The 57,207-nt window shown below is 64.9% G+C and carries 52 protein-coding genes and 4 pseudogenes (1 of these 56 only partly in view); 37 read left to right on the top strand and 19 right to left on the bottom strand.

Translation table 11 applies throughout. The features are described 5' to 3' along the window. Window positions 1-520: the 5' portion of an SDR family NAD(P)-dependent oxidoreductase gene (locus NF4_RS24375; protein ID WP_063129705.1), read on the bottom strand. 242 nt of this gene lie to the left of the window's left edge; the window shows 520 of its 762 coding nt (coding positions 1-520); it begins with the start codon at window positions 518-520; its stop codon lies beyond the left edge, outside the window. A gap of 318 nt (window positions 521-838) precedes the next feature. On the opposite strand from NF4_RS24375, the gene NF4_RS24370 reads away from it, so the two are divergent. Continuing rightward, the gene (locus NF4_RS24370; protein WP_063129704.1) at window positions 839-1,678 is read left to right on the top strand and encodes a mycofactocin-coupled SDR family oxidoreductase; all 840 of its coding nucleotides are present in this window, start codon (window positions 839-841) and stop codon (window positions 1,676-1,678) included. A 146-nt stretch (window positions 1,679-1,824) separates the two neighbouring features. Then, a complete protein-coding gene (locus NF4_RS24365; RefSeq protein WP_198165453.1) occupies window positions 1,825-2,382 on the top strand; it encodes a nuclear transport factor 2 family protein in 558 nt (185 codons plus the stop codon). Window positions 2,383-2,456: 74 nt separating this feature from the next. On the opposite strand, the gene NF4_RS24360 is transcribed toward NF4_RS24365, so the two are convergent. From NF4_RS24360 to NF4_RS24340, 5 genes are all read right to left on the bottom strand, one after another. Continuing rightward, window positions 2,457-3,206, bottom strand: a complete 750-nt coding sequence (locus NF4_RS24360) for an NADPH-dependent F420 reductase (RefSeq protein WP_063129702.1) — start codon at window positions 3,204-3,206, stop codon at window positions 2,457-2,459. 37 nt (window positions 3,207-3,243) lie between these two features. Continuing rightward, entirely contained in the window at window positions 3,244-4,200 is a 957-nt protein-coding gene (locus NF4_RS24355; protein WP_063129701.1) for a zinc-binding dehydrogenase, read from the bottom strand. 76 nt (window positions 4,201-4,276) lie between these two features. Next, window positions 4,277-5,869 (bottom strand): flavin-containing monooxygenase, encoded by a 1,593-nt coding sequence (locus NF4_RS24350; protein ID WP_063129700.1) that lies wholly within the window; start codon window positions 5,867-5,869, stop codon window positions 4,277-4,279. Between the two features lie 63 nt (window positions 5,870-5,932). Then, on the bottom strand, window positions 5,933-7,654 hold the full coding sequence (locus NF4_RS24345; protein WP_063129699.1) for a CocE/NonD family hydrolase: 1,722 nt from the start codon (window positions 7,652-7,654) through the stop codon (window positions 5,933-5,935). 54 nt (window positions 7,655-7,708) lie between these two features. Then, the gene (locus NF4_RS24340) at window positions 7,709-8,527 is read right to left on the bottom strand and encodes a mycofactocin-coupled SDR family oxidoreductase (RefSeq protein WP_063129698.1); all 819 of its coding nucleotides are present in this window, start codon (window positions 8,525-8,527) and stop codon (window positions 7,709-7,711) included. A gap of 629 nt (window positions 8,528-9,156) precedes the next feature. Here NF4_RS24340 and NF4_RS24335 point away from each other — a divergent pair. From NF4_RS24335 to NF4_RS24305, 7 genes are all read left to right on the top strand, one after another. After that, window positions 9,157-10,362, top strand: coding sequence for an LLM class flavin-dependent oxidoreductase (locus NF4_RS24335; RefSeq protein ID WP_063129697.1), 1,206 nt, complete (start codon window positions 9,157-9,159; stop codon window positions 10,360-10,362). 37 nt (window positions 10,363-10,399) lie between these two features. Continuing rightward, window positions 10,400-10,924 (top strand): cupin domain-containing protein, encoded by a 525-nt coding sequence (locus tag NF4_RS24330; RefSeq protein ID WP_063129696.1) that lies wholly within the window; start codon window positions 10,400-10,402, stop codon window positions 10,922-10,924. A gap of 50 nt (window positions 10,925-10,974) precedes the next feature. Next, a complete protein-coding gene (locus tag NF4_RS24325) occupies window positions 10,975-11,925 on the top strand; it encodes an isocitrate lyase/PEP mutase family protein (protein WP_063129695.1) in 951 nt (316 codons plus the stop codon). Between the two features lie 60 nt (window positions 11,926-11,985). Next, window positions 11,986-12,927: an SDR family NAD(P)-dependent oxidoreductase gene (locus NF4_RS24320; protein WP_084533409.1), complete on the top strand. Its 942-nt coding sequence runs from the start codon at window positions 11,986-11,988 to the stop codon at window positions 12,925-12,927. Between the two features lie 76 nt (window positions 12,928-13,003). Next, complete coding sequence (locus tag NF4_RS24315) at window positions 13,004-13,528, top strand: flavin reductase family protein (protein WP_063814687.1); 525 nt, start codon at window positions 13,004-13,006, stop codon at window positions 13,526-13,528. Between the two features lie 82 nt (window positions 13,529-13,610). Then, window positions 13,611-14,885 (top strand): bifunctional 3,4-dihydroxy-2-butanone-4-phosphate synthase/GTP cyclohydrolase II, encoded by a 1,275-nt coding sequence (locus NF4_RS24310; protein WP_063129692.1) that lies wholly within the window; start codon window positions 13,611-13,613, stop codon window positions 14,883-14,885. Beyond that, the gene (locus tag NF4_RS24305; protein ID WP_063129691.1) at window positions 14,885-16,516 is read left to right on the top strand and encodes an AMP-binding protein; all 1,632 of its coding nucleotides are present in this window, start codon (window positions 14,885-14,887) and stop codon (window positions 16,514-16,516) included. Before NF4_RS24310 ends, NF4_RS24305 begins: the two co-directional genes overlap by 1 nt. Before the next feature lie 26 nt (window positions 16,517-16,542). Here NF4_RS24305 and NF4_RS24300 read toward each other — a convergent pair whose 3' ends face one another. After that, on the bottom strand, window positions 16,543-17,178 hold the full coding sequence (locus NF4_RS24300; RefSeq protein WP_063129690.1) for a TetR/AcrR family transcriptional regulator: 636 nt from the start codon (window positions 17,176-17,178) through the stop codon (window positions 16,543-16,545). 199 nt (window positions 17,179-17,377) lie between these two features. On the opposite strand from NF4_RS24300, the gene NF4_RS24295 reads away from it, so the two are divergent. The 8 genes from NF4_RS24295 (at window position 17,378) to NF4_RS24260 (ending at window position 25,321) form a co-directional block, all read left to right on the top strand. Next, window positions 17,378-18,151: an enoyl-CoA hydratase/isomerase family protein gene (locus NF4_RS24295; RefSeq protein WP_232330632.1), complete on the top strand. Its 774-nt coding sequence runs from the start codon at window positions 17,378-17,380 to the stop codon at window positions 18,149-18,151. Between the two features lie 226 nt (window positions 18,152-18,377). After that, entirely contained in the window at window positions 18,378-19,178 is an 801-nt protein-coding gene (locus tag NF4_RS24290; protein ID WP_063129688.1) for an enoyl-CoA hydratase-related protein, read from the top strand. Between the two features lie 32 nt (window positions 19,179-19,210). After that, on the top strand, window positions 19,211-20,809 hold the full coding sequence (locus NF4_RS24285; protein WP_157120555.1) for a long-chain fatty acid--CoA ligase: 1,599 nt from the start codon (window positions 19,211-19,213) through the stop codon (window positions 20,807-20,809). A gap of 97 nt (window positions 20,810-20,906) precedes the next feature. After that, window positions 20,907-21,692, top strand: coding sequence for an enoyl-CoA hydratase/isomerase family protein (locus NF4_RS24280; protein WP_063129687.1), 786 nt, complete (start codon window positions 20,907-20,909; stop codon window positions 21,690-21,692). Window positions 21,693-21,766: 74 nt separating this feature from the next. After that, the gene (locus NF4_RS24275) at window positions 21,767-22,555 is read left to right on the top strand and encodes an SDR family NAD(P)-dependent oxidoreductase (protein ID WP_063129686.1); all 789 of its coding nucleotides are present in this window, start codon (window positions 21,767-21,769) and stop codon (window positions 22,553-22,555) included. Next, window positions 22,552-23,916 carry an MFS transporter gene (locus tag NF4_RS24270; protein ID WP_063129685.1) on the top strand — a complete coding sequence of 455 codons (1,365 nt, stop codon included), beginning with the start codon at window positions 22,552-22,554 and terminating at the stop codon, window positions 23,914-23,916. The genes NF4_RS24275 and NF4_RS24270 overlap by 4 nt, the downstream gene beginning before the upstream one ends. Before the next feature lie 73 nt (window positions 23,917-23,989). Continuing rightward, complete coding sequence (locus tag NF4_RS24265; RefSeq protein WP_063129684.1) at window positions 23,990-24,838, top strand: mycofactocin-coupled SDR family oxidoreductase; 849 nt, start codon at window positions 23,990-23,992, stop codon at window positions 24,836-24,838. Between the two features lie 42 nt (window positions 24,839-24,880). Then, the gene (locus NF4_RS24260) at window positions 24,881-25,321 is read left to right on the top strand and encodes a nuclear transport factor 2 family protein (RefSeq protein ID WP_063129683.1); all 441 of its coding nucleotides are present in this window, start codon (window positions 24,881-24,883) and stop codon (window positions 25,319-25,321) included. 176 nt (window positions 25,322-25,497) lie between these two features. Here NF4_RS24260 and NF4_RS24255 read toward each other — a convergent pair whose 3' ends face one another. Continuing rightward, window positions 25,498-26,259 (bottom strand): SDR family NAD(P)-dependent oxidoreductase, encoded by a 762-nt coding sequence (locus tag NF4_RS24255; RefSeq protein ID WP_232330631.1) that lies wholly within the window; start codon window positions 26,257-26,259, stop codon window positions 25,498-25,500. Window positions 26,260-26,729: 470 nt separating this feature from the next. Between NF4_RS24255 and NF4_RS24250 the strand changes: the two genes are divergently transcribed. The 4 genes from NF4_RS24250 to NF4_RS24235 all read left to right on the top strand — a co-directional run bounded on the left by NF4_RS24250 (window position 26,730) and on the right by NF4_RS24235 (window position 30,195). Beyond that, window positions 26,730-27,545: an enoyl-CoA hydratase-related protein gene (locus NF4_RS24250; protein WP_063129682.1), complete on the top strand. Its 816-nt coding sequence runs from the start codon at window positions 26,730-26,732 to the stop codon at window positions 27,543-27,545. 41 nt (window positions 27,546-27,586) lie between these two features. Continuing rightward, window positions 27,587-28,708 (top strand): thiolase family protein, encoded by a 1,122-nt coding sequence (locus NF4_RS24245; RefSeq protein WP_232330630.1) that lies wholly within the window; start codon window positions 27,587-27,589, stop codon window positions 28,706-28,708. A gap of 41 nt (window positions 28,709-28,749) precedes the next feature. Then, entirely contained in the window at window positions 28,750-29,160 is a 411-nt protein-coding gene (locus NF4_RS24240) for a Zn-ribbon domain-containing OB-fold protein (protein WP_063129680.1), read from the top strand. 135 nt (window positions 29,161-29,295) lie between these two features. After that, window positions 29,296-30,195, top strand: coding sequence for a TIGR03620 family F420-dependent LLM class oxidoreductase (locus NF4_RS24235; protein WP_063129679.1), 900 nt, complete (start codon window positions 29,296-29,298; stop codon window positions 30,193-30,195). A 126-nt stretch (window positions 30,196-30,321) separates the two neighbouring features. Here NF4_RS24235 and NF4_RS24230 read toward each other — a convergent pair whose 3' ends face one another. From NF4_RS24230 to NF4_RS24210, 5 genes are all read right to left on the bottom strand, one after another. Next, window positions 30,322-31,056 (bottom strand): NADPH-dependent F420 reductase, encoded by a 735-nt coding sequence (locus NF4_RS24230; RefSeq protein ID WP_063129678.1) that lies wholly within the window; start codon window positions 31,054-31,056, stop codon window positions 30,322-30,324. Between the two features lie 34 nt (window positions 31,057-31,090). Continuing rightward, window positions 31,091-31,834, bottom strand: coding sequence for an NADPH-dependent F420 reductase (locus tag NF4_RS24225; RefSeq protein WP_063129677.1), 744 nt, complete (start codon window positions 31,832-31,834; stop codon window positions 31,091-31,093). Window positions 31,835-32,166: 332 nt separating this feature from the next. Continuing rightward, window positions 32,167-32,505 carry a TetR/AcrR family transcriptional regulator gene (locus NF4_RS36810; protein WP_198165452.1) on the bottom strand — a complete coding sequence of 113 codons (339 nt, stop codon included), beginning with the start codon at window positions 32,503-32,505 and terminating at the stop codon, window positions 32,167-32,169. 253 nt (window positions 32,506-32,758) lie between these two features. Then, a complete protein-coding gene (locus NF4_RS24215) occupies window positions 32,759-33,196 on the bottom strand; it encodes a hypothetical protein (RefSeq protein ID WP_157120554.1) in 438 nt (145 codons plus the stop codon). Between the two features lie 318 nt (window positions 33,197-33,514). Further along, window positions 33,515-34,564 (bottom strand): AraC family transcriptional regulator, encoded by a 1,050-nt coding sequence (locus NF4_RS24210; protein WP_063129674.1) that lies wholly within the window; start codon window positions 34,562-34,564, stop codon window positions 33,515-33,517. 420 nt (window positions 34,565-34,984) lie between these two features. On the opposite strand from NF4_RS24210, the gene NF4_RS24205 reads away from it, so the two are divergent. Next, complete coding sequence (locus NF4_RS24205) at window positions 34,985-36,664, top strand: CocE/NonD family hydrolase (RefSeq protein WP_063129673.1); 1,680 nt, start codon at window positions 34,985-34,987, stop codon at window positions 36,662-36,664. Between the two features lie 52 nt (window positions 36,665-36,716). Further along, window positions 36,717-36,806 (top strand): annotated as a pseudogene (locus tag NF4_RS39435) (SDR family mycofactocin-dependent oxidoreductase); the annotation flags it as partial. Window positions 36,807-36,862: 56 nt separating this feature from the next. Here NF4_RS39435 and NF4_RS24200 read toward each other — a convergent pair. Both NF4_RS24200 and NF4_RS24195 read right to left on the bottom strand, forming a co-directional pair. Continuing rightward, window positions 36,863-37,591 (bottom strand): NADPH-dependent F420 reductase, encoded by a 729-nt coding sequence (locus NF4_RS24200; protein ID WP_269749654.1) that lies wholly within the window; start codon window positions 37,589-37,591, stop codon window positions 36,863-36,865. Between the two features lie 35 nt (window positions 37,592-37,626). Then, window positions 37,627-38,247 carry a TetR/AcrR family transcriptional regulator gene (locus NF4_RS24195; protein ID WP_063129804.1) on the bottom strand — a complete coding sequence of 207 codons (621 nt, stop codon included), beginning with the start codon at window positions 38,245-38,247 and terminating at the stop codon, window positions 37,627-37,629. 203 nt (window positions 38,248-38,450) lie between these two features. On the opposite strand from NF4_RS24195, the gene NF4_RS24190 reads away from it, so the two are divergent. The 4 genes from NF4_RS24190 (at window position 38,451) to NF4_RS24175 (ending at window position 42,218) form a co-directional block, all read left to right on the top strand. After that, complete coding sequence (locus NF4_RS24190; RefSeq protein ID WP_198165451.1) at window positions 38,451-38,882, top strand: flavin reductase family protein; 432 nt, start codon at window positions 38,451-38,453, stop codon at window positions 38,880-38,882. Window positions 38,883-38,886: 4 nt separating this feature from the next. Then, window positions 38,887-40,215: an NtaA/DmoA family FMN-dependent monooxygenase gene (locus tag NF4_RS24185; protein WP_063129670.1), complete on the top strand. Its 1,329-nt coding sequence runs from the start codon at window positions 38,887-38,889 to the stop codon at window positions 40,213-40,215. 81 nt (window positions 40,216-40,296) lie between these two features. Continuing rightward, window positions 40,297-41,622, top strand: coding sequence for an NtaA/DmoA family FMN-dependent monooxygenase (locus NF4_RS24180; protein WP_063129669.1), 1,326 nt, complete (start codon window positions 40,297-40,299; stop codon window positions 41,620-41,622). Window positions 41,623-42,002: 380 nt separating this feature from the next. Beyond that, the gene (locus NF4_RS24175; protein WP_063129668.1) at window positions 42,003-42,218 is read left to right on the top strand and encodes a hypothetical protein; all 216 of its coding nucleotides are present in this window, start codon (window positions 42,003-42,005) and stop codon (window positions 42,216-42,218) included. A gap of 23 nt (window positions 42,219-42,241) precedes the next feature. Here the strand turns inward: NF4_RS24175 and NF4_RS24170 are convergent, their stop codons facing one another. Together NF4_RS24170 and NF4_RS24165 are read right to left on the bottom strand one after the other, a co-directional pair. After that, window positions 42,242-43,345: a tartrate dehydrogenase gene (locus tag NF4_RS24170; RefSeq protein WP_063129667.1), complete on the bottom strand. Its 1,104-nt coding sequence runs from the start codon at window positions 43,343-43,345 to the stop codon at window positions 42,242-42,244. Window positions 43,346-43,441: 96 nt separating this feature from the next. Then, window positions 43,442-44,143 carry a GntR family transcriptional regulator gene (locus NF4_RS24165; RefSeq protein ID WP_063129666.1) on the bottom strand — a complete coding sequence of 234 codons (702 nt, stop codon included), beginning with the start codon at window positions 44,141-44,143 and terminating at the stop codon, window positions 43,442-43,444. A 200-nt stretch (window positions 44,144-44,343) separates the two neighbouring features. Between NF4_RS24165 and NF4_RS24160 the strand changes: the two genes are divergently transcribed. The 10 genes and pseudogenes from NF4_RS24160 to NF4_RS39840 all read left to right on the top strand — a co-directional run bounded on the left by NF4_RS24160 (window position 44,344) and on the right by NF4_RS39840 (window position 56,575). Then, entirely contained in the window at window positions 44,344-45,510 is a 1,167-nt protein-coding gene (locus tag NF4_RS24160) for a mandelate racemase/muconate lactonizing enzyme family protein (protein WP_063129803.1), read from the top strand. A gap of 65 nt (window positions 45,511-45,575) precedes the next feature. Continuing rightward, the gene (locus tag NF4_RS24155) at window positions 45,576-46,931 is read left to right on the top strand and encodes a cation:dicarboxylate symporter family transporter (protein ID WP_063814691.1); all 1,356 of its coding nucleotides are present in this window, start codon (window positions 45,576-45,578) and stop codon (window positions 46,929-46,931) included. Window positions 46,932-47,006: 75 nt separating this feature from the next. Next, on the top strand, window positions 47,007-47,960 hold the full coding sequence (locus NF4_RS24150; RefSeq protein WP_063129665.1) for a phosphoglycerate dehydrogenase: 954 nt from the start codon (window positions 47,007-47,009) through the stop codon (window positions 47,958-47,960). Between the two features lie 4 nt (window positions 47,961-47,964). Beyond that, a pseudogene (locus tag NF4_RS24145) lies at window positions 47,965-48,803 on the top strand (HpcH/HpaI aldolase/citrate lyase family protein). A gap of 248 nt (window positions 48,804-49,051) precedes the next feature. Continuing rightward, window positions 49,052-49,166 (top strand): annotated as a pseudogene (locus NF4_RS39430) (CoA transferase); the annotation flags it as partial. Window positions 49,167-50,856: 1,690 nt separating this feature from the next. Beyond that, the gene (locus NF4_RS24140) at window positions 50,857-52,647 is read left to right on the top strand and encodes a TerD family protein (protein WP_063129664.1); all 1,791 of its coding nucleotides are present in this window, start codon (window positions 50,857-50,859) and stop codon (window positions 52,645-52,647) included. 195 nt (window positions 52,648-52,842) lie between these two features. Then, window positions 52,843-53,835 (top strand): hypothetical protein, encoded by a 993-nt coding sequence (locus NF4_RS24135; RefSeq protein ID WP_063129802.1) that lies wholly within the window; start codon window positions 52,843-52,845, stop codon window positions 53,833-53,835. Further along, window positions 53,819-55,288 (top strand): hypothetical protein, encoded by a 1,470-nt coding sequence (locus tag NF4_RS24130; RefSeq protein ID WP_232330629.1) that lies wholly within the window; start codon window positions 53,819-53,821, stop codon window positions 55,286-55,288. The genes NF4_RS24135 and NF4_RS24130 overlap by 17 nt, the downstream gene beginning before the upstream one ends. 320 nt (window positions 55,289-55,608) lie before the next feature. Then, window positions 55,609-56,451 carry an ATP-grasp domain-containing protein gene (locus NF4_RS24125; protein ID WP_232330628.1) on the top strand — a complete coding sequence of 281 codons (843 nt, stop codon included), beginning with the start codon at window positions 55,609-55,611 and terminating at the stop codon, window positions 56,449-56,451. Further along, window positions 56,444-56,575 (top strand): hypothetical protein, encoded by a 132-nt coding sequence (locus NF4_RS39840; RefSeq protein ID WP_269749651.1) that lies wholly within the window; start codon window positions 56,444-56,446, stop codon window positions 56,573-56,575. The genes NF4_RS24125 and NF4_RS39840 overlap by 8 nt, the downstream gene beginning before the upstream one ends. Window positions 56,576-56,753: 178 nt before the next feature. Here NF4_RS39840 and NF4_RS24120 read toward each other — a convergent pair whose 3' ends face one another. Both NF4_RS24120 and NF4_RS24115 read right to left on the bottom strand, forming a co-directional pair. After that, entirely contained in the window at window positions 56,754-57,008 is a 255-nt protein-coding gene (locus NF4_RS24120; protein WP_063129662.1) for a hypothetical protein, read from the bottom strand. Window positions 57,009-57,020: 12 nt separating this feature from the next. Then, window positions 57,021-57,207: pseudogene (locus NF4_RS24115) on the bottom strand (ADP-ribosyltransferase); the annotation flags it as partial.

Genomic DNA, 57,207 nt, shown 5'->3' with positions numbered 1-57,207 from the left:
CGATGGGCAGGGCCATGGAGACGATTCCGCCCTTGGCCGCGGCGTAGGCAGGCTGACCGATCTGCCCGTCGAAAGCCGCGACCGAGGAAGTATTGACGATGACGCCGCGTTCGCCGTCCACGGTATCTGTCGCCGCGATTCGCTCGGCGGCGAGTCTGATGACGTTGAACGTGCCGGACAGGTTGATCCTGACTATGCGCTCGAAGTCGTCGAGGGGGAGCGGCCCGTTTTTGCCGAGAACCTTTCCGGGGGGACCGATTCCCGCGCAGTTCACCACGACGCGCAGGGGCCCACGCTCGGACAGGATGTCCAGTGCCCGGGTCACGTCTTCGGTGGAAGTCACATCGCCGGGAACGAAAGTCACCGACCCGGCGTGCTCTTCCTGAATCCCGGCCCCGGACGAGGAGAGCAGGTCGAGTACGCCGACATGCGCGCCTGCCTTGGCCAATGCCTCGGTGGTGGCAAGTCCGAGGCCGGATGCGCCGCCGGTGACGAGTGCAACCGTGTTGCCCAGTTCCATCGTGAATTCTCCTGTTGGTTGATGTGACTCACCGGCAGACAGGATGCCCGGCCGAGCGGTCCGAGGTCACAATACGGACTAATAATGTCCAAATCAACACAAGATCGAAAATCTACCAGGCTCCTGAAGCGGCGTCTTTGCTGCGGGTTTTATAGAATGCGACTCGGAATACTTCCCAATATGGACGGTATGTGTCAGTATGGTGGGCGTCACAACAGGATCGTCCCTCGATGAGGTGAAGCACTCTCGAGGGGCCGTTCCGAGCGGCGGTACGAGGCCGCGCGCTATCACCGGACCCGACAACAGGAGCGCAACGTCATGGGAAAGCTCGAGGGCAAGGTCGCCTTCATCACCGGCGCGGCACGGGGCCAGGGCCGCAGCCATGCGATCCGGCTGGCGCAAGAAGGCGCGGACATCATCGCCGTGGATATCTGCGACAACATTCCGGACAGCCCGTACGAGGGTGCTACCGAGTCCGATCTCGCCGAGACAGTGCAGCAGGTCGAAGCGCTGGGCCGGCACATCCTGGCGAGCAAGACCGACGTCCGTGACTACGACGGGCTGAAGAAGGTGGTCGACGACGGCGTCGCGCAGTTCGGCGGGCTGGACATCGTCTGCGCCAACGCCGGCATCGCCGGGATCACCAGCCGGCCGCAGTCCGTCTGGGAATACGACGGCGCGACATGGCAGACGATGATCGATATCAATCTCACCGGCGTCTGGCACACGGCCAAAGCGGCAGTTCCCCACCTGATTGCCAACAAGGGCGGCTCGATCATTCTCACCAGCTCCGCGGCGGGCGTGAAGGCGTACGCGAATATCGGGCACTACGTCGCGGCCAAGCACGGGGTGATCGGGTTGATGCGCTCGCTCGCGCTGGAACTGGCACCGCACGGCATCCGTGCCAACGCAGTCAATCCCACACAGGTGGACACGCCCATGATCCAGAACCAGGCGATGCGCCGCCTGTTCCGGCCCGATCTCGAGCACCCGACGAGAGAAGATTTCGCACCGGCCTCCCAAACGGTGAACGCGCTGCCGATTCCCTGGGTGGACTCGGTGGATGTCAGCAACGCCGTACTCTTCTTGGCCTCCGACGAATCCCGGTACATCACGGGTGTATCGCTGCCTGTCGATGCGGGTGCCCTCATCAAGTAGATGCGAACAGGACGCGGCGGCAGTGCGCTCGACATTCCGGCGTATTGACCTCGACCGGCACTGCGCTCCGCCGCGCCTTTTGCGAAGACCCTGAATCAGCAGGCCGCGGCCGCATCGGGTGGCCGCACGTTGGAAGAATGGAACAAATGCCACTGACGGACGCACAGCTGATGGAGCTGTACGACAAGCAGGCTCTGCACGACAACCTGATGATGTATGTGCGGGGCGCGGACCGGCATGACCATGAGCTGATGCGGTCGACATATTGGCCGGATTCATTCGACGACCACGGTGCCTACGTCGGTGACGGCCAGGGGTGGGCGGATGCGGCGATGACGTGGCACGACAAGATCTACAGCTGCAACCATCATGTCTCGAACGTCCTGTCCGAGATCGAGGGGAACCGGGCGAAGCGGGAGAGCATGTTCGTCTGTGTGGTCCCGTTCAAAGAGCCCGAGGTGACGATGTTCCAGGCCGGCCGTTATCGCGATCTGTGTGAGAAACGGGACGGTGTGTGGAAGATCCTGCACCGCACGTGTGTCTGGGACTGGATCGATGTCCGGCCGATCAACTCCGATTGGGACGTCGTCGATGTGCCACGCGTATCGCATTGGGGTGCTTGGTATCCCGAGGATCCGATCTATCTGGACTGGGTGCAGAGCCCGCCGACCGAGTTTCCGCGAGAGCCGGGTCGGCATCCGTAGCCGGATCGATATCGAGTACCCGGGTGAGCAGCGATCGACAACCGCGATCGATGTCCGCTCACCCGGGTACAGGTTCACAGGAACAGCGCTCGGTTCAGGCGGACGAGATAGTCGGCACCCGGGTCCCGCGCGCCGCTACCACTCATCCGTTCCAGGACGGCCTCGAAGGCCAGATCCCGGCGCTTCGGCGATCGCGCCGGGTCTGCCGCGGCGAGCGCACCCGGCATCTCCTGGCGGGAAAGGTCCGTGCAGTAGCACGGCGTGCCGGGCTGCTGCCGCCATGATTCGGCCAGAACGCCGGCGTCGACCCCGTCGAACCCGGTGTCCTCGACCAGGGTCAGGGCGATCTTTCGGTCTCGTTCGTCGTCGGCGGCAACGGGAATGGCGATCCGATCCGGGCTGCCCGCCGGCTTCCCCTTCTTCGCGAACGAATCCGAGCCGATCGCGTTCCAGGCCTTGACCACTGGGCGACCCAGCTGGTCGGCGACCCACAGACTCTCGGTCCGACCGTCCTCGAGGGCATCGATACGTCCATCGCGTTGCGGATAATAGTTCGAGGTGTCGATCACGACTGTGCTCGATGCCGACCGGCCGATGAGTGGGGCGATATCCGGCAGGCGGTTCAGGGGAACGGAGACGATCGCGATATCGACGTCGAGCACCGCGTCCGCCGCGGTCACCGCGCGTCCACCTTGTGCCAGTACGTCGGGCCCGATCGTCTCCGGGCCGCGAGAATTCGCCACCTTCACCTCGTGCCCGGCAGCGCTCAACGTGGCGACCAGGGTTTTTCCGATATGCCCGGTGCCCAGAATGCCGATCTTCATCTATGGTCTTCCTTCTCTTCGGTGCCGAATTCGCCGTTCAGTCCTCATAGCAGGCGACGAGGCGGCCCACGACCCCACCCTGTCGGAGGAGTTCCAGTCCTTCCGGAATGCGATCCGGTGTGATGCGGTGGATCGGTGGCTCGAGTGCGCCGCCACGCATGAGCTCGTACAACTCGGTGAGGTCCTGCTGGGTGCCCGAGAGGGAGCCGAGGATCTTCAGCTGCTTGAAGATGATCGCCTGGGTGTTCACCGTGGACTCCGGCCGGCCCAGACCGACCTGCACCAGTGTCCCGGACTTGGGCAGTGCCTCCACTGCCTGTGCGGTGGTGGTCCCGAAGCCGGCGTAGTCCACGATCAGCGTCAAATTCTTGTCCGCGAACTCGCTGATCGATTCGGCTACGCCCGCGAGCCTGATCTCGGCAGCCAGTTCCCTGGTGGCCGGGTTCGTTTCGGCGGCATACACCTCGGCCCCTTTCAGCACGGCGATCCGGGCGCCGAGGTAGCCGAGACCACCGAGGCCGATCACTCCGACCCGCATGCCCTCCTGCGCGCCGCCCAGCGCGACCATGGCGTGGTACGCCGTCAGGCCCGCATCCGTCGCCACCGCTCCCAGCTCGAAGGAAAGCTCGGCCGGCAGGCGGACGAGGTTCGCTTCGGTGGCGCGCACTTTGGGTCCGTAGCCGCCGTCCCAGGTGCCGTAGCCGATGGCATCGCCGTTGGGGATCATCGGCGACAGCCCTACTCGGTCACCGATCTGCCATCGGTCCATCCCGGGGCCCACTTCGCTGATCACGCCGGCGTTTTCGTGCCCGAGTGTCATCGGCAGCCGCGGAAAGGACGCCATCCATTCCGGCTCGTGCAGGGCGCCCATATCGGAGGCGCACAACCCGGCGGCCTTGATGTCGACAATGACTTCGCCCGGGCCCGCGCGGGGTGTTTCCACCTCTTCCAGGGTCAGGGGCCGGCCGGTGCCGTGAAATCGCCAGGATTTCATGGGGTTTACGTCCTTTCTGGGGATCGAGGGACGAACGGTGAAGAGCGGCGCCGGCCGGGGTCGAGCGGCGAGATACTCAGGAGAAGGCGAACCCGGCGAAATCGTCGGCCGCGACTTTGTCGCATTCGGCGACGTAACGGTCGAGTCCGGCGACATAGGGCATGAAAACCCTGCTGCCGTCATCGCGATTGACATGCACCATATAGTTTTCGACGTTGAGCCGGAGCAGGTTGGACGCGGCCTCCGCCACGTGTGCGGTCCACTCGTCCTGGGCCTTTTCCTCGGGTTCGACCTTCGTGTGACCCCGTTCGCCCATATGCCGCAGCAGATCGGCGACGAAGTCGACATGCTGGACGTTGTCCAGGATCATATTGGCCAGCACCGAGGGACTTCCGGGTCCGGTGAGCAGGAACAGATTCGGGAATCCGCGCGTCATCAGCCCGAGCAGAGTACGCGGCCCGCGAGCCCACCGGTCGGTCGGTCGCTCGCCGAATTCGTTGCGGATATTCGCCTCGTCGAGGGCTCCGGTGAACGCGCTGAAGCCCAGGGCGAACACGATCAGATCGAATTCGAGATCGTGATCGCGAGTCCGTATTCCCTGCGGGGTGATCCGTTCGATGGGGTCGGCCTTGACGTCGATCAGATCCACATTGCGTTGGTTGAAGGCCTCGTAGTAGCCGGTATCCACGCACAGGCGCCGAGAGCCGATGGGATACGAGCGCGGCGTGAGGATGTCGGCGGTTACGGGGTCGCGCACGGTATCGAGCACATGCTGCCGGACGAAATCGGCCACGAGGGTGTTCGCGTGGATATCGGTGCCCTGATCGCTGAAAACGGCATTCATCGTGTGCCCGCCGCGGGCCCAGCGCTCCCGCAGCAGCGCCTGCTGTTCCTCCGGTGTGAAGGAGCCGGCCGGTCCGGCACCGAGTGGGATATCCGAGCCGGTCGGATGGTGCAGGATTGCCTCCCGCATCTCGGCGACCCGGCCGGCGAGATCGGCGTACTTCTGCTGATCGAGCGGACCGTTCTGGGCGGGTACCGAGTAGTTCGCGGTACGTTGGAACACCGTGACGTTCTCGGCGTCACGTGCCAGTGCGGGTACCGCTTGGACGCCCGAGGACCCGGTGCCGATGACGGCGATACGTTTACCCGCGGTCTCGACATGGTCGGTCGGCCAGTGCGAGGTCTGGACCCAGCGGCCGCGGTAGTCCTCGAGTCCGGGGAAAGCCGGTGTGCGGGCTTTGGAGAGCTGGCCCGACGCCATGATCAGATAGCGTCCGGTGACCGATTCGCCACTACTGGTGGTGACGCGATAGCGGTGCGCGGCCGGCTCCCACTGAGCGCCGGTGACCCAGGTCGAGAATCGGATATGCGGACGGACGCCCCAGCTGTCGGCGGCGAAATTCAGATACGCCAGGATCTCGGGCTGCGCGGGATAGCGTTCCTTCCACGTCCATCGCGGATACAGTTCCTCGTCCGGGAAGCAGTAGAAGTAGCTTTCGATATCGACGCGCGCTCCGGGATAGCGATTGTGGTACCAGACCCCGCCCACGTCGGGCGCACCCTCGAACGCGATGACTCGCAACCCCTCCTGGGTCAGTTTGTGCACCGCGTAGATACCGCCCGCACCGGCACCGACCACAACAGCGTCATAGTCCACCGAATTCATAACCGAACCTTTCTCAGGTCGAAATGCATCATTACAAGCCTTTGTCGTGCCAGGCCGGACCGGTCACGCCGAACGCCGGACAATCGGAAGTACGAGTCTCGACAGCCGGGTGTCGTCGTGCCATACGGTGTTGGTGGCCACCACCAAGTCCTCATGGCGGGCATCCGCGACCGGGATCGCCGCGTTGGGATTGCGGTCGTACTTCGGGAAATTGCTGCTGGAGATGTCCAGCCGCAGCCGATGCCCGGCGCCGAACACGTACGAGGTGGCGACGAGGTCGATGTCGATTTCGTAGACCGCCCCGGGTTCCAGGAATTCCGGTCGCGCCGTCGATGTCCGGTAGCGGCACCGCAGGATGCCGTCGCAGACGAGTTCGGCCCGGCCGTCCGGGTGGACGTCCACCAGCGTCGCGGTGAAGTCGGTGTCGACCGCGCTCGACGAGACATACAGTTTCGCCCGGACCGGGCCGGTCACCTCGAGTGACCGGTCGAGCGGCGCGTTCGTGTAACACAACACGTCACGACGGGACTCGGTCCGCGTCTGGTCCCGGGGGCCCGCGTTGGCGCCGATGAACAGGCCGGGCAGGAATGTCCCACCGCCACAGGTCGTGACCGGGTCGGCCGGGTCGTAAACGAAGCTGTCGGAGGCCGCCGCCGAGCCGGCCGAGGTGGACAGCGTGCCGTCGCCGCCGCTGGTTCGGGCATCGGTGGCGCTGCCGAGGAAGTAGTCGACGTACTCGGTATCCGGCAGGGGCCAGTCCGGCTCGTCGCGCCACATATCGGGTCCCATGACGAAGATCCGCACCGGGCTGGGCGAAACTGTCGAGGGCGAGCCCGCCAGGTGCTCCTTGAACCACGCCAGTTGGACCCCGGTGATATCGGCTGCGTCCGCCCCCGCCTGGACCCCGAAGGACCGCTCGGGGAAAACACCGCTGGTCGCTCCATGGGCCCACGGGCCGATGATCAACCGCTGACGCCGGGCGTCCGGCCGGTCCGAGCGTGCCCGCAGGGCGAGATAGTTGTCGATCGTGCCGCCCAGGAACAGGTCGTGCCATCCGCCGATGTTCAGCACCGGGATGTCCGGAACAGCCGCCGACAAGCGTTCCCAGTAGCCGTCGCGGTCCGGGTGGTCCAGCCACTGCGCCAGGTACGGCGCGATGGCGGTCAGCGTGGGGTGATCGCGCGCCGGCAGCGTGCGGAACACGTCGTCCATGTTGTCGAGCATTCGCCGCAGATCGGCGATGCGATTCTCCTCGACCGAAGGGTTACGGAGCAGTTCCCCGAGGCCGAGTGCCGAAGTGACCCACTGCAAGGCGAACCCCAGGCGGAACGCACCCCCCTGGTACAGCCAGCTGTCGTAGTAGTCACGAGAGGTGACAGCCGCCGATATGGTGGCCAGGGCCGGTGGCCGCTCCGCCGCCGCCAGCCACTGGGTGGCACCGGTGTAGGAGCTGCCGAACATGCCCACCGAGCCGGTCGACCACGCCTGGCCAGCCGCCCACGCGATGGTGTCCGCACCGTCGGTCCGTTCGTCGGCGAACGGACGAAAGGTCCCGTCACTCTGATAGCGGCCACGGGTGTCCTGGACGACGACCGCGAACCCTTCCCGCGCCGCGCGCAGCACATCCACCCAGCCGCTGATCATCCCGTAGCTTTCCTTGTTGTACGGAATGCGTTCGAGCAGAGTGGGGAACGGCCCGCCGGTGGCCGGACGGTAGATATCGGTGGCGAGTTCCACGCCGTCGCGCATCGCGACCCTGAGGTTCTTCTCGACGACTAGGTCCATGGTGTCGACCGAGTCCCTTCCCAGCTTGTTCGTTTCCTGCGGTCGGTCACAAGGTCAGAACGCCGTGACGCCGCCGTCGACGGCCAAGGAAAGCGCTGAGGTCCACGTGGATTCATCGGACAGCAGGTAGACGACGGCATGGGAGATCTCGGTCGGATCCATCATGCTGTCCGGGTGGAAATGGGCGTACGTGCCCAGCAGGGCTTCGTTGCCGGCGGCGATCTCACCGAAGAGGGGCGCGATATACCGCGACATCTCGGTGTCGACCGGACCGGGATGCACGGTGTTGACCCGGATCCGGTGCTTGCCCAGCTCGGCGGCGAGGGTCTTACCCATCCCGGTCACAGCGAACTTCGAGGCGGTGTAGGGGAGATTGAACGGACCCCCTTTGAGTCCGTTGCCCGACGAAACGAGAACGATCGATCCGCCGTTGCCGGCGTCGACCAGTACCGGCGCGGTCGCCTGCACGGTGTTCCACACTCCGAAGAGATTGACGTCGATGACATCGCGGAATTCTTGCTCGCTGAACTTGTCCCAGGGCTTGAAGATTTCGATGCCCGCGTTGGCGACCACACCGTCGAGCCGGCCGAACTCGGCCACGCCGGCGCTGACGACCTGCCGGAGCCGCTCGAGGTCGCGGACATCGGCCTGCTCGGCGACGACCCGCCGGCCGAGCGACTCGACGAGGCGGACCGTCTCCTGGAGGTCCTCCGCTGTGGCACCGCTGTACTGGACGACGGTGGGGATCGACGCGCAGATGTCGACCGCGATGATGTCCGCGCCCTCCTCGGCAAGGCGGACGGCATGGGCGCGGCCCTGACCGCGCGCCGCACCGGTGATGAAGACGACTTTGCCTTCCATACGTCCCGCCATTGCTGATGCTCCATTCTGAGAGAGAAACCGAGGCGGCGTCCTGCTGCCGCAACCGGCAATGAGTGCTCGGCCCCGCGCCGGCGCCCGGGATGACCGGGTATTGGGCGAGCACTCGGCGAGCACAGTCGCTCAGCCATGTGACGCCGACCATACTGACATGTTCCGTCCAAATTGGAAAGGCCGGCGGCCCGTCGGCCGGCGGGGCTACCACTCGAATGCTGCTGCGAGCCTGCGTGCGTCGGCCATATGGAGTCCCGCCAGAAGCTTTGTATCTTGCGCCAGCGGGCGGCAAAGGGGCGTACTTGACGCACTTTCTCACCTTGTTGGCGTCGAATACCGTGCCGGTGTGGCGGCGGCCGCTCCTAGCCTGAACACAGCGAATGTGAGCTGAGACACCGACGCACCGGCCCGGAAGACGATCTCGACGGACGGATGGCATCGGCACCGCCCAGGCGCTCGGCTACGACCCCGTAGACGAACGACGTGACTCGCCGTGCACCGAGCGACGAACGAGCGGGCGGACTCGCCGGCATTCAGCCCTATATCGCGACGGTGAACGCATGTCGCGCAATCCGACCCACCACGGGTGCTTTCCGGCGCCTGGAATCACGAAGATCTGGAGAAACTCGATGAGTACCCCCGAACTGATCAAGAGCGACGTACCGCGTGAATTCGTCGCCGATCACACCGTGGAACGAAATCAGCGGCCCATGATCGACGGACCGAACAAGTTCAAGTTCGCGATCTTCGGGGCAAATGTCTCCACCGGTCAGGGCGGCCTGACGCTCGCCGAGAACACGATCAAACTCGGTAATTGGGACGAGGTCCGCGGTCTCGCCGAAAAAGCGGACGTCTACGGCGTCGAAGGGTTCATTCCGATCGCTCGCTGGCAGGGGCTTTCCGGTCCGGACCGGCCCTGGGGCCGGCAGCATGAGACGTTCACCTGGGCGGCGGGACTGGCGGCGGCCACGCGGAACATCCAGATCTTCGCCACCTGTCACGTCCCGTTCGTACATCCGCTTATGGCGGCGAAAATGAGCGCGACGGTCGATCACATCAGTGGCGGCCGGATGGGGTTGAACGCCGTCGCCGGCTACCACCAGCCGGAGTACAAGATGTTCGGTCTCGAACTCCCCGAGCACGACAAGCGCTACGAGATGGCCGAAGAGTGGATGACGATCGTCGAGCGACTCTGGTCTGACGAGGGCGAGGAATTCGAATTCGACTTCGACGGCGAGTTCTTCAAACTCGGCGGTGCGCAGGCCTACCCCAAGCCCGTGCAATCGCCCGGACCCATGGTGATGAGTGCCGGCGCGAGCCCGGCGGGCCAGAAATTCGCGTTCCAGCACGCCAACATCCTGTTCATCATGGTTGCCGATGTGAACAACAGTAAACCGGTCACGCAGAAAGTCCGGGCGAACGCCGACGAGGCGGGCCGGCCGGACCTCGACCTCTGGGCGGGTGTGCACATCATCTGCAAAGACACCGAAAAAGAGGCGCGGGACTACGTGAAATACGTCGTCGACGAAAAAGGCGACTGGGAGAGCGCCGTGCGGTATCAGCAGATCATCGCCTCGGGCGATGCCCGCAGCATGCGCTGGGACGATTTCAAGCGTAACGAGGACTTCAAGAAGGATGAATCCATCCGCACTTTCATGCGGGCCGGTCTGGTTCCGCTGGTGGGCACGCCGGAGATGATCGTCGAAGGGCTCCAGAAGCTGTCCGACGCGGGTATCGCGGGTGTCTGCACCGGGCTCGTCGACTACGACGAGGGGCTGGACCGGCTCAACGAGCAGATTTTCCCGCTGATGCGCAGCGCCGGACTTCGTGCCTGACAACGGCTCGGATCCTTTTACAAAGGAGTGAAGGTAGATGACTTTTCCGGATCCCAAACAATTCCGCCTGATAGTCGCGGGAACCACCGACTCGGGCGAAGCGGATTTTCTCGAGGTCGGCGGCCCGGCCGAGATAAGTATGCCCGGTATCGCCGAGGGGGCATTCTACTGGGCCGTCGAAGGAGGGCACAGTAAAGAGAACATCGGCCGCCCGCCCAGTCGCGTTCACCTGGCGGGGCCGAATGGCTCGACCTTCGGGGTGAGCAGTTTCCCGGCACGTTCGGCCGGAAACGAGCTGGATCCCGAACAGCTGGACCCGAGTATGGCCGGTACCGGTGACGACGGCGATCCCAATATGCACGCGAGCGACACCATCGATTACGAAGTGGTGATCTCGGGGAAAGTGGATCTCGAACTTCCCGGCGGGAAGGTGCGGACTCTCGGCCCGGGTGACCTCCTCGTCATGGGCGGCGTACCCCACGCCTGGAAGAACCCGTACGACGAGGACTGCGTCTACATCGTGGTCACGATCGGCTACAACGATTCGAAGTCCAGCGCATAGCGACCGGAACCCAGAAATTCGAACAAGGCAATCAGGATGAAGGAGAAATAATGGGTCCGAGTTCGCCGGGTGCGGCGCTGCGCGAGATATTCCAGCGGCCCGAGACCGTAGTCGTACCGTTCGGATCGCTGCCGATCCACGCTCAGATGGCCCAGCACGCGGGCTTCGAGGCCTTCGAACTCTCGGGCGGGATGTCGGCATGGTGGGCCGAGGGCGCCTCCGATGTCGGCTGGCTGACGTTGACCGAGGTGGTAGCGCACGCGAAGCGCGTCGCGCGAAGCACCGATATTCCCGTATATTGCGATGCCGATACGGGTTTCGGCGCCCCCATCAACGTCCAGCGCACTGTCGCGGAGTTCATCGATGCCGGCGTCGCGGGAATCCATATCGAGGATCAGCGGGAGCCCAAGAAGTCCGGTGGAACGACCGGTATCGAACTCGTATCCGATGCCGAGGCGATAGGGCGGCTCAATGCGGCGGTCGACGCCCGGGACCGCTTGGACGGCGACTTCGTGATCGTCGCGCGCACCGACGGATTCGGTGCGGCCGGCGGCAGTGTCGACGAGGCGATCCGCCGCGCGCAGCTCTACCGCGCGGAGACCGGAGTCGATGTCATTTTCTTCGAAGGCTTCCATACGTGGGAGCAGGCCGAGCTGGCGCTGAAAGAGACACCCGGTTCGAACTACGTGATGGGTGCCGATCTCATCGGGCGGCGGCCGCTCGCCGAACTGACCGCGGTAGGTCAGTCGATCGAGGCAGTGCCGTTCGTCCTGCCCGGTGTCCACGAGGTGTGGCGATTGCTCCTCGATATCAAGGAAGCCGGCGACGCCACCCCCTTCGCGGCATATGTGGAGAAAATGAACGAGGCGAAGGGCACCGCCTACGACTTCGGATGGGGTGCTCGCCTCGGGCGGCCGTCGCCGGAATACGTGCAGAGCACGGAGGAAAAATATCTTCCGCCGGAAGCCCAACGCGATTACGTCAATACTCCCAATGCCTAGCGGTCGAATTCCTCGATCCGATCAGCCGGATAATCCACAAACTCTACAAAGGTGTATGAAATGACTGGACAGAGCGAACTCGACTTCGGCGGGCGAGTGGCCATTGTTACCGGAGCAGGGCAGGGAATGGGTCGCGAGCACGCCGTCATGCTCGCCGCTCGCGGTGCGCGGGTCGTGGTCAACGATATCGCCACAGCGCGTGCCGAGGAAACGGTGAAAGCGATCCGCGAAGCCGGCGGGACGGCAGTGCCCGACAGCCACGATATCGTCACCGAAGCGGCGGGCCTGGTGCAGGCAGCGATCGACAGTTTCGGGCGCCTCGATATCGTCGTCAACAATGCCGGTATCAATGCGTACGGCCGCTTCTGGGAAATGGACAGCGACCTGTGGTGGCGAGTTTTCGACACCAGCTTCCGGGGTGTCGTCGAGGTCGCGCGCCACGCCATGCCGCACCTCATCGAATCCGGTAGCGGACGGCTGATCAATATCTCTTCGAACGGTTTGATGGGTATCCCCAACGACACGTCCTACGGCGCGGCCAAAGCGGCGGTCTGGGGACTGGGCAATTCCCTCGTCGCCGAGGCTCGTGAGGTCGGCGTACAGGTCACCACGCTGCTGCCGGTCGCCTGGACACCGATGACAGAGGACGCGTTCGGTAACGGCAGCCCCGTCATTCAGAAGCTCATGCGCGAGCAGTTCCCGGCGGATGCCGTCGCGGCCTTCGTCACCTGGCTCGCGCACCAGGACACCACTGTGCACGGCGAAGCGTTCGAGGTCGGTGGCCTGGCGGCCGCCAGGACTGTCATCACCGCGATGCCGCGGATCAAGGCCGCCGAAACCACCCCCGAAGCCTGGGCGGACAAGGCGTCGGAGCTCACGACGGACGGTGATCTCACGCCGCTGTTCAACGCGAGCCAGTCACTCCGCGCGCAGATGGTGTTCCTGGCGCCGGAGATGGAATCCGAGATCCCTGCAGACGCGGCAGATGTGTCCGGCAACTGAGTAGCCCGACCGATCGTTCAGTCCACGGTTCGGAGCCGCCGGTGCCGTGCTCCGAACCGTGGCAGGAAGAGAACTGATGAGTCAGACCAAAGTGCGTGGTTTCGGCGGAGACCCGACGGTCGTGCGGAGCGCTTTTGCGCAATTCCCTTCTGGTGTGGCGGTTCTCGCGGCCGATGTCGCCGGTGGCAAGCATGCGCTCGTCGCCTCGTCGTTCATGGTCGGAGTATCGCTGGAACCCTGCCTCGGCGCGGTCGCGGTACAGAAGTCGTCCGAGACGTGGGGCGTGCTCGAGGAGGCCGGCTCCCTCGGAGTGTCGATCCTGGGCAAGGGGCAGAGCGATCTGACCCGCAAGCTCGCAAGTAAGGACCGCGCGTCCCGTTTCGAGCAGGTCGCGATCGACATCGGGGAAGCGGGCGCCGTATTCATCGAGGACGCCGCACTGTGGCTCGAATGCTCGATCCATGAGGTCACCGAGGCAGGCGATCACTGGATGGTCCTGCTCGAGGTGCACAAGCTCGGCATCGGCGAGAACGAGCCGCTCATCTGGCACGGCGCGAAGTTCCGCGAACTCGTCGACGCTCGGACGGTCGACGTCGAGTAGCCGCGGTGATCAGCGGGGTGCGCGCTGACCGGCGCCACCGCCGTCCGGCCCGGTGCCGGCACGAGAGTATGGAGCACAGGACGTGACAAGGTTCGACGATATCGAGCGCGCGGTCGCCGACATCGGCGCCGGTAAACCGGTGGTGGTGGTCGACGACGAGGATCGGGAGAACGAGGGCGATCTGATCTTCGCCGCCGAGAAGGCGACGCCCGAACTGGTGGCGTTCATGGTCCGCCATACGTCGGGATACCTGTGCGTACCACTGGCCGGCGAGGATTGCGACCGGCTCGCCCTACCGCCGATGTATGCCGTCAACCAGGACAAACACGGTACCGCGTACACGGTGACCGTCGATGCCCGGGCGGGAATCGGTACCGGTATCTCCGCTGCCGACCGGGCCGCGACCATGCGCCTGCTCGCCGACCCCACCGCCGGTGCAAGCGATTTCACCCGGCCCGGCCACGTGGTACCTCTGCGTGCGAAGGACGGAGGTGTCCTGCGCCGGCCCGGCCATACGGAAGCCGCCGTCGACCTCGCGCGGATGGCCGGCCTCCGCCCCGCGGGCGTGATCTGCGAGATCGTCAGCCGGCAGAACGAAGGCGCGATGGCGCAGACCGGCGAGCTCCGGGACTTCGCCGACGAACACGGCCTCGCGCTGATCTCGATCGCCGACCTCATCGCGTGGCGCCGCAGGCACGAGAAGCAGGTGGTCCGCATCGCCGACGCGCGGATACCGACCGCGCACGGCACATTCCGGGCAGTCGGCTACCGGAGCATTTACGACGAGGTCGAGCATGTCGCCCTCGTATGCGGAGACATCGCCGGGCCGGAGGGCGACGGTAGCGATGTCCTCGTCCGGGTGCACTCCGAATGCCTTACCGGTGATGTGTTCGGGTCGCTGCGCTGCGACTGCGGGCCCCAGCTCGAGGCCGCTCTCGGGATGATCGCGAGTGAAGGGCGGGGTGTCGTGCTGTACATGCGCGGTCACGAAGGCCGCGGGATCGGTCTGCTGCACAAGCTGCAGGCCTACCAGCTACAGGACGCGGGATCGGACACCGTCGACGCGAACCTCCAGCTCGGGTTGCCCGCCGACTCCCGCGACTACGGTATCGGCGCGCAGATCCTCGTCGACCTGGGGATATCCACCATGCGATTGCTGACGAACAACCCCGCCAAACGGGTCGGGCTCGACGGCCACGGACTGCGCGTCACCGAACGTGTCCCGATGCCGCTGCGTGCCAATGCCGAGAATCTCACCTACCTGCGGACCAAACGCGACCGTATGGGCCACGATCTCGCCGGTCTCGACGACTACGAACCGATTTTTACGAGCACGAACATTTATCAGGAGAGCTAGTGAGTCCCGAAAGAGCGCGGACAGCCGAGGCGTACCCGGATATGGTCGCCGAGATCGCGGCCGAGTCGCCGGAAGCAATCTGTCTGGAAGAGGTCGACGGTCCGGTCAGGACCTATGCCGAGGTCCACGCGAACGCGCGGAAATGGCGCCGGGCGCTGGTTGGGCTCGGGGTGGCCGCGGGTGACACCGTCCTGACATTCGTGGCGTCGTCGGTGGCCTCGGTCGAGTTGTGGTGCGGCGCGGCCTACGCCGGCGCGATCGAAGCCTCGGCCAATCCCGCGTATCGGGGCGCACTCCTCGACCACATTGTCGGCGATACCCGCGCTCGGGTCGCGGTCGTCGATCACCGGTATTTTTCCGCCGTTCGAGAGGCGCTGATCAAGGCGCCGAATATCGGGCAGGTCCTTGTCATCGGCGGCGACGACGATCTCCGATCCGATGGTTCCACCGTCATTGCCCGGGCAGACGACATTCTGGACGCGGCCGGAGAGTCCGCGGAAAGCGAGCCGGCGGTCCGGATACCGGGACATACGCCGGCCTGCATCCTCTACACCTCCGGCACGACGGGGTTGTCGAAGGGGGTCGTCGTGCCCTTCGCGCAACTGAAGGAGGCGGCTGCCGGGGTCTTCCCGCCGACCGTACTCGGCCACGAGGACGCCATCTACCTCCCCTTTCCGCCGTCCCACATCACCTATCGTGCCAATCTGATATCTGTGGCGCGGGTACGTGGACGGGCAGTGCTCCGCGAGCGGTTCTCCACCGATGCATTCTGGGCGGATATCGAGAAGTATCAGTGCACCGCGACACTGCTCCTCGGCGCGATGGCGAACTTCATCTACCAGAGCGATATTCGGCCCGAATCGACACCTCTGCGGCGAGTGCAGATGATCCCGGTGATTCCGGAGGTGGAGGAATTCAAGAAGCGGCACGACGTACTGGTGACCACCCAGTGGGGCATGACCGAAGTATGCGCACCCATTGTCGCGGTCGACTACGACGTCAGCATTCCGCAGAGTTGCGGTCGCCTGCGCGACGGGTTCGAAGCAAGAATCGTCGACGAATTCGATCGCGAGGTGCCCGACGGTGAACTCGGCGAGCTCATCCTGCGTCCGCGTGAACCGTGGCATTTCGCCTCCGGATACTGGGCGAACCCGGAGGCGACGGTCGCCGCCTGGCGCAACCTGTGGTTCCACACAGGTGACCAGTTCCGCCGCGATGAGCAGGGCAACTACTACCTGGTGGATCGTCTCAAGGATTCGTTGCGCCGCCGCGGTGAGAACATCTCCTCGGTCGAGGTCGAAGCGGCCGTGCTGCAGCATCCCGACGTACTGGAATGCGCGGTGGTGGGGGTCGACTCGGAGTGGGGCGAGCAGGAAGTGATGGCATTCGTCGTCCCGAAACAGTCGCGGCACCTGGACGAGGCCGCGTTGGACGAATTCCTGTCCGGCCGGCTGGCCGAGTTCATGCGGCCACGCTTCATCGAGGTGGTCGACTTGCTACCGAAGACCGCGACCGAGCGGGTCCGCAAGGCCGAGCTCCGTGAGCGTGGCCGGGGAGCCAATACTTGGGCCCGGCCGGAACGTGTCCGGTCCACTACGGCCCGGATGTCCGAGGGCGGTGCGTCCCGATGACCTCGGGGCAGGACAGCACCGGCCCGTCAGGTGTCGTCGCCGGGGGAGTCCTGCGCGGAAGGATGCCGATAGCCCACGCCGCGCAGCACCGTATCCACGAGTTGCGTCAGGTAGGTCTCCGTATGCGCGACCTCGGCCAGCCCCGGAGGCGTGCTACGGACATGCGTGGTGATGGCCCCCGCGACGAGATCGGCGATGAGGGTGGGCGTGATACCGGGGTCGATCTCGCCCCGCCGGACCGCTCGCCGGACCAGTGCCCGGGTCGACCGGATGTAATCCGGATAGTCGAGCTCGCCGACGACCGCGGCCAGCTCCTCGTTGGAATGCCGGTCCATGATCAGCCGGCTGACCATTGTGCCCTCGATGCTCTGGACGAACGCCATCCACTGTCGAGCGAACTCCCGCAGGTCCAGCTCGAGGTTTCCGAGATTGATGTTCCCGACCGAGGGCGCGGCCGAACGTACGGCATCGACCAGCAGTGCGGCTTTGTTGGGCCAGCGCAGATACAGCGAGCCTTTGCCGACACCCGCGCGCCGCGCGACCTCGTCGACGGTGAATCCGCTCCAGCCGCGCTCGCCGTATACCGACCTGGCGGCGTCCAGCACCCGGTCGTCGAGATCGGGTTCACGCGGTCGTCCGACCGTGCGCGGCGAAGACGTCATGGCTTTTACCATACCGCCCGCCCGCAGCGCTGCCGAAGCGATCGCGCCCGGCCGGAGGAGACACACCGCAAGTTACCGAGCTATTCCGTCCAGAATATTTCGCGCCGTCGCGGCCGGTGGGGCGCGGTGAGTACGCGGAATCCGTATGCCGAGAGGAAGTCCTATGGCGAAATCGAATGAACCGGAGACCGCCCCGCTTGTGGTCGAGCAGGCCGACGGCGTCCGGACCTTGACCATGAACAGGCCTGCGGTGAAGAACGCCCTGGATTCCGCTCAGTGGCGTCGCCTGGCGGCGGCGCTCGACGACGCGGAGCACGATACGAGTGTGCGCGCGGTGGTCCTGACCGGTGCCCACGGGGTGTTCTCGTCCGGCGGCGAGCTGGGGGCCGACGGCCCGCAACATCCGCTGGACCGCATGCGAATCATTTCTGCCACAGCGATTGCCCTGCACGAGTTTCCGAAGCCGACGATCGCGAAGGTGCCGGGCCCGGCGATCGGCGGTGGCTGGAACCTCGCGCTGTGCTGCGACCTGGTGATCTGTTCGAGCAACGCGACATTTGCGCAGGTGTTCCCGCGGCGGGGGTTGTCGATCGATGTCGGGGGGTCCTGGTTGCTGCCTCGTCTCATCGGGATGCAGAAGGCAAAACTGCTGACGATGACGGGCGATGTCCTCGGCGCGGCGGAGGTGGAACGACTGGGACTGGCTAGCAGGGTGGTCGAGCCCGAGGAGCTCGGTGCTGTCGTCGACACGCTTGCCGGTCGGCTGGCCGCCGGTCCGCCGGTAGCTCTGTCCTTGACGAAGTCTCTCCTGCACCGTGCGGCCGGCGCCGACTTCGCCAGCAGCCTCGAGGCCGAAGCGGTGGCGCAGGCCGTGAATTTCGCCGGCGAGGACATCGACAACGGCTACCGGGCTTTCAAATCCAGAACAGCGCCGTCCTTCACCGGTCGTTGGCGCTTCGACGAGTCTCGGTAAGGCTTCCGACCTCGGCGATCAGGTCCTGGTCCAACCTTCTTCCTATTTTGGACTATATGTGTCAGTATGATCGGAGTCACGTTGATGGATAACAGTTCTCAGGCGGTGATCGCCCTCCGAGGGCGCGTTCGTCGCGAGCGGGCCGCCCGGATCGCGCTGGAGCGGACCGACGTGGCTCCTGGTCTCGATGTGGCTGTGGCGATCAATCCCGAAGGAGTAGCTGCCAATGTATGAGCGGTATCAGACGATGAAGTTCGATCTGTCGAGCAGCGGTGTGCTGACGGTGACGTTCCTGCGCGCCGACAAGCTGAATGCGATAGATGCCGACTTCCATCGTGAGTTGTCCACGGTGTTCGCCGATATCGGTATGGATCGCCGGGTGCGGGCAGTGGTGCTCACCGGCGCGGGGCGGGCGTTCTGTGCCGGGGGTGATCTCGAGTGGATCGCGGGGGAGACCCCGGTGACCAGGGAGACCACGTTCTTCGAAGCCAAGAAGATCGTCGACGATCTACTGAACCTCCCGCAGCCCGTCATCTCCGCCGTCAACGGTGCCGCGGCCGGTTACGGCTTCACGATGGCGTTGATGAGCGATTTCAGCATCGTGGCCGAGGATGCGCGATTGTCCGACCCGCATGTGGTGATCGGTCTTGTCGCCGGTGACGGCGGGGCGATGATGTGGCCGATTCTCGTGGGTATGGCGCGCGCCAAGCGCTTCCTGCTGACCGGGGATCCGGTGGTGGGGCGGGTGGCCGCGGAGTGGGGGCTGGTCACCGAGTCGTGCCCGGTGGACGAGGTGCTGCCGCGGGCCATGGAATGGGCCGAGCGGATGGCGGCCTCGCCGCATGTCGCGGTGCAGGGCACCAAGAAGGCGCTCAATGCCATCCTGCACATGTTGTCCAGTGTGACACTGGATCTGGGATTCCAGGCCGAACGCGTCTCCGCGGTGTCCGAGGATCATCAGCGTCTGGTCGGCGCGGCGCTCGAAGCCCGTGATCGCCGGCGCGCGGCGGCTGCGGCCCGGCAGTGACACCGCCCGAACCGGTGCCGATGCCGGGCCTCATGATGGATGTCGACCTGAACGTTGCGTTGCTGCTGCGGCGGATGCGCGCCATCCATCACGGGGCGCGGGTGTACTCGCGGTCGGCGAGCCACCCGGACGGTCCTTCGCGGTCGGCCACCTTCGTCGAGGTTCTGGATCGATCGGAGCGCCTCGCTGCGGCATTGGCGCAGCTGGGAATCCGGCCGGGGGACCGGGTCGGGAGTCTGGCGTGGAACACCCAGGAGCACCTCGAGACCTATTACGCGGTCATCAGCATGGGGGCGGTGCTGCACACGGCCAACCCGAGGTTGCACGAGGACCAATTGGTGTACACGATCAACCACGCGCGCGACACCGTGCTGATCGTGGAGTCCGATTTCCGGGACCGGATCGCCGGTCTGCGGCATCGGCTGCCGCACCTCGAGCAGGTGGTAGTCATCGGCGCCGCCGGTGATCTCGCTGCAGGCGAACTCGGCTACGAGGAGTTGATCGCGCAGGCGGATCCGCCGCTCGCGCCGGTCGACGTCGACGAGCGGGCTGCCGCAGCCCTCTGCTACACCTCCGGTACGACGGGCGATCCCAAGGGAGTTCTGTATTCCCACCGGTCGATCGTCCTGCACGCCCTGTCCATGGCAGGTCGTGACGTCTTCCGGATCGGTGAGCAGGACATTGTCCTCGGCCTGGTTCCGCTCTTCCATGCCATGGGGTGGGGGCTGCCCTTCCTCTGCGGTCTCACCGGTGCCGATATGGTCCTGCCCGGCCCGAACCTGCAACCCGAGGCGGTTGCCGAACTGATCGCCGGGCACAGGGTGACGTGGGCGGGAGGTGTTCCCACGGTGTGGATGGACCTGCTGCGAGTGATCCGGCAGCGGGAATCGGGCCCCGCACCGGTCGACCTGTCGAGTCTGCGGACCGTTGTCGGCGGCGGGACCGCGGTTCCCGAGTCGCTCATGCGCGCCTACGGTGCCCGCGGAGTCGATTTCGTCCAGGGCTGGGGCATGACCGAAGTCTTCCCGGGAGCCACCATGGTGACGCCGTCGGCGATGACCGACACCGATGAGGGGTGGCGGTCGCGCACTTCGGCCGGCCGGATCTCGCCGCTCTACGAAATGCGCCTCGTCGCCGACGACGGTACGGAGCTGCCCAGAGATGGGATCACCGTGGGTGAACTGGAGATCCGCGGGCCGATGGTGGCCGGCGCCTATCTGGGAGCCGACGTCGGCGCGGACAAGTTCCACGACGGCTGGCTGCGGACCGGGGATGTCGGGACCATCGACCCGAAAGGGTGGGTGCGGATCACCGATCGGCTCAAGGACGCGATCAAATCCGGGGGCGAGTGGATCAGCTCCCTGGATCTGGAGTCGGCGCTGATGGCACACCCGTCGGTTCGTGAGGCGGCCATCGTCGGGCGTCCGGACGACCGCTGGGGCGAGCGCCCCGCCGCCTTCGTCGTGACCGACGGCGCGGTCGGCGCCGACGAACTTCGCGAACACCTGTCGGGGCGCGTGGCGAAATGGTGGGTCCCGGACGATTTCCGGGTGATCGACAACATTCCGCGCACCAGTACCGGCAAGTTCGACAAGAAGCTGCTCAGAGAGGTATTCGGCAATCTCGTCTGACGCCGCAGCGCTCGATTCGAAAGCTCAACAACCAGCTGCCTCCGACATTTTTCGGGGCAGAGATTTCTACTCGGCAACCTCAAAGGAGATGGTTTCCATGACCGTACTGGACGACTACCGTGACAAGTATCCGCACTGCGAATTCACCCGGGCCGAGAACGGAATTCTGGAATTACGACTCCATTCCGATGGCGGGCCCTTCCAAATCGGCATGCATACTCATCGTGAATTGACCCGCGCATTCCGCGATGTCGCGCTCGATCGCGGTAATCGAGTCGTGCTCATCACCGGCACCGGTGTGGAATTCATGGGACCGCGCGCCGACGCCGAGGGCGGGCAGATCATGACCGTGATCCCCTCCTTCTCGGAGGAATACGCGGTATGGGAACAGGACGCCTGGACCGACCAGCGTGAACTGGTCAACGCAATACTGGATATCCAGGTCCCGGTGGTCGCCGCGGTCAACGGCCCGGTGGCGCGGCACTGCGAGATTCCCCTGTTCTCCGACGTCATCATCGCCGCGGACACCGCTTCGTTCGAGGACTCGGCGCATTTCGAGCTGGAAGATATCGCACCGGGCGACGGTTCCCAGATCTGGATGACCATGCTCCTCGGGATCAACCGGGCCCGTGCCTACATGCTCACCGGGGAGACGATCACCGCGGAAGAAGCGCTCCGCTGGGGCCTCGTCAAAGAGGTCCTTCCCCCGGACCAGGTGCTCGAGCGCGCCCGGGAGATCGCGGGCCGGATCGCCGAGAAATCGGATACGACGCTGCGGTTCACCCGTGCCCTCATCGTCCAGCCCCTCAAGAAACAGGTCCTCGAAATGCTCGGCATGGGACTCGCCTACGAGGCTTTCGGCGCACTCGGCAAGCACGCCTGAAACCCGACGAGCGACACCGGCGGGTTGCGTCGAACTCGAGAAACGCACCGATAGACCCCAGGAGATATTTCCTCATGAACGACATCACTCCGACAGCGGTCCGAAGCGTGGACCCGTTGTTCGACATCGCCGGCAAGGTCGCGATCGTCACCGGAGCGAGTTCCGGTCTCGGCCGGCAATTCGCCACCGCGATGGCACAGCGCGGCGCCTATGTCGTCGCGGTGGCGCGGCGAAAAGACCCGCTCCTCGCGCTGGTCGACCAGTTTCCGGAACACATTCTTGCCGTATCGGCGGATGTCACGAAAGACGACGAGATCCGCGATGTCATCGGCCGCACCGTGGAATGGCGCGGCGCAATAGATATCGTCGTCAACAATGCCGGCATCACCTCGATCCAGCCGGCCGAAGACGAAGACCCGGAAACCTTCGGCAAAGTGATAGACGTCAACCTGATCGCGCTCTATCGTCTCTGCCACCTCGCCGGTCGCCGGATGCTGGAACAGGGCGGGGGCACAATTATCAATATCGCGTCCATCAACGGCCTGGTCGCCAGCTGGTCGATTCCCGAGGCCGGCTACTGCGCCAGCAAGGGGGCGGTGATCAGCCTGACGCGCGAACTGGCGGCGCAATGGGCGGATCGCGGTATCCGGGTCAATGCCCTGGCACCCGGGTATTTCCGGAGCGAGCTGACCGAGGAGCTGTTCACCAGCAGCGCCGGTGAACGCCGGTTCCGGCGAATGCCGATGCGGCGTGGCGGACGGGAAGACGAACTCAACGGCGCCCTGGTGTTCCTCGCCAGCGAGGCGTCGTCCTATATGACGGGGCAGACGCTCGTTATCGATGGCGGTTGGACAACGGTGTGACGACCGAGAAGACGGGTAGCGAGACCGGTGTGTCCCGAGCGGAAACGCCGGGAACTCCCACCGGGCACGACGCCGAGACCGATATCAGCCCATCAATGCTCCGTCGCGCCGTGGTCGCGAGCTGTGCGGGGTCCTTCGTCGAGTACTACGACTTCGCCGTGTACGCCGCCCTGACCCCTGCCATCGCGAGCACCTTCTTCTCGGCGACGGACCGGGTGAGCGGGCTGCTGAGCACACTGGGCATCTTCGCCCTCGCGTTCGTCGCACGGCCGCTGGGTGGCCTGGTGTGGGGTCGATTCGGGGACAAGATCGGACGGCAGACCACCCTGGTCTCGGTCATCCTCTTGATGTCGGTCAGCACGGCCGCCATCGGATTGCTGCCGAGCTACGAGACGATCGGCGTACTGGCACCGCTGCTGCTGGTGGTTCTGCGTGTCCTCCAGGGTGTTTCGGCGGGCGGTGAGCTTCCGGGCGCGACGATCTTCGTCGCCGAATCCGCACCGAATCACCGGCGCGGCTACTTCGTGAGCTGGATCGGGGTGTCGATCACCTGCGCGACCCTGGCCGGTCTGCTCACCGCCGCGCTGCTCGCGGCGCTCCTGACCACCGAATCGCTGAACAGCTGGGGCTGGCGCATTCCGTTCCTGCTCGCCCTGCCGCTCGGCCTGGTGGGGCTCTACATCCGGGTGAAGCTCGACGAATCCCCGGCGTTCCAACTCGCACGGAAAGCCGAGGCCACTTTCCGGAGCCCGCTTCCCGAGGTGCTCGGAAAGGCCTCCATGTACCGCCGGATGGCGGTGACCGGGCTGCTCGGTGCGGGTGCCTTTCTCGGCTACTACATCATGATGATCTACATGCCGACGCTGTTGACCAGCGAACTCGGCTTCGACTCCGGCGACGGTCTCCTGGCGATCTGCGCCGGCGGCGCGGCCATCGTCGTCCTGGGGCCGCCGATGGGCATCCTGTCCGACAGGTACGGCCGCCGGCGCGTCCTCGTCTCCGCCGCACTCGGCTTGATCGTTTTCACCTACCCGAGCTTCCTGCTGCTCGACACCGGCAACTTCCTCGCGGCCGTGGCCGCGCTGATATTGCTCGCGATACCGGTCTCTGCCGGACAGGCCGTATACGTCACCGCCGCGCTGGAGCGTTTCCCCACCAGCATCAGATACACGGCGTTCGGCATCAGCTACAACGTCTTCGGGCTGATCGGCGGTACCGCGGCGTACGTCTCGACATTCCTGGTCGCGCAGACGGGAACCACCTACGCGCCTGCCTTCTATCTGATGGCTGTTGCCGTGGTGGTGCTGCTGACGACCTTGCGGGTCCCGGAGACCGCGAGCCGCCCCCTCGAATCGGCATAAGAGCTGGTCCGGCGCCCGGTCGGCAACCAGTCATCGCCGGTATCCGCCGGTACATCGAACAAGGAGGACCATCATGGGACGTCTCGAGAACAAGGTCGCGCTGGTGACCGGTGCCGCCCGCGGCCAAGGACGGTCGCATGTCCTGCGGCTTGCCGAGGAAGGCGCCGATGTGGTGGCGATAGATATCTGCGCACCGGTGGAGACCGTGCCCTATGCGCTGCCTACCTATGAGGATCTGGTGCACACCGCCGAACTGGCGAGGGAGACGGGCCGCCGGATCATCCATCGGCAGTGCGATACCCGGGATCTGGCCGGGCTCCAGGCCGTTGTCGCCGAGGCGGTCGCGGAGCTCGGTGGGATCGATATCGTCGTCGCCAATGCCGGCATCACCGGTTTCGCGCCCTCCTGGGAGATGTCCGAACAGCAATGGCAGGAGATGATCGACGTCAACCTCACCGGTACCTGGAAGACCGTCCGGGCGGCGGTGCCGTCGATGATCGAGCGGAAGCAGGGCGGCTCGATCGTCCTCACCAGCTCCCTTGCCGGTCTGATCGCTTACGCCGATCTCTCTCACTACACGGCCTCGAAGCATGGCGTCACCGGTCTCATGCGGGCGCTCGCGGTCGAGCTCGCTCCGCACAACATTCGGGTCAATTCACTGCACCCCGGTAACGTCGACACACCGATGATCAACAACCCGGTGGTCCACAATGTCTTTCTTCCCCACGTGGCGAACCCGACGCGAGCCGAGGTGGAAGAAGTTTTTGTTCAGTTGCAGGGCTTGCGCGTGCCCTGGATCGAACCGGTCGACGTCAGCAATGCGGTGGTCTACCTCGCCTCCGATGACGCTCGCTACGTCACCGGCACCACCCATGTGCTCGACGCGGGAGCAATGGCCCCCAACAAGATTCCGCACCGGTGACCGGCCGACGGCGCAGAACCGGCTGATGAAAGGTCCGCACTGATGTCCCTCGAAGACAAATATGCCATTGCCGAGCTGAACCAGCGCTACGCCCTTCTCCTCGATACGGGTGAGCCCGCGCGGTGGGCGGCCGAAGTGTTCACGGAGGATTGCTTTTTGGATGAACGCCAGGTCGATTTCGGTCTCCACGTAGGGCGCGAGGCCATTGCGGCGTACGGCGACGAATTGGTGGACATGGTGGAACACGTCGTTCACCACATGACCAACCACGTGATCACCGTCCTGTCCGAAACCCACGCCACGGGTGTCGCGTTCGGCATCTGCGACGTGCAGCACGCAGGCGGCGGCCCTCGGCTGCGGTTCAACGTTCAGTACGAGGACGAATACAGAAAAGTCGACTCCACGTGGCTGATCTCCAAGAGAGTGCTGGTGAAGACCTTCGAGCCCGAGCAGGTCGGCCAGGCGCCGCTTGCCTCGGGATAGTGCTCCAGCGATAGGTACTGAGGTGTGACGGTGCATCACAGGCCGCGCCCGGACAAGTGTCGTCACGCCGGACTCCCCCCGACCGGCCCCCGTCCGGTACGGCTCTGTGGCAAGACGCTGTCGCGACAGAGCCGTACCGGACGGGCGCACCGCTCCGGCCGGCGAGCTCGCCGCCGCTAATCGACCATGGTCAGGCCACCGCTGACGCTGAGTACCTGACCGGTGATGTAATCGGCCTTGTCGGAGACGAGGAAGGTGACCGCAGTGGCGATTTCTTCGGTCCGGCCGACTCGTTTGAGGGGGATGGTCGACAGCAACATGGATTTGATGCGGTCGGAGGTATCGTCGGCCCACAGCGGGGTATCGGTGGCGCCGGGGGAGACGCAGTTCGCGGTGATGCCGCGCTTGGCCCACTCCCGGGCCAGTGATTTGGTGAAAGCGATGACGCCGCCCTTCGTGGCGGCGTAGACGGCCTGTCCGCCGCTACCGACCCGGCCGGCGTCGCTGGCGATGTTGATGATTCGTCCGGAGCCGCGTTCGAGCATGCCGGCGCCGACTTCGTGGCAGACGAATATCGTCGACATGAGATTGACATCGACGAGATTGCGGATCTGCTCGACGCCGAGCGAGACGAACGGGTCATCACCTGCCCATCCCACGTTGTTCACCAGGATATCGACGGGACCGAGGGTGGTCGTGACAGCCTGGGTCAGTGCCGCGACCTCTTCGGGCGAGGTGACATCGCAGGTGAACTCGTGGGCGTGCAACCCCTGTTCCGACAGGCCCCGTGCGACGGCATCGGCGCGGTCGCTGTGAAGATCGCAGACCGCCACGTGGGCGCCGGAATTTGCCAGCTGAGTGGCGATTGCGGCGCCGATGCCCTGGCCCGATCCGGTCACCAGCGCGATTTTCCCTTCGAGGGACACCTGCATGTTCATACCTCCGTGTATGGGGAGTGAGGTCCTGTCGGGCAAAGGCTCACTGTGATCAGACCTGGGTCTTATATATGGACGACAGTAGTCAGTATTATTGTTTCTATATTCTTGCGCAAGTTTCGCGGCCAACTGGGGTCGGCGCTTCGAGACTAGTGTGACCACCGTCGGTGGGACGGTCGCGGCGCTGGATGAGGGCGAATTCTCGCCGAGTACCAGCGGTCCGGTGAATCCGGCCCGGTTCGAGGTGTGTCCCGGGGCGGTCGCAGGGTTCGTGACGGGCGTGACCCGGCGTGCTCGGGGCGATGACTCGCCTACTTCCTAATATGGACTATATATGTCAGTATATCCGGAGTCCTGTTGACGACTGGATTTCGAGGAGTCAACCGCTCGACAGCAAGAACGAGGTGCCCGATGAGCAAGCGTTCATGCCTCCCCCGACGACCGTCCCGAGTCCGATAGCAGTGAGGCAAACCATGACAACCGGAGAAGCTCACGACCTGCACACCGAGCCGGTCCTGACGCAACTGCGCGGCAATGTCCTGCTGATCACGATCAACCGGCCGCGAGCCCGCAACAGCATCAACCGGATGGTTGCCGAATCGATCGGCGGGGCGCTCGAGACCGCCGAGAGCGATCCGGCGGTGCGAGCGATTGTCCTCACCGGGGCGGGCAATCGGGCATTCTGTGCGGGGGCAGATCTCAAGGCTCTGGCCGCCGGGGAAGATATCCACCCCGCGGGCGCCCGTGCTCGCTGGGGTTTCGCCGGGTATGTCGATCACCCCGTCAGCAAGCCCACCATCGCCGCGGTCAACGGTTTCGCGCTCGGCGGCGGCACCGAACTGGCACTGGCCAGCGATCTGGTCGTCGCAGCCGATACCGCCGAGTTCGGCCTGCCCGAAGTACGCCGCGGACTGGTGGCCGCCGCCGGTGGTGCGTTCCGGCTGGCGCAGCAGATTCCGCGCAAAGTCGCCTTGGCGATGGCCTTCACCGGCGAGCCGATCTCGGCCGCGCGGGCTGCGGAGCTGGGGCTGGTCACCCAGGTCGTACCGCAGGCCCGGGTCCTTTCCTCAGCACTCGAGCTCGCCGATGCCATCGCCGCCAACGCCCCGCTCGCGGTGCAGGCCACCAAACGTATCGCGGGCGGCATCACCGACGGAGGTGTCGAGCGCGAGGCCGCGGACTGGGCGCGCAACCGCTTCGAAGCGGGACGGGTCCGGCATTCGCAAGACGCGCAGGAGGGCCTGCGGGCCTTCGTCGAGAAGCGGACACCGAACTGGACAGGACAATGAAACGAAGTGCCATGCGCTCGCCGGTGATTGCCGGTCTAGGAATGACCGCGATGGGAAAGGTCTACGGCAAAAGTGCCCGCCGGTTCGCCGCCGAGGCTACCCGGCTGGCCGTGGCCGACGCCGGTCTGCGCCTGCCGGATGTCGACGGTTTACTGGTCTCGGGCGGCGTGACCAACGATGTCGGTCTGGAGTTGCAGGTCGACCTGGGCCTGCGTGACCTTGCGGTGCTGACCCAGATGCAGGCATTCGGCTCCACCGCCGGCGCGATGGTCCAGTACGCCTCGATGGCGGTGCAGGCCGGGATGGCCGAAGTCATCGTGTGCGTGTTCGGTGATGCTCCCCTCGTGGAAGGGGCCGGGGCGGGCCGGGCCTATTCGGATGGTCATCGGACGCCCTCCGGATGGGCGGGGCTCCAGCGGTCTACGGGCGCCGTAACCCCGAACGTGCTGTACTCGCTGGCCGCGCGACGCCATATGCTCGAATACGGGACGACTTCCGAACAGCTGGCTGCCATCGCCGTCGCCCAGCGCGACTGGGCTGTGCTCAATCCGCTGGCGCAGATGCGTACCCCCATCACCCTTGCCGACCACCAGCAATCCCGCATCATCAGCGATCCGTTTCACCTCTACGATTGCTGCCTGGTATCGAACGGTGGTGTCGCCGTGGTGGTGACCACCGCCGAACGTGCCCGCGACCTGGTGCAGCCGCCGGTCCGCGTTCTCGGATGGGCACAAAGTCATCCGGGCGCGAAATTGCGTCGTAACGACGACTTCGGGTTGGTGACCGGCGCGGCACGCTCCGGACCGGCGGCGATGTCGATGGCCGGTGTCACCGTCGACGACATCGATATCGCCGAACTCTACGACTGCTACACCTACACCGCTCTGGTCAGTCTCGAAGATTACGGGTTCTGCGCCAAGGGTGAAGGAGGCGAGTTCGTGGCGACGCCGGGAAATATCGGCCCGGAAGGAAAACTGAAGATGAATACCGGTGGGGGACAGCTCTCCTCGTACTACATGTGGGGTATGACCCCGCTGTCCGAGGCCATCCTGCAGGCGCGCGGGCAGGCAGGTGCCCGGCAGGTGGAACAGCACGAGCTCGTCCTGGTTTCGGGTAACGGGGGAATTCTCGACCACCACTCGACCTTGATCCTGGGCTCGTGAGCCTGGCCGGGTCGGGAATAAGCGGAGGGACTCCCACATCTATGAACATTCAGCCTGTTGTCCGCGATGCCGCCACCGCGGAGTTCTTCGACGGAGCAGCGCGAGGAGTCTTCCTGTTGCGCCGGTCCACGGAAACCGGCCAGGTCCTGACCCCGTCCGCAGTACAGGACAGCGTGGGCAACACCGATCTGGAATGGGTGGAAGCTTCGGGTCGCGGCCGGGTCGTATCGTGGGCGTTCGTCCCCCGGCGGGGCGGCGGTTCGGATACCCCGGTCGAGCTCACGATCGGTGTTGTCGAGCTCGATGAGGGGCCGTGGTGGTGGACCCAGCTCGTCGATATCGAGCGCGATACCCTGGCTGCGGGACTACGAGTCCGCGCGGTGTTCCTCGAGTCCGGGCCGGCGGAAACCGACGAGTACGTCCCGGTCTTCACGCCCGCCCAGGACGAGTAGGCCGCTATCCGATAAAAGTGCCGGTCCCTCGTGATCGGTGATCGAGCCAGCGCCCCGGTCGCCGTGGTGTGCACCGGAGGCGCTACTTCGCTGTAGGCAACATAACCGACGACCCTGGAGAGTAGGTCAAGAATTATGTCCGATCGAGCTGCCGGTGTGAAGTTTCCGTCCAAGGTCGGCGTCTGGTGGAACAGCGAGGCATGGCCGATACGTGCGGCGCAGGACATCGCCCGCGATATCGAAGCGCTGGGGTTCGGTTCGCTGTTCATGCCCGAGGGCGGCGGTAAAGACGCGCTGGTGGAATCGGCGGCCTTTCTCGCGGCCACCGACCGGCTGGTCGTCGGCACCGGCATCGCCAATATCCATGTCCGGATACCGACAGCGGCGGAATCCGGTGGCCGCATCCTCAGCGCCCTGTACCCAGGACGGTTCGTGCTCGGTCTGGGTGTCAGCCACGGCCCGTTCGTCGAACAGCTGGGACGGGGCGCGTATCGCAAGCCGCTGGCGACGATGCGGACGTATCTCGAGCACATGGACGCACTGCCCCTGGAGATCGAGCCCGGCGCCGGGCCGCTACGCCTGCTGGCCGCCTTGGGACCGAAGATGATCGAACTGTCCGGCGAACACGCCGACGGCGCCCATCCCTATCTGGTGACACCCCAACAGACACAGGTGACCCGCTCGATCCTCGGCGGCGATCGGTGGATCGTCACCGAACAAGCCGTGGCGATCGGCGGTGAAACGGACGATCAACTTCGGCGTGCGCACGAACATCTCACGATGTACTCGACGCTGCCGAACTACCGGAACTCGTGGCTGCGTCAAGGTTTCGACGAGTTCGACCTGGTCACCGGTGGATCGAACCGGCTGGCTCGCGCACTGGTCGGCATGGGTTCTGCCGACGACGCGGCCGCTGCGCTCACCGCGCATCTCGACGCAGGAGCGGATCATGTCGTCGTGCAGGTCTTGGTGGACACGCCGCTGACCGATCCGCTCCCCGCGCTCCGTGAACTCGCCTCGGCGTTGCAGCTGTAAATTGCACGGGTGGTCAGCGCTCGGCTTGCCATTCGCCGGCGTGGAGGTAACCGCGCGAGAGGGCAACACCGTTGCGGGTCGCCGACCTCCGCGGATAGGAGACGTCGGCGACCCGTGGGCGTTGGGTCAGTGGTGTGCGGCGCGATTGATCGCGACGGTCTCGTCCAGCGAGGGTGCCGCGGTGAGGCTCGCGAATTGCTCCCCGAGTCGGTCACGAGTACGGGGCGCTTCGTCCTTGTCGGCCGTTGCCAGGGCCCGCCGCAACTCCGCGGCATCCAGTTCCGTGCAGTAGGCAGGCGTACCCGGCTGCTGCCGCCACGATTCGGCCAGAACACCGGCATCGACGGGGTCGAAGCCCGTGTCGTCGACAAGCTGCATGACGGTCCGGCGCGCTCGTTCCGAGTCGGCGGCAACGGGGATGGCGATGCGGCCGGGGGTTCCGGCGGGTACTCCCTTGGTCTGCTGTGTCCCCGCGAGCGCGGCGTTCCATGCCTTCACGATCGGTTTGCCGAGCTGCTCCGCGCTCCACACGCTCTCGACCTGCCCGTTGTCCACCGCCTCGACGTGGCCGTTCATGCCGGGATAGTAGTTCGACGTGTCGACGATCACCGTATCGCCGGAAACTCCGGCGAGGACGTCGGTGAGCTCGGGCTGCTTCGCGAACGGGATCGACAGGATGATGACGTCCCTGTCGTGGGTTGCGGCTTCCAGGTCGACGGCGCGAGCGCCCGCCTCACGGACGCCTGTGGCGACGGCCTCCGGCCCACGGGCGTCCGCGACCAGTACGTCGTGTCCGGCCTCGCTGAGCCGGCGTGCGATATTGCCGCCGATGGCTCCGGCGCCGATAACGGAAATCCTCATATCGTGTTCCTTCCCTTCTGTCGTGTCCGGATAGCTACATGAACAGCGCGCGGCTGAGGTGGACGTGGTACTCGGAGTCGGGGTTGGTCCCGACGCCGAATCTTTCGGCGATTGCGGCGCCCGACAGGTCGCGCCGCTTCGGCAATCGTGCGGCCTCGGCGCGCGCCAGGGCGGCCGGCATCTCGTCGCGGGTGAGATCCGTGCAATAAGCTGGTGCCCCGGGCTGCTGGCGCCACGATTGCGCCAGGGGTCCAGCATCGAAACCATCGAATCCGGTGTCCTCGACCAGCGCCATGCCGACCGCCCGTTCGCCGTCGTCGTCGGCCGCGACCGGGATCGCGATACGACCCTCGGACCCCGGAGGCATGCCCTTCAGGGCGAAGGAGCCGGAGCCGATGGAATTCCATGCCTTGACGATCAACCGGCCGAGCTGTTCTACGACCCAGAGACTTTCGACCTGGCCGGCTTCGATGGCCGCGATCTGGGAATCACGCCCCGGAATGTAGTTCGAAGTGTCGACGACGACCGTGTCGGCCGGAACACCGGCGAGTAGCAGCGCGATGTCGGGAACGCGGTCCAGCGGAATGGAAATGATGACGACATCCACATCTTGCACGGCCTCGGCCGCGGGCACCGCCCGTGCTCCCGTGGCAAGGACCGTGGCGTCGATCGTTTCGGGCCCGCGCGAGTTGGCCACCTTCACGTCGTGTCCGGTCGCGCTCAACTTTCGACTGAGTGTCTTGCCGATATGGCCGACACCGAGAATGCCTATCTTCATCCAGTAACTCCTCGAGTTGTTTGTCGATTTCATCGGTCGGTCAAGGCTGTGCGGAAACTTCGCAGGTGTCGTACCGGCCGAGCCGTGGGACAGCCTTTCCTATTTCTGCCCGGCAGATCTCAGGCCGAAGATGCGACTACCACAGCGACGGGGCGCGCAGATCTGCCGAACGACGAATTGAGGTTTTGTTTTCGAGCGTGACGACACACAAATCCGACAGTTCCGCTTCCGATGTGCGGACCACCCTGTGCAGAGGGGTGGTGCTGCTCTACTGCTTGTTGTTTTGGTTGTGGTAGCCGTTTTCGATGAGTGTCAAAAGACGGTCGAGCACCTCATGGTCGGCCTCGGCGGCGCCCATGGTCCACGCCACCGAGACGGCCAGGAGGAACAAATCGCAGCCTTTCCAGCGCGTCGTCGAGCTGTGCGATATCGGCTCGACGTGTCTCCAGTTCTTCCGAACGGGACTGCAACAACGCCGCCAGGAGAGCCTCCCGGTTCGGAAAGTGCCGATACATGGTGCCCGGCCCGACGCCGGCGTCCTTGGCGACCGCCTCCAGCGACGTGCCGACCCCGAATTTCCGGAACTGACGCTGAGCCGCCTCGAGCAGAGCAGCTCGGTTGCGCTGGACATCCGCGCGAGGCCGGCGGCCCGGCTGCTCTTCGGCACCCATACGTCCTCCTGTCTGCTCCGCACTCCACACTAAAACGGATACTTCCTCCGGATACTTCCCAGCGTAAAACGGAGGCTGTATCCGGCCAACGCTCGGATGGATGGCATGAAGCGGAGGAGATGTCCGCTTCAGTGGTCAACGATACGGAGAGTGCCTCCGAATTGTCAAATGGGTGATGTGCACAGATGTATGTTCGGCGCATCGGGCGGCGGCGAACCCGCAACGGTGTCTGCGGGTGCAATCGATGAGGTGGTTACCGGGCGCGGGATGGCGTCGAACCGGTGCCGTCCCGCGCCGTGGTTTCGGCTCGCCAGGCCGACATCAACGCGTTCAGCAGTGTGCGCTTCAACCAGGCTGCTTCATGCCGGTCGGCTCGGCAGGGCCGCAGCGCTTCGTCGAGCTTTTCGATGAAGCGACGGCGATCGACGCCGAACGCGACGATCAGGTCCTCGCGGTCGGCGCCGCCGAAAGGGGCCCAGCCGATAGCGAATTCGACTACCCGCGTTCCGTCCGGATCGACCGATAGCGCGGAGCGGAGGAATCTCAGTTGGCTCAAGGATGAACGGACCCAGTGCGAGCACGTGCTCCCATTCGGACTCGTTTCCTCGGCTTGCTTCCGCTGTGGCTGGTTCAGTGACGTCGAAGTCCCGGTATGCCGTGCATAGTTGCCTTGTCGGATTTGTGAATTCATGAGTTTTCCTGGAGAGGTCGGGTCGACTCCGGGTGTGAGAGGGGTACGGTCGAATATCGGGGAATGAGTCGCTCTGGTGTGCGACGCATCACCCTCAAACCATGCGGCCTCGCATATACTGACACAATCCGTCCAAATGGGAAAGGGTGTCCTTGTCATCGAAACGGCAGGCTTCGAACCATGATGACCGTCGCCGATCGCGATGCCGGCGTCCGTCCGAGTGCGGGAAGGCTCGCCGAGGCGTTGGAGCGGGTCGTGGAGGCGGGAGCACGGTGTCGGCCATTGGTCGCCTACGAAGCCGAACTCGGTCGGACCCGGCTACTCCGGGGATCCGCTGCCCGGTCTGTAATGAGAGGCCTCCCGGTACGCAGACGGCGGCATCCCCCTCCACCGTTTGAAGGCGATCGTGAAGCTGGCTGCGTCCTTGTAGCCCAACGTCCTGGATATCCGCGATATGGAGTGGTCGGAATTGGAGAGGAGATCGCAGGCGAGGTCGCAGAGGGTCTCGTCTCGTAGCTCGGCGAAGTCGTGGCCCGCGAGTTCGAGCTTGCGCTGCAGGGTGCGCGGTGAGACCTGCAACGCGGCAGCCACATTTGCGAGTTTTCGGTTGAGTGCCGGCGCGGCCCTTATGGCTTTGGCGACGGTGTCGGGCCAGTCGCCGGTCGCCCTGAACGAGTCGAGAACTTCGGTGTCCGCTTTGATCCATGCCGCGTGCTGGAATGCGTTCCCGAACGGGAGTTCCTCTGTCGATATCACGGGATCCCACCACAGCCGAAGCGTCTCGGAGCCGCATTCGACAACGTCGCTGGAGACGTAGGTCAAGGCTTCGGGCGCGACTTCCGGTAACGGGAATTCGATACGAATGAACGGGAATCGGCTGCCGTAGAGCCACTCGAACGAGCGGCTGGTGACATAGAGGTCGCGATATGCGCTGAAGGGGATCAGCTCTTTCGCGGTGTCGGGGTAGGTGAACTGGACGCCGGTCACCGTGCCGTCGGATGTCCGGAGCGCCCCGATCTCGAGAAGTCCGGGCGAGTAGTCGACTGCGTTCACGGCTTCGACCCAGGCTGCAATGGTCGGTGCGGTCGCGAGAGCCATTCCGCGGGCGCCGACCGTGGCAGTGGTGTAGGCCCGTGCGGCGCGTAGCCAGAGATCGACGCGATCTTTCGTCAGCGCGACGAACTCGAGTTGAAAGGCGAGCTCCTTCTTCGCGGGAATGGTGCCACCCGGGCGATTCACCGCATCGGGGTCGATCTCGGCATTGGCGAGTGCGGTTCGCCAGTCGAGATTTGCTTCTTCGAGGATTCGGCGCAGCGCGTGGACGCTGAAGTTCGCGACCCGGAGGTTCTGATACGAGTTCAGCTTCACTGCTGCCTCCTTACGTGGATCGGCGGGCCGCGGCTCAGCAGTGCTGTTGAGACGGAAGCCCCGGCAGGCATCGGAAGTCCCGCCAGTACGTTTGTATCCTGCGCCATCACGCGACAATGAGAGGCATTTGACGCGTTTTACGGCTTTGTTGGCGACGAATACCGTGCCGTTCCGCCGCTGCGGCTCCTAACGTGAGCCGAGGCGAATGTGAGCAAGGACACCGGCGCACCGGCATCGAGGGCAATCGGCCTTTCTGAGTAGATCCGTCTTGCGATGAGCACCTCCCGATTCGGTGAGCCGGTGGCAGTCGAATCCGATTCCGGAGGTCGGGGCTCTGGTGTGTCCGAACCCCGGGCCCGGATTCAGACCAGGCGTAGGAAAGCGAGTCGGCGTAATTGCCGACAGATCAGTGAGGATCAGATGAGTCAGGCGGCGATCGAGTTCGACGTACCAGTACCTATGCGCGATGGTGTGGTTCTCAGGGCAGATGTGTACCGGCCATCGGGCGAGGGCCCATGGCCGGTTTTGGTACAGCGCACGCCTTATGACAAGACGTCGCCGATGGCGAGCGTCGTACTCGACACGCTGAAGGCGGTGCGGCGTGGGTATATCGTCGTGCAGCAGGACACACGAGGCCGGTTCGCGTCCGACGGTGACTGGCTGCCGTGGGCTCACGACCATGCCGACGGCTATGACACCATCGAGTGGGCCGCGAACCTACCCGGCAGCAATGGCAAGGTCGGAATGTTCGGTGCCAGCTACACCGGCAACACCCAGTGGTCCGCAGCCGTTACCCAGCCACCCCACCTGAAGGCGATCGCACCGCAGATAACGTGGAGCGAGCCCGAGGACGGCCTCTTTTTCCGCGGTGGCGCGCTGGAGTTCGGAACGAACCTGTGGTGGACGCTGATGCAGGCGATAGCCCACTACCCGAAGATCGCCACCGATCCCGAGGAATTGTCGGCGAAGCTGGGCGGCACCGTCGATGATTACGATCGGATCGCGGAAGCGACCTACTGGGAGCTGCCCTCGGGGGCATCGCCGGCTGTGGCCCGCACAGGCTTACCCGACACCGGACTGGAGCGTGGCCTGCGTGATCCGGCGTCGATCGCCGAGGCCCGCGTCGCCGGCCGGCACGGAGAAGTCCTGGTTCCCTCGCTGAACATCGCCGGCTGGTACGACGCATTCCAGCAGGGCACGATCGACAATTACATCGCCGCACGCGAACAAGGACTCACTGCGCGCTTGATCGTCGGACCGTGGGAACACCGCAGCGGTGCCTCCGTCACGCCTGGGCACCTGGGCACGGTCAACTACGGCCTGGGATCGGTCGCGTTGCCCAGCGGGGACGGGACCATGACCGGGGTACAACTCGACTGGTTCGACCACTTCCTGGCCGGCCATCCGCCCAACGCGAACCATCGGTCCGGCGTGGATATCTTCGTCATGGGTCTCAACCAGTGGCGACATGAGGAGCAATGGCCACTCGCTCGGGCTCGCTCCATCGAGTTCTTCCTCCACTCCGGCGGGGGCCTATACCTGGACACACCGACCGATGAGCAGTCGATCTCAACCTACGTTTACGACCCGGCGGACCCGGTGCCGACCACAGGTGGCGCACTGATCATCTCGAGCGACTTCCCTGCGGGCCCCCGCGACCAGCAGTCGGTCGAGGCACGCGATGACGTGCTGGTATTCACCACCGATCCGCTCACCGAGGATATGGAGATAGCAGGAAGAATCGGTGCGACACTCTTCGCAGCCACCGACGGTCCATCCACCGACTGGGTCGTGCGCCTATGTGACGTCGATGAACAAGGCCGCTCACTCAACATCGTCGATGGGATGACCCGGGTTCGGACCGACAGTGGACGCATCGATCGAATCGACATCGACCTGTGGTCGACCAGCATCGTTATCAAGCGCGGCCATCGGCTGCGAATTCAGGTCACTTCGAGCAACTTCCCACGGTGGGATCGCAACCTTAACACCGGTGAGGACCCGGTTACGGCGACCGAGCCGCGAGTCGCTCATCAGACGATTTACCACGATGCCACACATTCATCGCTAATAGCCCTCCCGATCGTCCCCGCTTGTTAGAGTTTCGTTTGAAAACCGCCAGGTTCGATTGCATGAACTTATGGCCGATCAGTGCGGCTCCATTGTTCTCACCGGCTCGGCTGCTGGGCACAAGGCGAACGCGAACATCGGCCACTATGTCGCAGCCAAGCATGGAGTAATCCGGAAGAGCACCTCAGGGGCGAGGTTGCCCTTCCGGACCGCGCTGGAACGCCGCTTTCAGAACTGTCGCGCCGCGACGTCGGGACGATGCGAGGCGGCAAGTAGCTCTCGCAGGCGGTTGGCCGGAACGGGGGCTCCGGGGTCGGCGAGGTAGTCCACGGCGAACTTGTCCTCGTCGGCAGCATAGATCGGGGTGTACGCACCGGATTCCGGTTCGAACCTCCAGGATTCGGTGAGCGTTCCGGCGTCGACGGTGTCGAAACCGAGCGTGTTCACGATCGTGGAGACCCGCGCCTTCGCCTCGCTGTCGTCCCCGGCGATCGGCAGCGCGGTACGCGGGGAGGAGTTGGCCAGGTTCGGGATGTGGTGGAAGAGGATGTTGTTGAACGCCTTGACGATCACCGCGCCCGGGAGGAGCGACTGCTCGTACTCGGCCGTCGTGCTCTCCAGGGAGTCCAGCTGCTCGATGCGGCCATCGCGATGTGGATAGTAGTTCCCGGTGGAAAGGACCGCCTTCCCGGCGAAGGCGTCGACGGGCAGTTTCGGGTACGCGGCCAGAGGCACGGCCAGAACCGGGATGTCACCGAACTCCGCTGCCGCACGGACCTCGCCGGCCTGGGCCCGGGGGCCGAGCTCGTCGATCAAGTCCGTGAGCGACTCCGGTCCCCGCGAGTTCGCGATGAGGACGTCGTAGTCGGCTGCGACGGCCAGCCGAGCGACTGCCGCTCCGATCGATCCGCTACCGACAATTCCGATGCGCTTCATATGGCTCTCCTTGCTTTTGATGGGTGTTCACGCCCACACGAGGCGTGACTTCTCGGCTACCTGTTGTCGGTGATGCCCCCTGGGCGGGTCGTGCGTGTGGTCGACTCCCACCCGCTTCTAATGAGACCGGCCAGGGCCGCGGCAGACGCGTCGTCAGCCATAGCCGCACCCCGTGCCCAGCTCGTGGCCAGCGCAGCCAGGAAGAGATCCCGGGCCCGGATCTCGCTGCGCGCGCTCCCTTCGCGCTGGGCGGCGTGCAAGAACTCCTCGGTTGTCGTAATGAATCCCTGGCACGTCATGGCCAGCGGAGAAGGGCTCGTCGTCGCCGCCCGCAGCGGCTCCGGCAGCCCGTCGAATGCGCCGGCCCATTCGGTGAGCGCGTCGAGCCAGCCCTCGAGTGCGTCGGCGGCGTTGGCCGACCGGGTGCGGAGTTCATCGCGTCGGGACACGAGCGCCTCGTCGCGCGCGGCGAGTAGCGCGGCGAGCAGCGCTTCCCGGTTCGGAAAGTGCCGGTACAAGGTCCCTGCGCCGACGCCGGCCTGTTTCGCGATCGCGTCGAGCGAACCGTTGACGCCGTGATCGGCGAAATACCGCTCGGCGATAGCGAGGATGTGATCTCGGTTGCGTCGGGCATCGGCCCGCGGGGCACGAGCCCCGCTCGTCGCGATCTCAGACATGGCGGTCACCTCACATTGCTAAACGGAGAGTGTCTCCGTAGACTTTCGATCTAAGAGGAGACTACCTCCTCTTACGTCCTGGCGGGGCCTGGCACCTATCCGGCGCCACCCCGAACCGGCAACCCATTTATCCGAGAGGTAAGACCGTGCCAACCTCACCGGCCGCCAGCATGCGTCACTCCTTCGCCGCCTACCCCACGGGGATGGCACTCATCGCCGCCGAGGTCGACGGCCGGAACGAGGCGATGCTCGCCAACTCCTTCACCAGTGTTTCTCTCGACCCGCCGCTCGTCTCCGTGGCGTTCACCAATACCTCGACCACCTGGCCCCGGCTTCGCCGAGCGCACGAATTGGGTATCACGATCCTCGGCGAGTCCAACGCGACCCTCGTGCCCCAGCTACGCCTCTCGGGCTCTGCCCGGCTCGACGGCATCGCTTTCGATCACGCCACCGCCCAGGCTCGCACCCTGCCCCGTGCGGCAGCCACCTTTGTCGTTCGACCTCACCAGCACATCCCGGCCGGCGACCACGAACTGATTCTCTTCGAAGTCGTCGACCACAGCCGCCATGACGACACGGTCCCGCTGACCTATTTCGACCGCCACGTCGACGTCATTCATAACGGAGAGCAGTAGGCGCATGCCGCAGAAGCAGATCCACCTCGCCGTTGGAACCGGGAACATCCTGGGCGCCAGCCCGTACGCATGGCTGGACCCCGGGGTCGACCCCACCGACTACACCGACATTCACGCCGTCATGCGCTACGCGCAGACCGCCGAACGCGGCAACTTCGATTTCATCTTCCTCGGTGACTTCCTGGCCCAAACTCAGCGCAGCGAGGCCCACTCACCGAACCAGACCCTCGAACCCACCGTCGTGGCCACCGCCATCGCGCTGGCCACCCAGCGAATCGGTGTCGTCAACACGGTCAGCGCCACTTTCAAGGAGCCGTACAACATCGCCCGGGTGCTGAAATCCCTCGATGTCATTTCGGGCGGCCGCATCGGATGGAACGCGGTGACCACCTCATCCCCGCAGGCGGCCGCCAACTTCGGGCGCACAATCGAGGACCGCGACACCCGCTACGCCCGGGCGAACGAAGTCATTCAACTCGTCCAGGCACTCTGGGGCAGCTGGCAAGAAGACGCCTGGATCGGCGACCAGGACGCTCGGCGGTTCAGCGACTTGTCGAAGATCGCACCGGTGAACCTGCAGGGGGACTACGTAGCCTCCCGCGGCCCCCTCGAAATCCCGCCGTCCAAGCAGGGGCAACCGGTCATGGCCCATGCCGGCGCCAGCCCATACAGCCACGCCCTTGCCGGTCGATATGCCGACATCCTTTTCAGCGAGGTCTTCACCATCGACGAAGCCCGCCGTCAGCGGGAGGCGGTGCGCAGCGTCGCCGAATCCGCGGGCCGCAACCCCGATGGCATCAAGTTCTTCCCCGGGGTGATGCCGACGGTCGCGACGACCCACGTGCAAGCGCTGACTCGGCGCGGAACGCTGGTCGAGCCCGACATCGTGCAGCAGGTGCACCATCTCGGCCGGCTTCTCGGCCTGCCGTTGGGCCCTGGTGACCTCGACGGCCCGCTGAGCACAGATCAACTGTCCATTGCGCGCGCGCATCCCGGCGACCCGCGATCAGCCAAGGCGCTCGAGGTCGCCAGGGAAGGGTGGACCGTGCGTGAGGTGCTCCACCATGCCGTCATCGACTACCACCCGTCCCCGATCGGCTCCCCTGAGGTCGTTGCCGACCACATCCAGGAGTGGTTCGAGGCCAGCGCCGCTGACGGTTTCCTCGTCATACCCGGCGTCCTCGCCGAAGGCCTGAACTCCTTCGTCGATGGAGTCATCCCCATCCTGCAACAGCGGGGCCTGTTCCGCACCGAGTACGAGGGCGAGACGCTACGCGAGAACCTGGACGTTGACCGTCAGTACGGCCTTCATCGTCGACCGCGTCCTCGCTGACCACGACCCCGCCTATCCAACCCACACTCAGCGCGCAGTCGACAGTGACAAACAGCTCGGGTCTGCGCACGGAAAGCGAACATGATGGACAGACAGATGATCATTGGCATGCATCTGGGTAACGGGTACGGCAACCTGCCCGGCGCCTGGCGTGCCCCGGCAGTCGATCCCACGAGCTATACGAGCTTCGACGCGAAAGTTCGGCATGCCCAGGCGGCTGAACGTGGAAAGCTCCAGTTCCTGTTCCTCCCCGACGGACCCAGTCACGTCGGCGACATCGAGAACGAGCCGCCCAACTTCAATCTCGACGTCATGGTGACGTTGGCAGCTGTTGCCCGCGAGACGAGCCGGATCGGCCTCGTCGCCACCGGCTCGACCACCTTCAACGAGCCGTTCAACCTCGCGCGACAGTTCAAGGCACTCGATGTCATGAGTCATGGACGGACCGGTTGGAACGCCGTCACGTCCAGCGGTGAGGACGTTGCGGCCAATTACGGCAAACGCCTCCCGTCCAGCACCGAGCGCTACGGGAGAGCGCATGAGACGGTCCAGTTGGTGCAGGCTCTCTGGGGCAGCTGGGGAGAGACCGCATGGGTGCACGACAAGGTGACGGGCCGCTTCGCGGACGCCGAGAAAATCACCCCGATCAATTTGGGCGGCGAGTTCGTCGCCTCGCGCGGGCCGCTGCACATTCCCCCCTCCGAACAGGGGCAACCCGTCGTCTTCCACGCCGGAGGCAGTGCGAATGCCCTCGAGTTCGCCAGCCGCTGGGCCAGCGCAGTCATCGGAGCGGCTTTCACGATCGACGATGCGCGTGCGCAACGTGCCGCGTTCCGTAAAGCCGCCGAACGCGCCGGGCGGAACCCAGACGAAATCATGTTCTTCGCCGGCCTGATGACGACGATCGCAAGCGATAGGCGGGAAGGTCTTGATCGCCGCATCACGTTGAGCGGCCGAACATTCCCTCAGCGTGCGTCCTATCTCGGACGGATGCTCGGCCTGCCGCTTGATCCTGCACGGCTCGACCAGCCACTATCGCCGGAGCAGTTGTCCGCGGCGCGGCCATCACCGGGCGACCCGCGCTCGGTCCACGCACTGAAGATCGCGCGTGAAGGCTGGACCGTCCGCGACGTTCTCGCGCACGGTGTTATCGACTACCACCCCGTCATCGTCGGACCGGCCGCCGAAGCCGCCGACCACATGCAGGAATGGTTCGAGGCAGACGCTGTCGACGGCTTCTGGGTCTCGCCGGACATATACGAGGACGGGGTTGACGCCTTTGTCGATGGCGTCGTGCCGATCCTCCAAGAGCGCGGGCTGTTCCACCGCGAATATGACGGCGCTACCCTGCGCGCACATCTGGGCGCCCCAACCCAATACGGAGTCGATCCGCGCGTCACGCGGTGACTGCAAGCACGATCACCTCGGTCGCTCCCTCATGCGAGGGAGGTCAGCGCGCGCGAGCACCAACTGGCGTGGGAAGCGGTCCCGGTGTCGGTGTTCGCGGTCGACGCGCGGGCGAGGAATACGGCGGGATCTACCGGCGCGAATCAGACCACGACCGATAAACCGGTTTGAGTGTCTGTGGACGGTCACCGGCAGCTCCCGTAACGCCGACTCACGGCAGTGCTACCGCAAGTTCAGTCGTCGTCATCGTCGTCCTGGTTGCGGTCGGCGGCGGCCTCGGCGCGGTCGGCGAAGCCCGACGTGGCCGGCGAGGCCGGGTCCCGTTCGGCTGCGGCGCCGATCCGGTCGGCCGATTCTCGATCAATCCATTCCAGCTACCCATGAGCGAACTGGGTGAGCAGCGGCACGCTCATCTCATCGAACTGCTGGCGGGCTGCCCAGGCATGGCGGTGCTCGCGGAGCTGGTGAGCGGGTTCGCCCGCATCGTTACCGAACACCGCGGCCGTGACCTCGACGACTGGATGAGCAGCGCCCGGGCCGCATCCTCCTGGTCTGAAACCCGCCGGCCACCATCGAAAGTGGGCCAGAGCCGTTGATTAGACACTCTCGTTCCTCGCTTTCATCGATCGGTGGTGTGTGATGGCGGTGTGGCCTGCAGCCGGCTGGTGATGGCTTGGCCGAGGGAACGGGTGGTGGCGTTGCCGCCCATATCGGGGGTTAGTTCGCCTGTGCCCTGGGCGAGGACGTTTTCGACGGCGGTCATGATGGTGGCGGCGGCTTCGGGTTCGCCGAGGTGGTCGAGCATCATTGCCGCGCTCCAGATCTGGCCGATCGGGTTGGCGATGCCTTTGCCGGCGATGTCGGGGGCCGAGCCGTGGACGGGTTCGAACAGGCTGGGGTAACGGCGTTCAGGGTTGATGTTGCCGCTGGGGGCGATGCCGATGGTGCCGGTGCAGGCGGGGCCGAGGTCGGAGAGGATGTCGCCGAAGAGGTTGCTGGCGACGACGACGTCGAACCAGTCGGGATGCAGTACGAAATTCGCGGTGAGGATGTCGATGTGGTACTTGTCCACCGCCACATCGGGATACCGCTGGGCAACCTCGGCGACGCGTTCGTCCCAGTACGGCATGGTGATGGAGATGCCGTTGCTCTTGGTGGCCGAGGTCAGGTGCTTGCGCGGACGTGACTGGGCCAGGGTGAAGGCGTAGTCCAGGATCCGGTCCACACCCACGCGGGTCATCACCGTTTCCTGGATGACGGTTTCGCGGTCGGTGCCTTCGAAGATCTTGCCGCCGATGCTGGAGTATTCGCCCTCGGTGTTCTCACGTACCACGTAGAAGTCGACGTCACCGGGGACGCGTTCGGCCAGCGGGCTGGGGATACCGGGTAGGAGTTTGACCGGGCGCAGGCTGACATACTGGTCGAAGTGGCGGCGGAACTGCAGCAGGCTGCCCCAGAGTGAGATGTGATCGGGCACGACCTCGGGCCAGCCGACGGCGCCGAAGAAGATGGCGTCGAAGCGGTTGAGCTGGTCGAACCAGCCGTCGGGGAGCATGGCGCCGGTGCGGGTGTAGTAGTCGGCGCTGGCGTAGTCGAACTGCTCGTAGTCGAGAGTGAAATCGAAGGCTTTCGCGGCGGCTTCGAGGACGCGCAGCCCTTCGGGGACGACTTCGGTGCCGATGCCGTCACCGGGGATGACGGCGATGCGGTGGGTGGAGCCCATGAGGCAAACACTCCTTTGTGCAGGCGTGGGGTAGCTACCGGGCGGCGATTTCGCTGTGCCCGGGACGGTTTCGGTTGAGCTGGGTGCGGTCGACTCCTACGCGGGTCCGCGCGCGGGGTCCTGTTCGCGTTGTTCGAGTTCGCGGATGGCGGCGGCAGTGAGGCTTTCGGTGATATGGCGGCGCATGAGGTCGCCCGCGGCGGGGCCGTCGCCGGCGAGGACGAGATCGAACATCTGGTGGTGTTCGTTGAGATCCCGGGTGCGGGGTTCATCGCCCGGGGGTAGTTCCAGGCCCATACGGCGATAGCGGTCCGACTTGTCCCACACGTCGTCGAGTAGACGGATCAGCACGTCGTTGTGGGAGGCGAGGTAGAGCGCGCGGTGGAAGTCGCGGTGGGCGACCAGGCCTTCCTCACCCCACTGCCGGGTCACCGGGACCAGCCTTTTCAGCGCCGCGCGCATATCGAAGATGTCTTGTTCGGTGCGCCTGGCCGCGGCCAGTTCGGCGGCAGTCGGGTCCAGTGACAGGCGGACCTCGAATAGCTGCTGGGCTTCTTGCGCGTTCATCGGAGCGACCCGGACGTCGCGATGGGACTCGACCGCTACCAGCCCTTCGCTGCTGAGGCGCCGGATGGCCTCGCGCAGTGGGGTGATGCTCATGCTGAGGCGCTCGGCCAGTTCGTACTGGGGTAGCCGGGAGCCGGCGGCGAGTTCACCGCTGAGGATCAGCCGCCGGATCTCGGCGTAGGCCACGTCGCCCTTGCTGGAAAAGACGTTCGTCACGCCGGTCGACGTCATGCGCCCTCCTTCACCTGATCCGATTTCTGTCCGCCGACACAAGAAGCCCTTGTGTTCGGCGCCACTCGCAGTTTAGCATCACACTTGCATCTTATAAGACTTACATCTTATAAGTTATGCGGGCCCGGGATTGCCGTCCCCGGCTCTTCACCGAATGCCGCGAGGTCGTCGCGTTCACCGGCTGTCGACAGGAGAAACCGATGAAGATCATTTCTGTGCACGAGGGCGTTGTTCCGATCAGCTCGTCGATCCGCAATGCCTGGATCGACTTCAGCAGCATGGACTGCTCGATCGTGGCGATTGTCAGCGATGTCGTGCGTGACGGTGAGCCGGTGGTCGGGTACGGCTTCAACTCCAACGGCCGCTACAGCGCCGGGGAGATCCTGCGCCGCCGGATGATTCCACGGCTGCTCGACGCCGACCCCGAGGCCCTGCTCGACGAGGCCGGAGAGCTGGATCCGGCGCGGGCGTGGAAGCTGATGATGACCAACGAGAAGCCCGGCGGCCACGGCGAGCGTTCGGTGGCGGTCGGCGTTCTGGATATGGCGTTGTTCGACCTGGCATCCAAGATCGCCGGCAAGCCCTTGTACCGGTACCTTTCCGACAAGTACGGCGACGGACAGCCCGACGACTCGGTCTTCGTCTACGCCGCGGGCGGCTACTACGCGCCGGGCAAGACGCTGTCCGACCTGCAGGACGAGATGCGCGGGTTCCTCGACCTCGGCTACACCGTGGTCAAGATGAAGATCGGCGGCGCGGATCTGGCCGAGGACCTGCGCCGCATCGAGGCGGTACTCGAAGTCCTCGACGGTGACGGCTCGCGGCTGGCCGTCGACGTCAACGGCCGCTTCGATCTGCCGACCGCGTTGGAGTACGGCAAAGCCATCGAGCCCTACGGCCTGTTCTGGTACGAAGAGGTCGGCGACCCGCTGGACTACCGGCTCAACGCCGTACTGTCCGAGCACTACTCCGGCCGCATCGCCACCGGTGAAAACCTGTTCTCGCTGCAGGACGCCCGGAACCTGATCCGCTACGGCGGTATGCGCCCCGACCGCGACATCATCCAGGTCGACCCTGCCCTGAGCTACGGCCTCACCGAGTACCTGCGGGTGCAGCAGATGCTCGCCCAGCACGGCTGGTCCGCACGTCAGTGCATCCCCCACGGCGGACACCAGTTCTCCCTGCACATCGCCGCGGCCCTCAAGCTCGGCGGCAACGAGTCCTACCCCGGTGAGTTCCAGCCGACCGGCGGTTTCGCCGACGGCGCCGTGGTGGAGAACAGCCGGGTCGGGTTGACCGAGACCCCCGGTATCGGATTCGAAGGTAAGGCCGCCTTCTACGAAGTGCTCCGGGCCCTGCATCACTGATCCCGGACCGCGGGTCGGGGCCGATGAGGGGCCGCTACCTGCTCCGATGTGCAAAGGAGCACATGATGACCACTACTGTTACGTCACCGGATCCCACCCGGCCGCGCCGCTCACGGCTGGTCCGGCTGCTATCCGAACTCTGGTTCCAAGTCCTGCTGGGGGCGGTCCTCGGTATCGCGGTCGGCCTGTTGTGGCCCGACGTCGGCGTCGCGGTGAGCCCGCTCAACGACTGGTTCATCGCGATCGTCAAGATGATCGTGGTCCCGGTCGTGTTCTGTGTCGTCACCACCAGCATCGCCTCGATGGACAGCCTGCGCAAAGCCGGCCGGATCGGGGCCAAGGCGCTGGGCTACTTCATCGTCCTGTCGCTGGTGTCGATGTTGATCGGGCTGGTCGTTGCCAACATCTTCAAACCGGGTGCGGGCATGAAGATCAACCTGGACGAACTCGACGCCGAGTCCATCCCGGGCCACGACCAGCATGCGCCCGGTGTGGTCGAGTTCATCGACAACATCATCCCCAGTTCGCTGTTCGGGGCGATCACCGGCAACGAGATCCTCGCCGCGCTGATGGTGTCCATCGTGCTCGGCTGTGCGCTCAACGTCACAGGGGAGAAGGCTGCACCGATCACCTCCGGCATCGCGGCCCTGTCGGCCGTAGTGTTCAAGATCGTGGCCTGGGTCATGCGCCTGGCACCGTTCGGAACCTTCGGCGCCCTGGCCATGGTGGTGTCGAAGTACGGTGCCGAGAGCCTGCAGCAGCTGGGATACCTGATCCTGCTGTTCACCGGCACCTGCATCGTCTACGTCGTGGTGATCCTCGGCGCGATCTCGCGGGCGTGTGGCCTGGGCTTGATCTCGCTGATGCGCTACCTCAAAGACGAGCTCCTGGTGGCGTTGAGCACCTGCTCCAGCGAGGCGGTGCTGCCCGCGCTGGTCCGCAAGCTCGAGGAACTCGGTGTCGGCAAACCCGTCGTCGGCATCGTCATCCCGTCGGGATTCTCGTTCAACCTCGACGGCTCGGCGGTCTACCTGACAATGGCCTCGCTGTTTCTCGCGCAGGCTGTCGGCATCGACCTGACCTGGCAGCAGCAGCTGGTCATGGTCGGGGTGATGATGCTGACCAGTAAAGGCACGGCCGGAATCGCCGGCGGCGCCTTCATCGTTCTGGCCAGCACGGTCACCGCGGTCGGACACATCCCCCTGGCCGCGCTGGCGCTGATCGTCGGGATCGACCGCATCCTCAACGAAGGCCGGGTGTTCATCAACGTACTCGGCAACGCCCTCGCCGCCATCGTCATCGGCAAGTGGGAAAACGACTTCGATACCGGCAAAGCACGCGCCGTGCTCGCCGGGAAGCGTGCACAGCCGGTGGCCGATGCCGATACGCAACCGGTAGGCGACAAACAATCGGTGGGCTGAATCGCCCTTCATAAAGAGTCCGGGGCGGGGGCGCCGACCCGCCCCGGACTCGCGTCCCTCAGTGAAAGGAATCCAATGGCAACGGTGTTGGTGACCACCGACTACCTAGCGCCTGGTGACGAGGTGGACCAGCTGCTGCACCGCCACGGTCATACTGTGCGTTATTCCCCGGCCACCGGCCCCCGCAGCCACGACGAAGCCCTGGGGCTGTTCGATGGGGTGGACGCCGCGATCATCGCCAGCGAACCAGTCACTGCCGATATGCTCGACCACGCACCGTCGTTGAAGGTCATCGCCCGCAGCGGCGTCGGCTACGAATCGGTCGACCTCGCCGCAGCGGCCCGCCACGGCATCCGCGTCTGCAACACCCCCGGCGTCAACCACGACGCCGTCGCCGAAATGACCATGGCCCTGATCTTGATGACTGCCCGGCAACTCCCCGCCGTGCTCGCTGGTGTCCATGCCGGAGGCTGGCCCCGCCACGCCGGCCGGGAACTGCGCGGCGCCCGCCTCGGCATCGTCGGCTACGGCCCCAGCGGGCGCGCCGTAGCCCGCCTCGCCCACGCCTTCGGCATGACGGTAACAGTCGCTACGGCCCACCCGGACCCGGCCGACACCCATATCGAATACCTCGACCTGGACACAGTCTGCGCTACCGCCGACTACCTCAGCCTGCACTGCCGCGCCGACCGGAGCACTCACCACCTGATCGACCGCGCCCGCCTGAAAACAATGAAACCCACCGCCGTGCTGATCAACACCGCCCGCGGCAGCCTCGTCGACGAAGACGCCCTCGCCCACGCCCTGACCACCGGCGAAATCGCCGGAGCCGCACTCGATGTCCTCGCCCACGAACCACTGCCCGCGCACAGCCCGCTGCGCGACCTCGACAACGTGATCATCACCTCGCACCTGGCCGGACAGACCGCCGAAGCCCGCTTGAGCGCGGGTCTGTCGGCCGCGCACGCCGCTATCGACGTCCTTGCCGGCCGCGAACCTGCCCACCCCGTCGACCGCCCGGAACGGTGAACAAATGACCGCACAACACACCACACGCCGAGTCGAGGCCACTATCGCCCGCTCCTGGTTACTGGTGAACGTCGCCGAGCCCGGCGCTGTCGACCGCGCCGTAGATTGCGACGCCGATCAGATCGTGCTCGATCTCGAAGACGCGGTCGACCCCACCCGCAAATCCGCCGCGCGCGCCGAGGTTGCGCACTGGCTGGAACACAACTCGGCCGTGGTGCGGATCAACGACCGCACCACCACCTTCTGGTCCGAAGACCTCCACCGGCTCCGTGGGCTACCCGGCCTGTCCGGCGTGATGCTGGCCAAAACCGAATCCGCCGACCAGATCACCGAAACCTATGACCGCCTCGGCGCCACCACCCCCGTGCTGGCCCTCGTCGAATCCGCCCTCGGGATCGAGGAAGCACCCTACATTGCCAGGGCCCGCGGCGTGTTCCGTCTCGCATTCGGCAGCGGAGACTACCGACGCGACACCGGAACGAGCGCCGAAGACCTCGCCATGGACTACCCACGCTCACGCCTGGTTACCGCCAGCCGCATAGGCAACCTCCCCGGCCCCATCGACGGACCGACCGGCGACGACGACCCACCGTCCTGCACGATAAGACCCGGCACGCGGCCGAGCTCGGCCTCACCGGAAAACTCTGCCTACCTCATAACAAGGTCGCCATCGTCAACGACGCCCTGAGCCCCACTCCCGACGAAGCCATCTGGGCCCGCGGCTTCCTCACCGACTTCGAAACCCGCGGCCGCGTCATCCGCGACGGTAGCGACCTGCCCCGCCTCGGTCGCGCCCAGCGAATCGCCCACCTCGCCGCTGCCTACAGGGTCCTCTCCGCATAACCACACCCCACGGCACCTCCGGTTTCTATCGGCTCCATCGGCGGGTAGCTACTCCTGCTCATCGCAGGCGAGTCGCGTTCACCGAAGGGCGGCGATTCCGTGGGAGCCGGGGGCATGGTGGACGGTCGCACCGGCGACGTCACCCTCCCTCGCGGACAGTACCCCTACGCTGGGTTCGGAAGCGGCCCCGAATTCGGGTGCGGCCCCGGCATCATCGCGCTTCACCTCGTCTACGCCCAGACGGGCTCGACGCGCTCACCGCTGCACGCGTACCGTGCAGTCCGCTCAATGACATCGCCGGTGCGGTCGGCTTGGCGGAACGTCTCGGACTCGACCCGGTGGTCACGATCGACGGCCCGCGCGCGCAGTCGAGCAGCATCCCAACTTGCACCGAAGTCCCGCGCATCTCCGCACCGACATCACTGCCATTGACCGAGGACTCGCCGGTCGGCAATAACGCTTCTCTTCACCTGATGGTGATGCCGCTCTTCACCCCGATGGTGATGCCGCGATTCGGACGGCCACGAATCCAAGGTGGCATCGCGCGGCCCAGGTTCCCCGGTGGGGCATCGATCACAGCTGCGGTCCTCGGGCTGGTTTCCGCCGGTACGACGCATGGCGTGGCGAGAGGAGTCGGCGGGCACCGTTTTCCTGCTTCCCAGCGGGATGGCCAAGCTCGGCCGGCTGACTCCACCGGAGCGCTCTAAACCCGTGCCGGGGGCCTATCTGTCCCGGTCCTTGGAAGGCAAGATTGCCTCGAGCGAAGTCTGCTACGGGCGTGTGGATCCGGGAATGTCGGTGGTGCCTGCACTGTTGTGAATCGTGTGCAAATCGTAGAAAAATCGTAGAAAGCGGGGGAAACCCCGAAGATGCCCAGGTCAACGGTGGTATAGGTTGGATCGGTCATGTATTCGGCCGTAGGCGGGGATGAATCATGGCCTGCCGACAACCGTCCTCGGCTATCGGCTGGTGTAGCTGATCGAGTTCCGAGACTCGGCCATACATCGAAGGTATGCCGGGTAAGTGAGCCTGCGATTCCTCCCTCCCGGTTGGTATACAGATCTCTGTCCTTCTACTTGACGCGCAGCACATGTCGCCTAGTGAGCGCGTGGGCGTAGTGGTCGATTCCCCCTCCGGACACCTTTTCGGTCCCCTGACCTGCGATTATGTTCAGGCTCCATAACTACCTTCATGGCATATCTGCAGGTCAGGTTGGTGGGCGGGGGTTCATGTCCTCTCCGGACACTTTTCCGTGGCATTTCTGCCCTGGAACCGTGTCGTTGCACTGGTATCTACACCACTTGCCACCATCACCGAAGTGGTCTTCGCTGTCGCGCACTTCACGGGCGAGCCCGCCCAGTGGCCGCCAAGCTCCCCGATCACCGGAGTCTGGCCGGGCCCGGCGCGGCGAGAGCAGGAAATTTGGGCTGGGTTGTTTCCCGCGTGAGTCGCGATGAGTTTCGACATCAAGACGTCAGTTGCTGGATCGCGAAATGTCCCTCATGCCAGACCAGAGGAGACGCCCTGTGTTCTCCGTCGGGATACCGTCGCCGCTGTGTGTTGTGTCCTTGATGACCGCGCAGGCTATCGCAGCGGGCCCCATCCCCACCTCATCGGCTCCTGAGAGAAGAACGGGCACAAAGGCGTACTCGGTCTCACGCGACGGGCAAGATATCCCGCCAAGCCCCTACTACGCACCGGACATCTTCTCGGTTTTGATGCCGTTGCGGTGATGCGCATGTCGTGAGCGGCCCAACGGGTGCGGATTACGGACGCCGCGATTCGCGACTGTTCGAGCTGAAGCTTCCAATGCGCTGACCGTGTTGTTCACTCGATTCCCAGGAATGAGACTCGTCGGCCCGGAGCGGCTGGTCCGATTGGCCGGCATCGCGATCCTCGGGCACCAGGGACTGCGAGTTCGCCTGGGGGAGGAGGGCCCCTACCTATCTGAGGTCACGCTGCATCCTTCCGTCGGCCTGTGGACCCGAATCGGTGCCCGAAATCAGTCACATTGATCCGCAACGTTCGGTGGCTCACTGACGATTGGATTGGCATGCAACCAGATTCGGTAGTGTCGGCAGCGTCTTCGGGTCCCGGGCTCGGCTCGTTCACTGTTGTCGATGTCGAGACCTCGGGGCTGAGCGCCGCCGATCACCGGGTGTTGTCGGTCGCTGCGCTTGCCTTGGACGGTGACGGCGTCGTTGTCAGGGAGTTTCATACGCTTGTCGATCCGGGGTGTGATCCCGGTCCGGTCCACATCCACGGTCTGACGCGTGAACTCTTGAGTGGGGCCCCACGGTTCGAGAACATCGAGGCCGAGCTGACTCAGTTGTTGGCTGGCCGGGTCATGGTCGCGCACAATGCGGGTTTCGACTATGGCTTCCTCGCGGGCGAGTTCGGCAGGATCGGAGCGAGCCTGCCTGTCGGTAACCGGTTGTGCACCTTGGCGCTCGCTCGTCGCGTCGCGCCTCCGGTGCCGGATTGTCGATTGGCCACGCTCGCGACCTACTACGGCATCCGGCAGCAGCGCGCGCATGACGCACTCGACGACGCGCGGGTTCTCGCGGCGGTACTACGGTCCTTGGTCACGGATGCCGCTCATCTCGGTATCGCGCTACCGATGCTGACCTGCCCGCCCGACCGTCCTGGTGCAAGGAGGCGCTCGGCGTGGCCGAGCACCCCGCCGAAGACCATCTGCGAGTTCGAGTATCCCGGTCGCTTCACCGACGGTGGTGTGCTGGTTCAGGGTATGAAGGTCGCCTTCACCGGCGACACGCGCGTCGATCGTGCGCAGCTGATATCCCGAGCCGTAGCGGCGGGGCTGGATGTGACCCGGGCCGTCAGCGGACGCACGAGCGCCCTGGTGACCAACACGCAGGAATCGCTCACCGGCAAAGCGCGCGCCGCGCGTGCTCACGAGACACCCATCATGACCGAACAAACATTTCTGATGCTTCTCGAACGAATCCAGCCGGGAACTCCCAAGAATATGTCCTCGCAGCCCGGAGAGATAGGAAGCGGTCCGCGTGCACGAATGGAGACTGCCGGGCTGTTGGCCGGGCGACGAGTTCTGGTACTCGGCGGTCCGCACGATGCTGCTGTCGGCGCACGGAACAGGATCACCGATCTCGGCGGCTCCGTGGCGGTCAATATGTCGGCGAGTGTCTCCGACGTTCTCGCGCTGGAGGGTGCGCAGAACGACCCGCGACTGGGCCGAGCGGTAGCCCGGGGCCTTCCGGTCCACGGAACCGAACTGTTGGACAGTGCCAGCCCAGCCTCCCCGCGTGGAGCGGATGCCCGGGAGATCGTGGAACCACACATCATGTGTCGTGGTCAGGTGATGGATCTGCCCATCGAGGCAATAGGCACGGAGTGGTCTGTGCGTGTGTCGTGGACGCAGGATGAATCGTATGAAGTCGACGTCGTGGGGTTTCTTCTCGACAGCGGCGAAAAAGTACGCCACGACCCCGATTTTGTCTTCTACAACCAGCCGACAGGTGACGGCGCCTGGCTGACCGCCGACGGACCCAGCGAACAAACCGTCGAACTCTCCGTCGAACAGCTTCCGCAACAGTGCGCACGGGTCGTAGTCGCTGCAGCGATCGACGGCGACAGTATCACTTTCGGGACGGTGGGTGCGATCGAGATCGAGGTCACCGCGGGCAGCGAATCAGGCGTTTTCGCACGTGCCACGCTGGACGCCGCGACTGAGGAACGCGCTCTGATACTCGTGGAGGTGTATCGGCGCGGCGAAGCCTGGCGACTGCGGGTGGTCGGCCAAGGCTACCCGTCCGGACTCGCCGAGCTCGCCCGGTCGTATGGAGTCGATGTGTGTGGGGAGTAATCGTCGACGGCCCGCGTGGATGGCATCCAGGAGATCACCGGATACACCGAGTCCAGCGGTCGTTCTGCCACTCGGCCATTTCGTCGATCATCTTGTTGTTGATAGTGAAAATCGTCTGTTTGGACACCGCGGCGCCATACATGTCGTCGATGTCCTCCGTTATGTAGTTGAGGCGCAATGGTGTTGGAGGGTGGGATGGTAGAACAGCTCGACGTAGACAATGCCGAGGAGGGCATCGGCAGGACCGTCGACGGTATCGGCAAGGCGGCGCGAGCCGCTTCATCGCAGTTCGCCGGGCGGGTCAGCAACGTCAAGGACGCTGCGAGAGGCAGGGTCGAGAAGCTGACTGTGAAAGGGCCGGACCCCTACGAAGTGGCCGTAGCGGAATACAACAGCGTCTTCACGGCGATGGCCGACAGGGGCCAGTCTCTGTTGCGTCAGCGCGAACGTTCGACGGACCTGATCGAGCTGGTCGAGCAGTTGGTGAACAGCATCGCGAACACCCCGAAATCATTCGATACCGACTTCGACGAGATCGAGGCACATCGGAAACGGTTTTTGAATGCGGAGGATTTCGCTCGGAAAGAGCTGGAAGCAGCACGGTTGTCGGCTGCCGGCGCCGGCGCCGGGTTCGCGGCGGGTACCGCGGTAGCGGGCCTGGCACCGTCGGCGGCGATGTGGGTCGCCACCACCTTCGGGACAGCGTCGACCGGCAGCGCGATCTCGACTCTTTCCGGGGCGGCAGCCAGCCAGGCAGCACTGGCGTGGCTCGGTGGCGGCGCGCTGGCTGTCGGCGGCGGCGGCACTGCGGCAGGCACCACACTGCTCGCGCTTGCCGGCCCGATCGGCTGGACAATCGCGGGCGCAACCCTACTCGCGTCGATCGCCCTGTTCGCGAAGAAGAAGTTCGAGAATCGAGAGGCGAAGCACGAAGCGCTGACTGCGATAAAGCACAACACCGCCCTCGTCGAAGGCATGGATGCTCAGATCGACGACCTTCTCCAGCGGACGACCTTGCTCCGCGAAGGGATGGTGAAGAGTTACGGCGAAGCCTTGGTGTACTTCCGCGCCGATTTCCACGCGCTCGCCCCTGCCGAGCGGTCGGCGCTCGCTACGTTGGTGAACAACACGAAGTCGTGCGCGACCATGCTGGGCATGCGCGTCGAACAGGATGCCGCTGGTGAGTGACGCTGCCGAGCTCGTCACGAGCACCCATGAGCAGGCAGTTGCTTCCTGGGTGAGCTATCTCAACCAGCTCCGCATAGACAACCTTTTGAGCGCGCTCAGCCAGCAGGACGAACACCTTCGGGACGCGCTCACCAGTGTCGATGAAGCCGTCAGGAAGATCGACCTCGAGGTGGTCGCCGCCAACCGCGGCGGACAGCATGGCATGCACGGCTTCATCGCCGAGATCGCCGAGGTCGGGATCGGCAACGCCCGAAAGCAGATCCTCGGCCACGAGGCCGACTACCAGTGGGTCAACGACAACGGACCCGTCGACCTGATGCGCGGAAGTGTCGAGATCCAGCAGAAGTTCGTCGCAGCGGGTGGCCGCTTCTCACTGGGCGCGATCACCGGGCACCTCCAGAAGTATCCCGAATACGTGCGCAACGGCGGTAAATACCAGATCCCCCGTGACCACTTCGAGATGATCCAACGGCTACATGCCCTGTCGCCCGAGGAAGCGAGCAAGCTACTGTCACGCAGCGGCGACGGACCTTCCCTCAGAGAATGGCAGCGGGTCCAGGCGTTCTTCCAAGACAGATCGGTCGGCTTCGAATCGCTCGAACCCTCGACGCTCGAATACAACGAAGTGCAGCGCGACGCCTACACCTCGACCATGGCGGCCGAAAAGGACCTGCTTCGCGCCACGGACCGGTCTCTGCGCGACGATGCCTACCAGCGCAGCCGGCCGACGCTGCGAGGAGGAGGCACGGCGGCATTCACCGCCGCCGCGACCGCGGGCGGGACAGCGTTCGTACTGGCCGTGGTCGCCAAACGTCGAGAAGGAAAGCGGCTCAATGAGTTCAGCAGGCACGAATGGATCGACCTCGCAGGCGAGACCGGCTCAGGTTTCGGCAAGGGCGGCGTCCGAGGACTGAGCATCTACGCGCTCACGAATTTCACCGCGACCTCCGCAGCCGTCGCCAGCTCGATCGTCACCACATCCTTCGGCATCGCAGAACAAGCGAACAAGCTGCGCCGGGGTGAGATCGACGAACTCGAGTTCATCGAGAACTCCGAGATCATCGCCTTGGAGGCCGCAGTACGCGCGCTGTCCTCTTTCGTCGGCCAGGCGACCATCCCCATCCCGATCCTCGGCGCTGTCATCGGCACCACGGTCGGCACTGTGATGTACAAGGCCGTCGCATCGTCGTTGACGAAGCGAGAAGCGGCGCTGATCGAGCGTTATCTCGACGAGCAGCGCACGCTCGACGAGCAACTCGCCGCGGAGTACCAGGCCACACTGGAAAAGCTGGACCAGAGCATGTCGGACTATCTCGGGCTGCTCGAACGAGCCTTCTCACCTGACGTGCAGGTCGCACTCGTCGGATCGGTAGAGCTAGCGGTGGAACTCGGCGTGGCTTCGGACGAAATCCTGGATTCCGACGAGAAAGTCGACGCCTACTTCCTCGATTAGCGAGAGGAAGGCCACAGCCGACGCGGCAACCTATTCAGTTGGATCTTGGTCGATCAGCCAGTTACGACAAGCTCGCCACCCCTTCTGGATCCTCCCCAAAACACTCACCGAGCTTATTGGTCGTAGGCGTGCCAAGGTCTCAGTGACCCTCACCGGAGGTAGGACAGTAGGCGTTTGTGCAGCGTGAAGGAGCCGAAAGCGTCGGAATGCCACCGCGGGAGGCTGTCGAAGCTCCAGATATTTTCGCGGGGTACGCCGAATGCGGAAACCGGTTGGCGGTGGGCTGGGCGGGTGGGAGGCTACGTTCTGTGATACTCCTCGTGCCAGCCGACGTGATACACGCGTCCCGTGTCGATGAGCATTTCGCCGCTGAGGCGGATGCCGCCCGCGCTGCGGGTATGGATGTGGCTTTGGTCGACCATGATGCGCTGGCCTGTCCGGACGATGCGGACGAAGCTGTTCGCCGCGTTCGAGCACGAGGTGAGGCGGTTTACCGCGGCTGGATGTTGCGCAGCGACCAGTACGCGGCATTCGATCAAGCATTGCGACGTCGAAACGTCACGCTGCGAACCAGCGCCGAGCAGTACCGGCACGCCCATGAGCTCCCTCGCTGGTACCGCGAGCTCTCCGACCTGACACCTCGGTCGGCATGGACCACCGGGAACGATCGCACCGCATTCGACCGTGCGCTGGGAGAACTGAGATCCGGTCCTGCCGTGCTCCGTGACTACACCAAGTCGATGAAGCATTACTGGCACGAGGCGGCGTTCATTCCCGAGGTGGACGACGCAGACGGTGCTTGGCGTGTGGCGAACAGATTCCAAGAGCTCCGCGGAGAAGACATGACCGACGGATTCGTTGTCCGCCGATTCGAGAACTTCCTCTCGTCCGAGGTTCGTACCTGGTGGGTCGATGGCAGGTGTCAGTTGATCGGACCGCACCCCGACACCCCGGAGGACATGCCCGCTACTGAACTCGATCCGATCGTGGTCGGGCATGCCATCGCTGGTCTTGGTCTCCCGTTCGTAACAGCTGACTTCGCTCTACGTGCTGATGGAGTATGGCGGTTGGTAGAACTCGGCGATGGGCAGGTCAGCGACCGACCGAAGTCGATACGACCAGAGGCGTTGATCACTGTCTTTCACAACGGCTTCCGTGGTTGATCACCTGTACGACGGAGCTGGAAACATCGTCTACACCCGCCGACCGGATGGCTGGTACGACAACGACGACATCCGCCGATTCGACCTGGTGATGCGCTCGGTCGGTAGCCCCGGCGCGCAGTGACCCATAACACCGATGATTCAGACCTGCGGGCATGCGCTAGGCGGCCGCACATGATTGTGGCGACGCTCGGTCGCCGGCAGTCGCCAACCTTGTCTATCTGGGGTACACCCCAGATAGACGGACTCCCGGCTGCTTCTTCGGCCGGGAGTGTCTGAGCTGGGTATGAGGGAGGCGGCCCTTACTGGCCGGGGTCTTTGCGCATGTGGTCGGGAATGCCGGGGGCGTCGGGGTCGTACTCGGTTCCGGCAAGGTCATCGGAAAACTTCCCCCCGACCGCGGCGGGGCCGGGGCAGGCTTTGGAGCGAACGTTTTTGTCCCAGTCCTCGAACTGAGCTATGGCGGCGTCTCGTTCCTCCTCGCTCAGCGGTCGCCCGCCGGACGCGATCACTTCTTCCCTGCTCCGGAATATCTTTCCGGCGATGCGTTCGGCCATTTGCGATACCTCCTATTGCTCGACCATACGGATCACGGTCCGTCCGGTCACTGGATCGGTGAAGCGCTGCACCACCTCGAACGGGGTGCCGGACTGGAACAGTACTTCCAGTTCCTCCGGGCTCTTGGACAGGCCGGAGACGTCCTTGCCTGTTTTGGGAATGATCTGCATCTCGACGTTGCTCACGCCCTTGAAGGGG

It is taken from the genome of Nocardia fusca NBRC 14340 (genome assembly GCF_001618425.1).
Classification (GTDB): domain Bacteria; phylum Actinomycetota; class Actinomycetes; order Mycobacteriales; family Mycobacteriaceae; genus Nocardia; species Nocardia fusca.
Note: the sequence above shows the minus strand (reverse complement) of the source record. Positions and strands in the feature narration are given on the sequence as shown.

Excerpts from the sequence above, each read along its gene's own strand:
- NF4_RS24315 (WP_063814687.1), top strand. The coding sequence starts at position 13,004 with ATGAGTCAGACCAAAGTGCGTGGTTTCGGCGGAGACCCGACGGTCGTG.
- NF4_RS24165 (WP_063129666.1), bottom strand. The coding sequence starts at position 44,143 with ATGACGTCGACCGGCGTGACGAACGTCTTTTCCAGCAAGGGCGACGTG.
- NF4_RS24215 (WP_157120554.1), bottom strand. The coding sequence starts at position 33,196 with ATGAATTCACAAATCCGACAAGGCAACTATGCACGGCATACCGGGACT.
- NF4_RS24320 (WP_084533409.1), top strand. The coding sequence starts at position 11,986 with ATGACTGGACAGAGCGAACTCGACTTCGGCGGGCGAGTGGCCATTGTT.
- NF4_RS24360 (WP_063129702.1), bottom strand. The coding sequence starts at position 3,206 with ATGAAGATCGGCATTCTGGGCACCGGGCATATCGGAAAAACCCTGGTC.
- NF4_RS24300 (WP_063129690.1), bottom strand. The coding sequence starts at position 17,178 with ATGACGTCTTCGCCGCGCACGGTCGGACGACCGCGTGAACCCGATCTC.
- NF4_RS24245 (WP_232330630.1), top strand. The coding sequence starts at position 27,587 with ATGACCGCGATGGGAAAGGTCTACGGCAAAAGTGCCCGCCGGTTCGCC.
- NF4_RS24155 (WP_063814691.1), top strand. The coding sequence starts at position 45,576 with ATGACCACTACTGTTACGTCACCGGATCCCACCCGGCCGCGCCGCTCA.
- NF4_RS24225 (WP_063129677.1), bottom strand. The coding sequence starts at position 31,834 with ATGAAGATAGGCATTCTCGGTGTCGGCCATATCGGCAAGACACTCAGT.
- NF4_RS24160 (WP_063129803.1), top strand. The coding sequence starts at position 44,344 with ATGAAGATCATTTCTGTGCACGAGGGCGTTGTTCCGATCAGCTCGTCG.
- NF4_RS24240 (WP_063129680.1), top strand. The coding sequence starts at position 28,750 with ATGAACATTCAGCCTGTTGTCCGCGATGCCGCCACCGCGGAGTTCTTC.
- NF4_RS24185 (WP_063129670.1), top strand. The coding sequence starts at position 38,887 with ATGCCGCAGAAGCAGATCCACCTCGCCGTTGGAACCGGGAACATCCTG.
- NF4_RS24340 (WP_063129698.1), bottom strand. The coding sequence starts at position 8,527 with ATGGCGGGACGTATGGAAGGCAAAGTCGTCTTCATCACCGGTGCGGCG.
- NF4_RS24275 (WP_063129686.1), top strand. The coding sequence starts at position 21,767 with ATGAACGACATCACTCCGACAGCGGTCCGAAGCGTGGACCCGTTGTTC.
- NF4_RS24325 (WP_063129695.1), top strand. The coding sequence starts at position 10,975 with ATGGGTCCGAGTTCGCCGGGTGCGGCGCTGCGCGAGATATTCCAGCGG.
- NF4_RS24350 (WP_063129700.1), bottom strand. The coding sequence starts at position 5,869 with ATGAATTCGGTGGACTATGACGCTGTTGTGGTCGGTGCCGGTGCGGGC.
- NF4_RS24120 (WP_063129662.1), bottom strand. The coding sequence starts at position 57,008 with ATGGCCGAACGCATCGCCGGAAAGATATTCCGGAGCAGGGAAGAAGTG.
- NF4_RS24170 (WP_063129667.1), bottom strand. The coding sequence starts at position 43,345 with ATGGGCTCCACCCACCGCATCGCCGTCATCCCCGGTGACGGCATCGGC.
- NF4_RS24175 (WP_063129668.1), top strand. The coding sequence starts at position 42,003 with ATGAGCGAACTGGGTGAGCAGCGGCACGCTCATCTCATCGAACTGCTG.
- NF4_RS24205 (WP_063129673.1), top strand. The coding sequence starts at position 34,985 with ATGAGTCAGGCGGCGATCGAGTTCGACGTACCAGTACCTATGCGCGAT.
- NF4_RS24195 (WP_063129804.1), bottom strand. The coding sequence starts at position 38,247 with ATGTCTGAGATCGCGACGAGCGGGGCTCGTGCCCCGCGGGCCGATGCC.
- NF4_RS36810 (WP_198165452.1), bottom strand. The coding sequence starts at position 32,505 with ATGGGTGCCGAAGAGCAGCCGGGCCGCCGGCCTCGCGCGGATGTCCAG.
- NF4_RS24190 (WP_198165451.1), top strand. The coding sequence starts at position 38,451 with ATGGCACTCATCGCCGCCGAGGTCGACGGCCGGAACGAGGCGATGCTC.
- NF4_RS24365 (WP_198165453.1), top strand. The coding sequence starts at position 1,825 with ATGCCACTGACGGACGCACAGCTGATGGAGCTGTACGACAAGCAGGCT.
- NF4_RS24265 (WP_063129684.1), top strand. The coding sequence starts at position 23,990 with ATGGGACGTCTCGAGAACAAGGTCGCGCTGGTGACCGGTGCCGCCCGC.
- NF4_RS24355 (WP_063129701.1), bottom strand. The coding sequence starts at position 4,200 with ATGAAATCCTGGCGATTTCACGGCACCGGCCGGCCCCTGACCCTGGAA.
- NF4_RS24135 (WP_063129802.1), top strand. The coding sequence starts at position 52,843 with ATGGTAGAACAGCTCGACGTAGACAATGCCGAGGAGGGCATCGGCAGG.
- NF4_RS24290 (WP_063129688.1), top strand. The coding sequence starts at position 18,378 with ATGTATGAGCGGTATCAGACGATGAAGTTCGATCTGTCGAGCAGCGGT.
- NF4_RS24330 (WP_063129696.1), top strand. The coding sequence starts at position 10,400 with ATGACTTTTCCGGATCCCAAACAATTCCGCCTGATAGTCGCGGGAACC.
- NF4_RS24140 (WP_063129664.1), top strand. The coding sequence starts at position 50,857 with ATGCAACCAGATTCGGTAGTGTCGGCAGCGTCTTCGGGTCCCGGGCTC.
- NF4_RS24280 (WP_063129687.1), top strand. The coding sequence starts at position 20,907 with ATGACCGTACTGGACGACTACCGTGACAAGTATCCGCACTGCGAATTC.
- NF4_RS24285 (WP_157120555.1), top strand. The coding sequence starts at position 19,211 with ATGATGGATGTCGACCTGAACGTTGCGTTGCTGCTGCGGCGGATGCGC.
- NF4_RS24260 (WP_063129683.1), top strand. The coding sequence starts at position 24,881 with ATGTCCCTCGAAGACAAATATGCCATTGCCGAGCTGAACCAGCGCTAC.
- NF4_RS24335 (WP_063129697.1), top strand. The coding sequence starts at position 9,157 with ATGAGTACCCCCGAACTGATCAAGAGCGACGTACCGCGTGAATTCGTC.
- NF4_RS24255 (WP_232330631.1), bottom strand. The coding sequence starts at position 26,259 with ATGAACATGCAGGTGTCCCTCGAAGGGAAAATCGCGCTGGTGACCGGA.
- NF4_RS24130 (WP_232330629.1), top strand. The coding sequence starts at position 53,819 with ATGCCGCTGGTGAGTGACGCTGCCGAGCTCGTCACGAGCACCCATGAG.
- NF4_RS24150 (WP_063129665.1), top strand. The coding sequence starts at position 47,007 with ATGGCAACGGTGTTGGTGACCACCGACTACCTAGCGCCTGGTGACGAG.
- NF4_RS24345 (WP_063129699.1), bottom strand. The coding sequence starts at position 7,654 with ATGGACCTAGTCGTCGAGAAGAACCTCAGGGTCGCGATGCGCGACGGC.
- NF4_RS24250 (WP_063129682.1), top strand. The coding sequence starts at position 26,730 with ATGACAACCGGAGAAGCTCACGACCTGCACACCGAGCCGGTCCTGACG.
- NF4_RS24180 (WP_063129669.1), top strand. The coding sequence starts at position 40,297 with ATGATGGACAGACAGATGATCATTGGCATGCATCTGGGTAACGGGTAC.
- NF4_RS24235 (WP_063129679.1), top strand. The coding sequence starts at position 29,296 with ATGTCCGATCGAGCTGCCGGTGTGAAGTTTCCGTCCAAGGTCGGCGTC.
- NF4_RS24370 (WP_063129704.1), top strand. The coding sequence starts at position 839 with ATGGGAAAGCTCGAGGGCAAGGTCGCCTTCATCACCGGCGCGGCACGG.
- NF4_RS24230 (WP_063129678.1), bottom strand. The coding sequence starts at position 31,056 with ATGAGGATTTCCGTTATCGGCGCCGGAGCCATCGGCGGCAATATCGCA.